At 73.4% G+C, this 57,671-nt stretch carries 42 protein-coding genes and 2 pseudogenes (2 of these 44 running past the window's edge); 24 read left to right on the plus strand and 20 right to left on the minus strand.

What is annotated here, in order from left to right; all coding sequences use genetic code 11:
- The 3 genes in view from ACIQGZ_RS19495 to ACIQGZ_RS19505 are tightly spaced (each overlapping or abutting the next) and all read left to right on the plus strand, a layout consistent with a single transcriptional unit that may run on beyond the window.
- Positions 1-7, plus strand: partial view of a DUF1177 domain-containing protein gene (locus ACIQGZ_RS19495; protein ID WP_402603268.1) — the 3' end only. It extends 947 nt beyond the left edge of the window; the window shows 7 of its 954 coding nt (coding positions 948-954); the start codon falls outside the window, past its left edge; it ends in the stop codon at positions 5-7.
- Complete coding sequence (locus ACIQGZ_RS19500; protein ID WP_402603270.1) at positions 7-1,413, plus strand: cytosine permease; 1,407 nt, start codon at positions 7-9, stop codon at positions 1,411-1,413. The genes ACIQGZ_RS19495 and ACIQGZ_RS19500 overlap by 1 nt, the downstream gene beginning before the upstream one ends.
- Positions 1,410-2,822, plus strand: a complete 1,413-nt coding sequence (locus ACIQGZ_RS19505) for a M20/M25/M40 family metallo-hydrolase (protein ID WP_402603271.1) — start codon at positions 1,410-1,412, stop codon at positions 2,820-2,822. Before ACIQGZ_RS19500 ends, ACIQGZ_RS19505 begins: the two co-directional genes overlap by 4 nt.
- A gap of 153 nt (positions 2,823-2,975) precedes the next feature.
- Here ACIQGZ_RS19505 and ACIQGZ_RS19510 read toward each other — a convergent pair.
- The 6 genes and pseudogenes from ACIQGZ_RS19510 to ACIQGZ_RS19535 form a co-directional block, all read right to left on the minus strand.
- Positions 2,976-3,143, minus strand: a pseudogene (locus ACIQGZ_RS19510) (transcriptional regulator); the annotation flags it as partial.
- Positions 3,144-3,183: 40 nt separating this feature from the next.
- A complete protein-coding gene (locus ACIQGZ_RS19515) occupies positions 3,184-4,428 on the minus strand; it encodes a cytochrome P450 (RefSeq protein ID WP_402603272.1) in 1,245 nt (414 codons plus the stop codon).
- A 43-nt stretch (positions 4,429-4,471) separates the two neighbouring features.
- Complete coding sequence (locus ACIQGZ_RS19520; protein WP_402603274.1) at positions 4,472-5,695, minus strand: cytochrome P450; 1,224 nt, start codon at positions 5,693-5,695, stop codon at positions 4,472-4,474.
- Between the two features lie 43 nt (positions 5,696-5,738).
- Positions 5,739-8,780, minus strand: a complete 3,042-nt coding sequence (locus tag ACIQGZ_RS19525) for an amino acid adenylation domain-containing protein (protein WP_402603275.1) — start codon at positions 8,778-8,780, stop codon at positions 5,739-5,741.
- A gap of 142 nt (positions 8,781-8,922) precedes the next feature.
- Positions 8,923-9,363, minus strand: a complete 441-nt coding sequence (locus ACIQGZ_RS19530; protein ID WP_402603276.1) for a pyridoxamine 5'-phosphate oxidase family protein — start codon at positions 9,361-9,363, stop codon at positions 8,923-8,925.
- Between the two features lie 536 nt (positions 9,364-9,899).
- The gene (locus ACIQGZ_RS19535; protein ID WP_402603277.1) at positions 9,900-11,198 is read right to left on the minus strand and encodes an NAD(P)/FAD-dependent oxidoreductase; all 1,299 of its coding nucleotides are present in this window, start codon (positions 11,196-11,198) and stop codon (positions 9,900-9,902) included.
- 256 nt (positions 11,199-11,454) lie between these two features.
- Here ACIQGZ_RS19535 and ACIQGZ_RS19540 point away from each other — a divergent pair, with 256 nt between their 5' ends.
- Positions 11,455-13,290, plus strand: a complete 1,836-nt coding sequence (locus ACIQGZ_RS19540; RefSeq protein WP_402603279.1) for a glycoside hydrolase family 15 protein — start codon at positions 11,455-11,457, stop codon at positions 13,288-13,290.
- 68 nt (positions 13,291-13,358) lie between these two features.
- On the opposite strand, the gene ACIQGZ_RS19545 is transcribed toward ACIQGZ_RS19540, so the two are convergent.
- Positions 13,359-14,687, minus strand: a complete 1,329-nt coding sequence (locus ACIQGZ_RS19545) for an MFS transporter (protein WP_402603280.1) — start codon at positions 14,685-14,687, stop codon at positions 13,359-13,361.
- Positions 14,688-14,833: 146 nt separating this feature from the next.
- Between ACIQGZ_RS19545 and ACIQGZ_RS19550 the strand changes: the two genes are divergently transcribed.
- A complete protein-coding gene (locus ACIQGZ_RS19550; RefSeq protein ID WP_402603282.1) occupies positions 14,834-15,385 on the plus strand; it encodes a MarR family winged helix-turn-helix transcriptional regulator in 552 nt (183 codons plus the stop codon).
- A 418-nt stretch (positions 15,386-15,803) separates the two neighbouring features.
- Here the strand turns inward: ACIQGZ_RS19550 and ACIQGZ_RS19555 are convergent, their stop codons facing one another.
- The 5 genes and pseudogenes from ACIQGZ_RS19555 to ACIQGZ_RS19575 form a co-directional block, all read right to left on the minus strand.
- Entirely contained in the window at positions 15,804-16,139 is a 336-nt protein-coding gene (locus ACIQGZ_RS19555; protein WP_402603283.1) for a YnfA family protein, read from the minus strand.
- 31 nt (positions 16,140-16,170) lie between these two features.
- A complete protein-coding gene (locus tag ACIQGZ_RS19560; protein ID WP_402603284.1) occupies positions 16,171-16,431 on the minus strand; it encodes a hypothetical protein in 261 nt (86 codons plus the stop codon).
- A gap of 247 nt (positions 16,432-16,678) precedes the next feature.
- Positions 16,679-16,851 (minus strand): annotated as a pseudogene (locus ACIQGZ_RS19565) (3-oxoacyl-[acyl-carrier-protein] synthase III C-terminal domain-containing protein); the annotation flags it as partial.
- 201 nt (positions 16,852-17,052) lie between these two features.
- Positions 17,053-17,559 (minus strand): flavin reductase family protein, encoded by a 507-nt coding sequence (locus tag ACIQGZ_RS19570; protein WP_402603285.1) that lies wholly within the window; start codon positions 17,557-17,559, stop codon positions 17,053-17,055.
- Positions 17,556-18,593, minus strand: coding sequence for an LLM class flavin-dependent oxidoreductase (locus ACIQGZ_RS19575; protein WP_402603287.1), 1,038 nt, complete (start codon positions 18,591-18,593; stop codon positions 17,556-17,558). The genes ACIQGZ_RS19570 and ACIQGZ_RS19575 overlap by 4 nt, the downstream gene beginning before the upstream one ends.
- Before the next feature lie 222 nt (positions 18,594-18,815).
- Between ACIQGZ_RS19575 and ACIQGZ_RS19580 the strand changes: the two genes are divergently transcribed.
- Genes ACIQGZ_RS19580 through ACIQGZ_RS19590 form a run of 3 tightly spaced genes read left to right on the plus strand, consistent with a single transcriptional unit; the run spans position 18,816 to position 23,825 of the window.
- Positions 18,816-20,054, plus strand: a complete 1,239-nt coding sequence (locus ACIQGZ_RS19580) for a condensation domain-containing protein (RefSeq protein ID WP_402603288.1) — start codon at positions 18,816-18,818, stop codon at positions 20,052-20,054.
- Between the two features lie 49 nt (positions 20,055-20,103).
- Positions 20,104-22,566, plus strand: coding sequence for an ATP-grasp domain-containing protein (locus ACIQGZ_RS19585; protein ID WP_402603289.1), 2,463 nt, complete (start codon positions 20,104-20,106; stop codon positions 22,564-22,566).
- Positions 22,563-23,825, plus strand: coding sequence for an ATP-grasp domain-containing protein (locus ACIQGZ_RS19590; protein ID WP_402603290.1), 1,263 nt, complete (start codon positions 22,563-22,565; stop codon positions 23,823-23,825). Before ACIQGZ_RS19585 ends, ACIQGZ_RS19590 begins: the two co-directional genes overlap by 4 nt.
- A gap of 87 nt (positions 23,826-23,912) precedes the next feature.
- Here ACIQGZ_RS19590 and ACIQGZ_RS19595 read toward each other — a convergent pair whose 3' ends face one another.
- The 6 genes from ACIQGZ_RS19595 to ACIQGZ_RS19620 form a co-directional block, all read right to left on the minus strand.
- The gene (locus ACIQGZ_RS19595) at positions 23,913-28,550 is read right to left on the minus strand and encodes a condensation domain-containing protein (protein WP_402603291.1); all 4,638 of its coding nucleotides are present in this window, start codon (positions 28,548-28,550) and stop codon (positions 23,913-23,915) included.
- Positions 28,550-31,984, minus strand: coding sequence for an amino acid adenylation domain-containing protein (locus tag ACIQGZ_RS19600; RefSeq protein WP_402603292.1), 3,435 nt, complete (start codon positions 31,982-31,984; stop codon positions 28,550-28,552). Before ACIQGZ_RS19600 ends, ACIQGZ_RS19595 begins: the two co-directional genes overlap by 1 nt.
- Before the next feature lie 3 nt (positions 31,985-31,987).
- Entirely contained in the window at positions 31,988-32,209 is a 222-nt protein-coding gene (locus tag ACIQGZ_RS19605; protein ID WP_402603293.1) for an MbtH family protein, read from the minus strand.
- A 73-nt stretch (positions 32,210-32,282) separates the two neighbouring features.
- Positions 32,283-34,445 (minus strand): amino acid adenylation domain-containing protein, encoded by a 2,163-nt coding sequence (locus ACIQGZ_RS19610; protein ID WP_402603295.1) that lies wholly within the window; start codon positions 34,443-34,445, stop codon positions 32,283-32,285.
- Entirely contained in the window at positions 34,442-35,218 is a 777-nt protein-coding gene (locus tag ACIQGZ_RS19615; RefSeq protein WP_402603296.1) for a thioesterase II family protein, read from the minus strand. Before ACIQGZ_RS19615 ends, ACIQGZ_RS19610 begins: the two co-directional genes overlap by 4 nt.
- Positions 35,215-36,303 carry a thioesterase domain-containing protein gene (locus tag ACIQGZ_RS19620; protein ID WP_402603297.1) on the minus strand — a complete coding sequence of 363 codons (1,089 nt, stop codon included), beginning with the start codon at positions 36,301-36,303 and terminating at the stop codon, positions 35,215-35,217. The genes ACIQGZ_RS19615 and ACIQGZ_RS19620 overlap by 4 nt, the downstream gene beginning before the upstream one ends.
- Before the next feature lie 309 nt (positions 36,304-36,612).
- Between ACIQGZ_RS19620 and ACIQGZ_RS19625 the strand changes: the two genes are divergently transcribed.
- The 4 genes from ACIQGZ_RS19625 (at position 36,613) to ACIQGZ_RS19640 (ending at position 43,137) form a co-directional block, all read left to right on the plus strand.
- Complete coding sequence (locus ACIQGZ_RS19625; RefSeq protein ID WP_402603298.1) at positions 36,613-37,623, plus strand: TauD/TfdA family dioxygenase; 1,011 nt, start codon at positions 36,613-36,615, stop codon at positions 37,621-37,623.
- A gap of 585 nt (positions 37,624-38,208) precedes the next feature.
- Positions 38,209-40,020 (plus strand): ABC transporter ATP-binding protein, encoded by a 1,812-nt coding sequence (locus ACIQGZ_RS19630; protein ID WP_402603300.1) that lies wholly within the window; start codon positions 38,209-38,211, stop codon positions 40,018-40,020.
- Positions 40,013-41,803 carry an ABC transporter ATP-binding protein gene (locus tag ACIQGZ_RS19635; RefSeq protein ID WP_402603301.1) on the plus strand — a complete coding sequence of 597 codons (1,791 nt, stop codon included), beginning with the start codon at positions 40,013-40,015 and terminating at the stop codon, positions 41,801-41,803. The genes ACIQGZ_RS19630 and ACIQGZ_RS19635 overlap by 8 nt, the downstream gene beginning before the upstream one ends.
- A complete protein-coding gene (locus ACIQGZ_RS19640) occupies positions 41,800-43,137 on the plus strand; it encodes a helix-turn-helix domain-containing protein (protein WP_402603302.1) in 1,338 nt (445 codons plus the stop codon). The genes ACIQGZ_RS19635 and ACIQGZ_RS19640 overlap by 4 nt, the downstream gene beginning before the upstream one ends.
- 20 nt (positions 43,138-43,157) lie before the next feature.
- Here the strand turns inward: ACIQGZ_RS19640 and ACIQGZ_RS19645 are convergent, their stop codons facing one another.
- Positions 43,158-44,066: an aminoacyl--tRNA ligase-related protein gene (locus ACIQGZ_RS19645; RefSeq protein WP_402603304.1), complete on the minus strand. Its 909-nt coding sequence runs from the start codon at positions 44,064-44,066 to the stop codon at positions 43,158-43,160.
- Between the two features lie 121 nt (positions 44,067-44,187).
- Positions 44,188-45,534, minus strand: coding sequence for a condensation domain-containing protein (locus tag ACIQGZ_RS19650; protein ID WP_402603306.1), 1,347 nt, complete (start codon positions 45,532-45,534; stop codon positions 44,188-44,190).
- Between the two features lie 339 nt (positions 45,535-45,873).
- Here ACIQGZ_RS19650 and ACIQGZ_RS19655 point away from each other — a divergent pair, with 339 nt between their 5' ends.
- From ACIQGZ_RS19655 to ACIQGZ_RS19710, 12 genes are all read left to right on the plus strand, one after another.
- Entirely contained in the window at positions 45,874-46,821 is a 948-nt protein-coding gene (locus ACIQGZ_RS19655) for an ornithine carbamoyltransferase (RefSeq protein WP_402603308.1), read from the plus strand.
- Positions 46,822-46,874: 53 nt separating this feature from the next.
- On the plus strand, positions 46,875-47,816 hold the full coding sequence (locus ACIQGZ_RS19660) for a 3-oxoacyl-[acyl-carrier-protein] synthase III C-terminal domain-containing protein (protein WP_402603310.1): 942 nt from the start codon (positions 46,875-46,877) through the stop codon (positions 47,814-47,816).
- A 1-nt stretch (position 47,817) separates the two neighbouring features.
- The gene (locus ACIQGZ_RS19665) at positions 47,818-49,212 is read left to right on the plus strand and encodes an ATP-grasp domain-containing protein (RefSeq protein ID WP_402603312.1); all 1,395 of its coding nucleotides are present in this window, start codon (positions 47,818-47,820) and stop codon (positions 49,210-49,212) included.
- Positions 49,209-50,489 (plus strand): type III PLP-dependent enzyme, encoded by a 1,281-nt coding sequence (locus ACIQGZ_RS19670; RefSeq protein ID WP_402603314.1) that lies wholly within the window; start codon positions 49,209-49,211, stop codon positions 50,487-50,489. Before ACIQGZ_RS19665 ends, ACIQGZ_RS19670 begins: the two co-directional genes overlap by 4 nt.
- Before the next feature lie 51 nt (positions 50,490-50,540).
- On the plus strand, positions 50,541-50,822 hold the full coding sequence (locus ACIQGZ_RS19675) for an acyl carrier protein (RefSeq protein ID WP_402603315.1): 282 nt from the start codon (positions 50,541-50,543) through the stop codon (positions 50,820-50,822).
- 3 nt (positions 50,823-50,825) lie between these two features.
- The gene (locus ACIQGZ_RS19680; RefSeq protein ID WP_402603317.1) at positions 50,826-51,692 is read left to right on the plus strand and encodes a hypothetical protein; all 867 of its coding nucleotides are present in this window, start codon (positions 50,826-50,828) and stop codon (positions 51,690-51,692) included.
- Positions 51,689-52,375: an acyl-CoA dehydrogenase family protein gene (locus tag ACIQGZ_RS19685; RefSeq protein ID WP_402603318.1), complete on the plus strand. Its 687-nt coding sequence runs from the start codon at positions 51,689-51,691 to the stop codon at positions 52,373-52,375. Before ACIQGZ_RS19680 ends, ACIQGZ_RS19685 begins: the two co-directional genes overlap by 4 nt.
- Complete coding sequence (locus tag ACIQGZ_RS19690; RefSeq protein WP_402603320.1) at positions 52,372-53,526, plus strand: acyl-CoA dehydrogenase family protein; 1,155 nt, start codon at positions 52,372-52,374, stop codon at positions 53,524-53,526. Before ACIQGZ_RS19685 ends, ACIQGZ_RS19690 begins: the two co-directional genes overlap by 4 nt.
- Positions 53,523-53,966: a holo-ACP synthase gene (gene acpS / locus ACIQGZ_RS19695; RefSeq protein WP_402603322.1), complete on the plus strand. Its 444-nt coding sequence runs from the start codon at positions 53,523-53,525 to the stop codon at positions 53,964-53,966. The genes ACIQGZ_RS19690 and acpS overlap by 4 nt, the downstream gene beginning before the upstream one ends.
- Positions 53,967-53,983: 17 nt before the next feature.
- Positions 53,984-55,045, plus strand: a complete 1,062-nt coding sequence (locus ACIQGZ_RS19700) for a MupA/Atu3671 family FMN-dependent luciferase-like monooxygenase (RefSeq protein WP_402603324.1) — start codon at positions 53,984-53,986, stop codon at positions 55,043-55,045.
- Between the two features lie 163 nt (positions 55,046-55,208).
- A complete protein-coding gene (locus ACIQGZ_RS19705) occupies positions 55,209-56,582 on the plus strand; it encodes a condensation domain-containing protein (protein WP_402603325.1) in 1,374 nt (457 codons plus the stop codon).
- A gap of 139 nt (positions 56,583-56,721) precedes the next feature.
- Positions 56,722-57,671 carry the 5' portion of an aromatic acid exporter family protein gene (locus ACIQGZ_RS19710; RefSeq protein ID WP_402603327.1) on the plus strand. 256 nt of this gene lie beyond the right edge of the window, so only the first 950 of its 1,206 coding nucleotides appear in the window; the start codon lies at positions 56,722-56,724; the stop codon falls past the right edge of the window.

Consider the following 57,671-nt stretch of genomic DNA (forward strand, 5'->3'; position numbering starts at 1 on the left):
GTCCTGATGAGAGCCACCTCCTCCGTCCCGGCCGCCGGGGTCGCGGACAGCGCCGGGCACGCCAAGGGCATCGGCAGTGACGACTACGCGTCCTCCCGGGTCCCGCGCGACGCGCGCTTCGGATTCTGGACCATGCTGCTCCAGTGGCTCGGCCAGTCCGGCTCGCTGTCGCAGTTCACCCTCGGCGCCACGATCGGCGTCGGCATGACCTTCGGCAACGCCTTCCTCGCCTTCACCCTCGGCGCCGTGATCCTGGAGATCGTCATCTTCCTGATCGGCGTGGCCGGGATGCGCGAGGGCCTGGCGACCCCGCTGCTGACCCGCTGGATAGGTTTCGGCCGCAATGGCTCGGCGCTCGTCAGCTTCGTCATCGCGGTCAGCCTGGTGGGCTGGTTCGGCGTGCAGAACACGATCTTCGCCAACAGCACCGCCGCGCTGCTCGGCGGGCCGCCCTGGCTGTGGTGCGTGGTCGCCGGTGCGGCCATCACGGTCCTGGTCATCTTCGGCTTCCGGTACATGGCACTGCTCGCGAAGATCGCCACGCCGCTCTTCTTCGCACTGGTCGCCTGGTCCATCACCAGCGCGCTGATGGACCACTCGGTCTCCGAGCTGATCAAGGCCCCGCCGTCCGGGGCAACGATCCCGCTCGCGGTCGGTGCCACCGCCATCGCGGGCGGCTATATGACGGGCGCGATCGTCGCTCCCGAGATGACCCGCTACAACCGCAAGTCCTGGCACGTCTTCGTGCAGAGCGCCTCGTCGATGATCCTCTCCGAGTACATCGTCGGCATGGTCGGCGTGCTCCTGGGCCACCTGGTCAAGAGCAACAGCGTCACCCACATCGTGCTCTCCACCTCCGGCGCGATCGGCGTGATCGTGGTCATCCTGTCCACCGCGAAGATCAACGACTGGAACCTGTACGGCTCCTCGCTCGGCGTCGTCAACTTCTTCCAGGTCGTCTTCGGCAAGCGCCTGCACCGGGGAGTCGTCACCATCGGGCTCGGCATCGCCGGCACGATCCTGTCCGCGATCGGCGTCATGAACCACTTCACGGCCTTCCTGTCGCTGCTCGGCGTGGCGATCCCGCCCATCGGCGGCATCATCGTGGCCGAGTACTGGGTCGTCCGCCGGATGCGCCGGCCGCTGGACGAGACCCGCGAGGCCGAGACCCTGCCGACCACCTCGCCCACCTGGGTGCCGATGTCGCTGGTCATCTGGGCGGCCGCGTTCTGCGTCGGCAAGTTCGTCACCGACGGCATACCGGCTGTGAACTCGCTGCTCACCGCCTTCGGCCTGTACTGCGTCCTCGGCTGCCTCGGCTGGATCAAGCCGTACGGCACCACCGCCACCCTGGACGACGCGGGCGCCACCGTCCCCGTCCCCGACGAGACCACCCCGGTGGGAGCGGCATGAACACCCCCGTCAGCCCCACCGACCCCGTCAGCCCCACTGACCCCGTCAGCCCCACCGACCCCGTCAGCCCCGCCGGCCCCGTGACCACCGGTGGCTCCGGCCAGGCGTTCCGTCCTGCGGGCGACGACGCCCAGGACGAGGCCGTCAGCCTCTGCGCCGAGCTGATCCGCTTCGACACCTCCAACCCGACCAGTGACGAACGCGCCTGCGCCGAGTGGGTGGCGGGCGTGCTGGCCGAGGCCGGTATCGAATCCGTCCTGGTGGAGAGCGCCCCCGGACGGGCCAACGTCATCGCCCGGATCGCCGGCAGCGACCCGGCCCGCGGTGCCCTGCTGGTCCACGGCCATCTCGACGTGGTGCCCGCCGACCCGGACGAGTGGCAGGTGCCGCCGTTCTCCGGCGAGATCCGCGACGGCTACCTGTGGGGCCGCGGCGCCATCGACATGAAGGACACCGTGGCCGTGATGCTGGCCACCGCCCGGCACTTCGCCCGCAGCGGCACCCGCCCCTCCCGTGACCTGGTGCTCGCCTTCCTCGCCGACGAGGAAGCCGGTGGCAGGTTCGGCGCGCACTGGCTGGTCGAGCACCGGCCGGAGCTGTTCGAAGGGGTCACCGAGGCGATCGGTGAGGGCGGCGGGTTCTCCTTCGCCATCGACGGCACCCGCCGCCTCTACCCGATCGAGAACGCCCAGCGCGGCATGGCCTGGATGGAGCTCACCGCCACCGGCCGGGCCGGCCACGGCTCCTCACCGAACGACGAGAACGCCGTCACCGACCTCGCGGAATCCCTCACCCGCATCGGACGGCACACCTTCCCCATCCGCCTCATCGAACCGGTCCGCGCGCTGCTCGCGGAGGCCGCGCGCCTGTACGGAGTCGACTTCGACGAGAACGACATCGAGCGGACCCTGCCGCAGCTCGGCCCGGTCGGGGACTTCATGCAGGTGGTCCTGCGCAACTCCGCCAACCCCACCATGTTCCAGGCGGGCTACCAGACCAATGTGATCCCGGGCCGCGCCACCGCCCGGGTGGACGGCCGGTTCCTGCCCGGCCACGAACAGGAGCTCCTCGACACCATCGACGCGCTGCTCCTCCCGTCCGTCAGCCGGACGTGGGTCAACCACGACATCGCGCTGGAGACGTCCTTCGACGGCCCCCTGGTCGACGCCATGTGCGCCGCCGTACGCGCCGAGGACCCCGACGGCCACCCGGTCCCGTACTGCAACCCGGGCGGCACCGACGCCAAGGCGTTCACCAAGCTCGGCATCCGCTGCTTCGGCTTCAAGGGGCTCAAGCTCCCGCACGACCTGGACTACGGCCGCCTCTTCCACGGCGTCGACGAACGCGTACCCGTGGCGGGGCTGCGCTTCGGGGTCCGCGTCATGGGCCGCCTGTGGCAGACCTGCTGAACGCGGCCGTCCGCGCCGGCCCGGCGCCGGGTCGCGCAGGGCGGTGGCTTCCGTAACCGCTCCAGCACACCCCACATCGAGGACCCCGGTGCATCCTGCCGGGGTCCTCAACCGTTGGAGATCGCTCAGAGACCGTCATGGCGGCGTCCGGGCTCACCTCGGCCGGGCCCCGGACCTGCTCATGGGCGGGGTGTCCTCGGCGGCGGTGTTCTCGGCGGCGGTGTCCTCGGCGGCGGCCCAGCCGGCGAGGAGTCGCAAGGCGTCGTGCTCGGGGGTGCCGGGCGCGGCGGTGTACGCGGTGAGGGTCAGGCCGGGTCGGGCGGCTCGTCCGCCAGAAGTCCCCGGCCGGGCCGGGAGTGGTTCACCAGCAGACCGGGAGGGTGAGGGGCGACTTGCTCGGGGCCTGGTCGTCCCAGGTGGGGCGGTGTCCATCGGCCAGGTGCAGGTCGGGGAACCGGTCGAGCAGCGCCTCCAGGCAGACGGTCATCTGGGCGCGTGCCAGGTGCGCGCCGATGCAGTTGTGCGTCCCCCGGCCGAAGGTGAGGTGCGGGTTGTCCGCGCGGCACAGGTCGAGCCGGTCGGCGTCGGCGAACACCCGCTCGTCCCGGTTGGCCGCCGCGAGTACGGGCAGCACGGCGTCACCGGCGTGGATCGTCCGGCCGTGCAGCTCCAGGTCCTCGACGGCCTGGAGGACCACGACGCCGTTCATCACCGGCACATAGCGCAGCAGTTCCTCCACCGCGCCGGGCAGCAGCTCGCGCCGGTCGCGCAGCCGGGCGTACCGGTCCGGCCGGGCCAGCAGGGTGTGCACCGAGTCGGCCAGGAACATGGTGCTCGTCCGGTAGCCGGCGACCAGCATGGAGAGTCCGAAACTCACCACGCTCTCCGCGTCCAGGCTGCCGCGCCCGCACTCGCCCACCAGCCCGCTGAGGATGTCGTCGCCGGGCTCGCGCCGCTTGCGGTCGAGCAGCGCGGAGATGTAGCCGCGCAGTCGGGCGGTGACCTCGCGGCCCTCCTCCAGGGTGACCATCGCGCCGAGGGCGGCGTCCGCCATGGGCAGGAAGTCGTCGCGCTCCGCGTAGGGGATGCCCACCAGCTCGCACATCACCAGGAGCGGGAAGGGTTCGAGGAACCCGGCGACCAGGTCGCCGGGCCGACCGCCGCCGACGAACTCCGCCAGCAGCCGGTCGGCCGACTGCCGGATGCGCGGCAGCCGGCCCCGGACGGACCGGACGCTGAAGGGCTCGGCGAGGGCCCGGCGCAGGGCGGCGTGCCGGGGGCCGTCCAGTTCCATCATCGTGGTCAGGCCGGGTTCGTCGCCGGCGGCCCGGTCGGGGCGCGGCGGCCAGTCGTTGATGGTCGGCCTGACCAGCCGGGGGTCCGCGACCAGTGCCCGGACGTCGCCGTACCGGGTGGCGTACCAGGCGGTGGCGCCGATCGGCAGCCGGACTTCGGCCAGCGGGCAGTCCCGGCGCAGCCGGGCGTACTCGGTGGGCGGTCCCATGGTGCCCGGCGGCGGGACGGGCATGTCGATCAGGGGGGCGCCGGTGGCGGGCTTCCCGGTGGCGGGCGGGTCGGTGACGGGTTCCGGGGGTGTGCTGGTCACGGGTGGTCCTCCGCTGGTCGGGGGCGGGGCGGCCGGGCCGGGTTCACCAGCTGACCGGGAGGGTCAGCGGTGACTTGGTCAGGGATTCGTCGTCCCAGCTGGGCTCCCGCCCTTCGGGCAGGTGCAGCCCCGGGAAGCGGTCGAGCAGCGCCTCCAGCCCGACCGTCAGCTCGGCGCGTGCCAGGTGCGCGCCGAAGCAGTTGTGGGTTCCCCGGCCGAAGGCGAGATGGCCGTTCCCGGTCCGGCCGAGGTCGAGCCGGTCGGCGTCGGTGAACACCCGCTCGTCCCGGTTGGCGGAGGCCAGCACCGGGAGCACGGCCTCGCCCTTGCGGACCGTCTGCCCCCGCACCTCGATGTCCTCGGTGGCCAGCAGCACCACGACGCCGTTCATCACCGGCACATAGCGCAGCAGTTCCTCCACCGCGCCGGGCAGCAGCTCGCGGTGGTCGCGCAGCCGGGCATAGCGCTCCGGGCGGGCCAGCAGGGTGTGCACCGAGTTGGCCAGGAAGATGCCGCTGATGCCGAAGCCGACGGTGAGCATGGACAGTCCGAAGGCCAGCACATCGTCATGGGACAGTGCTCCTTCGTCGCACTGGCGGACCAGCTGGGTCAGGGCGTCGTCGCCGGGCCGGCTCCGCTTCCGGTCGATCAGCTCGGACAGATAGGCGCGCAGCAGGTCGGTGACCCTGCGTCCCTCCTCCGAGGTCACCATCCCGCTGAGGGCCGCGTCCAGTATGGGCAGGAAGCGGTCCCGCTCCTGGTAGGGGACACCCACCAGGTCGCAGAGCACCAGCAGCGGGAACGGGGCGGTGAACCCGGCGACCAGGTCGCCGCACCGACCGCCCGCCTGGAACGCCTCCAGCAACTGCTCGGCGCGTTCGCGGAGCCGCGGCAGGCGGTTCCGGACGGCGCGGGAGCTGAACGGCTGGGCCACGGCCCGGCGCAGCGACCGGTGCCGGGGGCCGTCCAGCTCCGACATCGTGACCAGCCCCGGCCGGGCGTCGGCGGCCTGGTCGGGGCGCGGCGGCCAGTCGTTGATGGTCGGCCTGATCAGCCGGGGGTCCGCGAGCAGTGCCCGGACGTCGTCGTAGCGGGTGGCAAACCAGGCGGTCGCGTCCATCGGCATCCTGACCCGGGCCATGGGGCAGCTCTCCCGCAGCCGGACGTACTCCTCGGGCGGCCCCATGGTGCCCGGCGGGGGGAGCGGGAAGTCAAGCACGCCCCGCTCGGGCTCGGGGCCCGGCGCGCTGAGTGGCTGTGGGGTCATGCTCGGTCCCTTCCGGGTTGCCGTACCGGGTGCTCGGGGGCGGCTAGGGGCGCTCGATGTAGCCGGTGGCGTGGAAGTACTCCAGGTAGCGGTCCAGGAGTTCCGCGTCGACCGGCGGGCAGTGCAGGTCGGCGGTGGCCAGGTCACGTTCGACGTTGGCGCGTCCCAGGGTCGGGAAGGTGCCCTCGAAGTACATCTCCTTGACGGACATGTCCGCCGTCCGGCACCGGTCCACGCAGAGCGACACAAACGGCGCGGTGGGGCTGGTGGGGTGCTGCGCGACATGGCGGACGAGTTCGCCCACCCACTGGTCGTAGGGCAGTCGGCGGATGCGGTGGCCGTCGGCGTGCATCCGGTCGAGCATGTCGTGCAGGCTCGCCGCGCGGGGGTTGGTCAGGTGGTACGTCCGGTCGGTCGCGCGGTGCCCGGTGGCGATGTGCACCACCGCCTCGGAGAGGTAGTCCACCGGGACGAAGTCCAGCGGCAGCGGGATGTCGGGGGCGAGCCCGGTCTCCGCGATCGTCTTGAACAGCGAGCAGATCGCGGTCTCGGTGTTGCAGGCGCCGGTGCGCCGGTCGCCGGTGATCTCGTAGGGCCGGTAGACCGCCACCGGGAGGCCCTGGGCCGCCGCGTCGCGCAGCACCTCTTCGGCGACCCACTTGCTCTCGGCGTAACCCATGGTGAGCTGGTCGGCGTGGTCGAGGGGCAGCTCCTCGTCGACGTGCCGCACGCCGGCGGTGCCGAAGCCGGCCAGCACCGCGATGGTGGACAGGAAGTGCACCGGCACGCCGCGCTCGGCCGCCAGCCGTACGAGCTGCCGGGTGCCTTCCACATTGGCCCGGCGCAGTTCCTCGTAGGGGTAGAGGAAGTTGACCTGCGCGGCGGAGTGGATCACCAGGTCGAGGGTGTCGGCGAGTTCGGCGGCGCGGCCGGGCTCCACGCCGAGGCCGGGTTCGGCGAGGTCGGCGGGGAAGCACACGATGCGGTCGGCGGCCTCGGGGGTGGCGAGACCGAAGCGGGCCAGGTTCCGCAGCACCCGCTGCCGGGCGTGGGCGTGGTCGCGGCTGCGTACCGGGCAGTGCACCCGGGCGTCGGTGCGGTGCAGCAGCCGGTCGAGCAGGAAGGCGCCGACGAATCCGGAGGCGCCGGTCAGCAGTACCTCCCTCGGGTGCTGCCAGTCCGGCTCCGGCCCTCGTCGGGGCGGCAGGGTGAAGCCCAGCCGCGCTTCGGCCCGGAAGTCCACGGTGTGGGCGTCGGCGTCGCCGTCGTGGTGGTGGCCGTCGGCGGCGGTGACGGCGGCGGTGAAGTCCTCCAGGGTGGGGGCTCGCAGCAGGCTGTGCACCAGGGTCCTGCCGTGCCGGGGGTCGAGGCCGAAGGCGGTGAGGGTACGGGTGACGACCTCGGCCGCCAGCAGTGAGTCGCCGCCGATCTCGAAGAAGTCGTCCCCGGGGGCCGGGTGCACGCCCAGCACCACCTGCCACACCTGTGCCAGTGCGTCCTGCGGGCCCAGTCCCCGGGTCCCGGCCGGGACCGGTGGCGGGACCGCGTCCGAGGGCGCCGCCAGGGCGCGCAGCCGGCGGCGGTCGACCTTGCCGGCCGAGGTCACCGGGAACTGCGGGACCTCCACCAGCCGCGCGGGCACCGCTGCTGCGGGCAGCCAGGCCGCGAGGCTTCTGCGGATGCGGTCCACGGGCAGCGCCTGCCCGGGGCGGGCCGGTGTCGCGTAGCCGATCAGGGTGTCGCCCTCCAGCTCGACGACGGCCTCGCCCACCGCGTCGTCCGCCCGCAGGCGTGCCTCGACCTCGTCCAGCTCGATGCGGTGCCCCCGCAGTTTGATCTGCCGGTCCACCCGGGCGCGGTACTCCAGGACGCCGTCCTCGCGCAGGACCACCCGGTCGCCGGTGCGGTAGAGCTTCGAACCGGGTTCGAAGGGGTTGTCGATGAAACGCTCGGCGGTCAGCTCCGGGTCCCCGAGGTATCCCAGGGCGAGCCCGTCGCCGCCGACGAGGAGTTCGCCCTCCTCGCCGGCCTCCGCGAGGGTGCCGTCCGCCCGCACCACATGGCAGCTGGAGTCCTCCAGCGGGCGGCCGATCGGTACGGCCGTCGCCTCGGGGTGCAGGGCGTCCACCAGGTGTGCGGTGGAGACCACGCTGTTCTCGGTCGGACCGTAGAAGTTGACCACGGTGGTGTCGGGGCAGGCCGCCAGTACCGCGCGGGTCAGCTCCGGGTCCATCGCCTCACCGCCCGCCGAGGCGAACCGCAGGGACCGCAGCGCCGACGGCCCGGTCCGCGCGATGTGGTGGAACACCCCGGTGGTCAGATAGGCGATGCCGACCCGCTCCGAGACCAGCCGCGCTTCCAGGGCGGCCGGGGACAGCAACTCCTCCTGGTCGGCCACGACCAGGCAGGCGCCGCCCAGCAGCGAGGACCAGATCTCGATGGTGGAGGCGTCGGAGGAGAGGCCGTAGGCGTGCAGCACCCGCTCCCCCGGGCGGGGGCGCTGCCAGACCAGGTCGGACGCGGCCAACCGGATGACGCCACGGTGCGGGACCGCCACCGGCTTGGGACGCCCGGTGGAGCCGGAGGTGAACATCACATAGGCGCAGTCCGTGGGCCGTACCCGGACCTGCGGCGGAGCGGCGGCGGGTCGGCTCGGCGCCTGGCCGCCCAGGTCGATCCGCGTCCGCACCCGCCGGACCCGGCAGACACTGCCGGGCAGCGTCACGACGGTGTGCACCCCCGCGTCCTCGGCCATCGCCTGGAGCCGCCCGGGTGGGGAGGCGTCGTCCAGGGGGACGTACGCCGCGCCGGTCTTGAGGATGCCCAGGAAGGCGACCAGTGCCTCCAACGACCGGCTGCCGCACACACCGACCTTGTCGCCGTGCCGCACCCCGGCGTCGTGCAGCCGGGCGGCCAGTGCGTCGGAGCGGACCCTGAGCTCGTCGTAGCTCAGGGTGCGGCCGTGCTGTACGGAGGCGGTCGCCCGGGGGCGGCGCGCCGCCTGTGCGTCGAACAGTTCATGGAGACCGCGATCGCGTGCGTACCCCGCCATCTCGGCGTTCCAGACCGTCGCGGGATGCGCCATCGTATGAGTGACCATCGGAATATCCCGTCTCTGCTGCGTGCGCGAACCACCTGGCGGCTGCCGCCGCCGGTATCCGGACCGCCCGACTGGGTGACTTCCGGCTGGGTGACTTCCGGCTGGGTGACCTCCGGCTGGCTGCCCGCTAGCCGAACGCCGCGGCGAAGGCGGCGAAATCGGCTGTGCGCCACCGCTGGGGCCGCATGCGGATGAGGATGTCGTCGGCCAACTGCTCGTGGTTGGCCTCCAGGTACGCCGACGCCGTGTCCGCGTCCAGGTAGCGGTGGGCCAGGGCCTCGCGGTCGGCCGCGGGCACCGGGTCCTCGACCGCGACCACCGGGCCCTCCACGCTGACGTAGCGGTAGGGGGCCGACTCGTTCTGCACACAGAGGCTGAACCGCCCCGCGCCCCGGATGAGCCCGGCCTTCAGCGCGTTCCTCCCGGTCTGCACCGTGACCAGCCCGCCGGGCTGGTAGTCGTACCAGAGCGGGACCAGCAGCGGTCCGCCACCGCCGCGCGGATCGTCCACGCCCAGTACTCCCACGTGCAGACCGGCCAGGAACTCCTCCCGGTCCTCGACGGACATGCTGATATCCACGGGTACCTCGATTCGGCAAGCCAAGCGCGAACGGTTGCGGTCCTGGGTGCGGGAAGTGGCCGATTGGGCCGAACGGGTGAGCCGGGCTTCCGTCCGTCCGGCTGACGGGCAGCCGTCGAAGGTGTCCGGCACGGCCCTGGGGTAGGGAGCGGGCCTCTCGGTGCGGGCCTTCCACGCCCCGGCGTCGAGACCCGGAAGGGGGCCGTCCCGGGCCGGGCCCTCTCCCAGGGTTTCACCATGGCCGGGAAGTCCGCACCTCGGGCGCCCTGGCGGGCGGGCCGGCGGGTCCGGCGGCGGACGGGAGTCGATCAGCCGCCGGACGCGGGGCGGGGCCCGGGCCGGGGGGGCCGGGCCCCCCCCCGGGGCGGGGGGGGCCCGGGGGGGGCCCCACCCCCGGGGGGGGCGCACCCGGGTGTTCCGGCGGGGGGGGCGGGGGGGGGCGGGGTGCCCACCCCCCGCGGGCGGGGGGGGGGGCCGGGCCGGGGGGCCCGGGCCCCGACCCGGTGTCCGGGGGCGACGCGTGGTCAGCCCATCACCGTGCCGGAGCTACCGCTGTTGACCGGACGGCGGCGGGAGAACGCACCCAGGTCGATCGTGGAGCCGGTGTGCTTCGCCGCGTACCGGACGGGGTCGGCGTCATGGTCGGCCCCGGCCTCGACCCGCTCGATGAGCGCGGTCATCAGCAGGCCGACGAGCGGGGCGTTCTTGAACTGGTTGCCGCTGGTGCCCATCGCGACGTAGAAGCCGTCCAGGTCCGTGCGGTCGTAGATCGGTGTCCAGTCGTCGGCGACGTCGTACACACCGGCGACGCCGCGCGCCCGGTTGGGCACGACGAGGTCGCTCAGCCGCCGGGCCGCCCGGGTGACCTGCGCCTCGAAGACCGGCGGGGTGGGGCTGGGATTCGCCGCGTCCGGGTCGTCGATCCACTGCATCGGGTCGCACTCGGGCTCGGTGCCGCCGACCAGCAGGCCGCCGCCCGTCTCGCCGCGGATGTAGGTGCCGAGGTCCAGGTCGGCGATGCTGATGCCGACCGTCCCGTCCGGATGGAATCCGGGAGGTGCGGGCACATACGCGACCTCCTGCCGCATCGGCCGGGTGCTGATGCTGAAGTCGCCTCCCACCCCGGCCAGTTCATTGATCCGACCGGACCAGGGACCGGCGGCGTTGACCACCGTGGCGCAGGAGAGCCGCGTGCCGTCGTCCAGCACCACAGCCGTCACCCGGCCGCCGGACGACTCGACGGCGACGACGGCACGGCGCAGCCGGAACTCGGCGCCGTGGTGGCGCGCCGCGTTCGCGAGGTTCTGCGCGGCGAGCTGCGGGTCGCTGACGAAGCCCGCGTCCGGGGTGAAGACCCCGCCCAGGGTGCTGGTCGCGTCCGCCCAGAACGCCTGGTCCGCAAGGCGCTTGGGCGGCCAGTACCGGCCCGTGTCGATCCCCGGGACGCGCGCGGCGAGCGTGGCGCTGTCCCACTCCTCGTACACCACGCCGACCTGGTCGAACAGCCGGAGGTACCTCGACCGGGGCGCCACGTCGGTGTCAAGCATGACCATGCCGCTGCGCTCGAAGCGGGCCGGCTCGCCCACCTCGCAGCCCAGGTGGTCCTGCCAGGCGCGCCACAGGGCCGCCGCCTCCCACGACGCGGCGATGCCCGCGTGGGTGGAGTAGTTGAACCGGACGATGGCACTCGACGCACTGGTCGAGCCGAGCCCGACACCGCCCGCCTTGTCCACCACGGCCACGCTGCGTCCGGCCCGCGCGAGTTCCAGCGCGATCGAGGCCCCGATCACACCGGCGCCCACGACTACGACATCCGTCCCCATACCAGCTTCCTCCTTGCGCGCCCCGCCGCCGCGAATGCCGGGTGGGCGTGCGCTGACATCGACTCCGGCTGCCGGGGCAGCCCGTGCACCCAAGTGTCAGTGCCGGAGTGAGCCGGGCGGTCCGGATCACGAAACGGGGTTCGCCCCCGGGAGGTCCGGGCCGGCGGCGGTCGGCGGACGCGCCGGGCGGCAGTAGGTTCTACCCTGGTATGTCGGAGTTGTCCGATGACGGCCCCGCGATGGCAGGGAGGCCGGCATGGAGTTCGAGAACGCCGGATTCGGGCGGGTGGACTCCGTGCGCCACCTGCCGATCGCGGAGCACGGCCTGATCGGCGATCTCCGCACGGTGGCGCTGGTGGGCACCAATGGCACCATCGACTGGTACTGCTGCCCCCGCTTCGACGCGCCCAGCGTGTTCGCCTCGATCCTGGACACCGAACGGGGCGGATCGTTCGCCTTGGCCACCGACGTGCCGGCCCGGACCCGGCAGTTCTACTTCCCGGACACCAATGTCCTGATCACCCGCTTCTTCGCCGCCGACGGGGTGGGAGAGATCCAGGACTTCATGCCGGTCACGGACGAGTCGCGGGAGGCCGGCCGGCACCGGCTGATCCGGCGGGTGATCTGCGTACGGGGGTCGCTCCCGTTCCGGGCGCGCGTGGCACCCCGCTTCGACTACGGTGCCGCACCGCACACCGTGGACCTGCGGCACAACCAGGCGCTCTTCCGGTCCCGGTCGCTGTCGCTGGCGCTGACCGCCACCGTGACAGTCGAGCGCGACGGCCCGGACGTGTGGTCGCGCTTCAAGCTCCTCGAAGGCGAGTCCGCGGTGTTCGCCCTCGACCACCTCGACGGTGAGGTCACGCCCCGGGCCTGCCCCCGGGCCGAGGCGGAGGAGCAGTTCGAGGCCACGGTCGGGTTCTGGCGGCACTGGCTGGCCGGCTCGCGCTACCACGGGCGGTGGCGGGAGATGGTGCACCGCTCCGCGCTGTCGCTGAAGCTGCTCACGTACGCGCCGACCGGGGCGGTCGTGGCGGCGCCGACCACCAGCCTGCCCGAGCAGATCGGCGGCGAACGCAACTGGGACTACCGATACGTATGGGTCCGCGACGCCGCCTTCTGCATCTACGCGCTGCTCAGGCTGGGGTTCACCTCCGAGGCCGAGGCGTTCATGGGCTTCCTGTTCCAGCGCTGCCTGATGCGGGGCGACGACGCCACCGGGCCGCTACAGATCATGTACGGCATCGACGGGCGCCGCGACCTGCCCGAGCGCCGGCTCCCCCAGCTGCGGGGCTACCTGGGTTCCGCGCCGGTGCGGGTGGGAAACAGCGCCGCGACCCAGCTCCAGCTGGACGTCTACGGGGCACTCATCGACTCGGTCTACCTCTACGACAAGTGGGGGCAGCCCATCAGCAGCGAGCGGTGGGACGCGGTGGCCGCCCTGGTGGACTGGCTCTGCGAGCACTGGGACCAGCCCGACGAGGGCATCTGGGAGACCCGCGGCGGGCGGCGGGACTTCCTCTACTCACGGGTGATGTGCTGGGTGGCCATCGAGCGGGCCATCCGGATGGCCAACCGGCGCGGCCTGCCCGCCGACCTCCTCCACTGGCGGGAGAACCGGGACGCCGTCTACCGGCAGATCATGCGGCGAGGCTGGTCCGCCGAACGGGGCTCCTTCGTCCAGTACCTGGACGGCACCGTCCTGGACGCCTCCCTGCTGATGATGCCGCTGGCCAAGTTCGTCTCGCCCACCGACCCCAAGTGGCTCACGACCCTGGACGCGCTCGCCACGGACCTGGTGTCCGACTCCCTGGTCTACCGCTACGACCCGGAGGCCAGCCCGGACGGGCTGCGGGGCACCGAGGGCACCTTCTCGATCTGCTCCTTCTGGTACGTCGAGGCACTCGCCCGAGCCGGGCGCCTGGAGGAGGCCAGGCTCGCCTTCGAGAAGATGCTCACCTACGCCAACCACGTCGGTCTGTACGCCGAGCAGATCGGGCCCACCGGCGAACAGCTCGGCAACTTCCCGCAGGCCTTCACCCACCTGGCGCTGATCAGCGCCGCGTTCAACCTGGACCGCGCCCTCGGCTGACGCCGACCGGTCCGGCCGGGCGCCCGCGCGGCCACCGGGTACGCCGCCGGGGGCCCGGCGGCGCGTCCTCAGGCCGCGTGCAGTTCGGCGGCGGGCTGCGGCCGTACCGTCCCGGCCACGCCGAGGCTCGGGCGGACGGCGCCGGGTGCGTTGTCCTGGAGCGGGCTGAGCGCCGGGCGCAGCCGGAGTGCCAGCACCACGAGCAGGACCGTGGTCGCGCCCATCGCCAGCAGATAGAGCGGGGAGAGGCCGGCGCCCACCAGCAGCACGCCGGCGGCGGGGCCCAGGGCGATGGCGGTCTGCTTCACCAGTGCGAACGCGGCGTTGTAGCTGCCGAGCAGGTGGGCCGGGGCGAGATCGGCGACCATGGGCCCGAGTGTGGGGGCGAGCAGCGCCTCGCCGACGCCGAACAGCACGTACGTCGTCATCATCCCGCCCACGGCGATCGCCGTGGAGCCGTGCAGCAGCCCGGCCAGCGCGGCGGCGGCCCAGGCGGCCAGCCAGACCGTTCCGGTGGCCACGATGGCGGTGGTCCGGCGGCGGCGGGCGGTGAAGCGGACGACGACCATCTGTAGCAGCACGATGGCGAGGGTGTTGGCGCCGAGGCCGAGGCCGAGCGTGGACGGGGAGATGCCGACGGTGCCGGTGGCGTAGGCGGAGACGCCGGACTCGAACTGCCCGTAGCAGGCGAAGAAGATCAGCGCGGCGAGCGCGCACAGCCGGACCATGGCCCGGTCCCGCAGCAGGGTCCGCAGGTCGGAGCGGCCGCGCTCGGCCGCTCCGGCGTCCGCCGAGGCGGTGCCGGCAAAGGCGGTACCGGCCGACAGGGCCGGGTCCCGGACGGTCCCGGTGACGGCGGCGAGCGCGAGGAACATCAGCGCCTCGATCGTGAACAGCAAGGTCAGGCTGCTCGGGCGGGAGACGTCCACGATCTGGCCGCCGATCAGCGCGCCCACGCCCAGGCCGAGGTTGGCCACGGTGAACTGCACGGCAAAGGCGTGCGCCCGCCGGGCCGGTCCGGTGCAGCGGACGACCATGGTGGCCAGGGCAGGCTGGACGACGGTCGTACCCGCCCCGAAGAGGAAGGCGCCGGCCACGACCGTCCCGCCGGTGGCGGCATGGCCGAAGACCAGCGCGCCGACGGCGGCCAGCAGCGCACCGGCCGTCAGCACCGGGCGCGGTCCGTACCGGTCCAGGCCGGGGCCGGTGAACGGCAGGACGACCAGGGCGGCCAGGGCGTACACCGTGAAGACCAGCCATGCGGTCATCGAGCCCAGCCCGCGCACCTGGGCGACATACACGAACATATAGGGGATCGTGAACCCCGCGCCGAACGAGCTCAGCGCGTTCCCGACCTGCACCCGACGCAGCGCCGCCGCCGACGTCCGGCCTCTCATCCCCCGGAACACCCCGGTACCGCCTTTCCCACCTGTGTGGGCCCGTCCTGAGCCCCGGCTGACTTCAACCGGAAAGATTTAACTCCTAAAGTCTTCTGGATGCAACTTTTGATTGTCGAAGACTTCAGCGTGAGAGACTGTCCGGTATGAGAGATCCCCAGGAGCCTCCCGAAGAACTCGCCATCAGCGAGCAAGTGGCCGTGTACCAGCGCGAGTTCCCGAATGTGGACCCGCAGGTGGAGACGATCGTCTCGACCCTGACGCGGCTGGCCCGGCGGATGTCCGTGGCGTACTCCCGGCATCTGACCGACCTCGGCGTCAGCCCCGCCGACTGGGAGGTCATGAAGGCACTGATCGTGGCCGGCAGCCCCTATCGGCTCGGGCCGGGCGAGCTGGCCAAGCGGATCGGGCTGACCCCGGCGGCGATGACACACCGGGTGGACCGCATGAAGGCGGCGGGGCTGGTCACCCGCAGCCGGGACGAGAGCAACCGGGTCCGGGTCAACATCGAGCTGACCGAGCTCGGCCGGGAGAAGTGGCTGGAGTCGATGCGGATGGCGGCCGTCTTCGAGGAGGCGCTGCTCCAGGACGCCGACCCGGCCGCCCGAGCCGACCTGGCCGCGGCGCTCGGGCGGATGCTGCGGCGGGTGGAGGAGCACCAGCCGGACGCGCTCGGCCGCTGCGACGACCTGGCCTGACGGCGCGCCGGCCGCGCGATGTCCGCCGAGCTCTCGCGCTCGGCGGACATCGCGGGGCCCGGTCGGGCGGTCGGGCGGTCAGGCGGTCAGCTCCGCGTTGGCGCGCTCGGTGACCACGGCGAGGACGCGGCCGTGCCTCTTCCCGGTCGCCTCGGGCTGTTCTGCTCCTCGAAGTACTGGAGGCGTTCGAGTTTCCAGGAGTCCCGGCCTCGGACCTGCGCGTCACGCTCGCGGACGTCGCGCTTGCAGTCCTCTCGGAGCAGCCGCTCGCCCCGGTCGGGCAGCAGTTCCGGAGCATGACAGAGCGACCATGCCCGCCCCCGTTGCTCTCGGCACAATCGACGATCTGCGCATCTCATATCTGACGTCCATACAGGGGGATGCGCGCGGCCTCTCCGCCCGACCCGGCCGGACGGCGCTATCGCCCCCTGGGCGCATACATGATCACGGCCATGCCGATGAGGCAGATGGCGGCGCCGCTGATGTCCCAGCGGTCAGGGCGGTAGCCGTCCGCGACCACACCCCAGGCCAGCGAGCCGGCGACGAACACGCCCCCGTACGCGGCGAGGATCCGGCCGAAGTCGGCATCGGGCTGCAGGGTCGCGACGAAGCCGTAGATGCCGAGGGCGACTACGCCCAAGCCGATCCAGGCGACTCCTCTGTGTTCGCGGGTGCCTTGCCAGACCAGCCAGGCACCACCGATTTCGAAGAAGGCGGCAGCGATGAAGAGTGCGACGGAGCGGGCGACGAGCACAGCGATCGGATCTTCCGTGTCGGGGCGGGGCTCAGGGAGCCGGGGCGAAGAGAGCCGCGAGCCTTGTTGCGTCTTCGGCGGGAGAGCGGACCTCCAGGTGGACCATGCCATGGTCCAGGTGGAGCCGGAAGTCGAAGGAGGGGCTGCACCGCTGCTCCGCGACTGCCGGCTCGGTGAGGACAGCCGCCCGCTCCATGGGCACCGTGAGCCGCATCCCCTCGGGGATGGGATAGAGCTCGACGTCCACCGGTCGTCGTCCGACCGGGCTGGAGAGGAACCCTCGGTTGGCCATGACCGGTTACCTCACATCGGCGCGTTGTGCCCGGTATGTCGAGCCGGCTGTCCGCCGACGGCACAGGGCCGGGGATGGGCCGCTCGGCGGCGACTGCTGCCGCACAGCCTGACCGCGTCCGCTCGGCACGCTCGGCACGAGGTCAGGTGGGCGGCTGCCGCCTCGCTTCGCCGTCCGTCGCGGATCTCATGGCTCGGTCCCCGCTCGCCCGCCTGGGACGGCCGCTTTCGGCCGCGCGGCGTCGCGGTCAGGGGAGCGTCACCACCTGGGCGCGGCGGCCGGGCCCCGAGCCGAAGCCGATCAGCAGGGCCGGCCGCCCCGACAGCCTTCGGCCCGCAGCGATTCCAAGGCGAGCGGTATCGACGCGGCGGAGGTGTTGCCGGCCGGGACGATGTCCCGCGCCACGCGTACCTGGTCCGGCGTCACCCCGGCGGCGGCCGGCGCCACCGTCTCCAAGGTCTCGTCGGGCCGGGCGAAGTACCGGTCCACTCGTCCGAGGAGTCGAGGCGGCGGCAGACCCCGGTGATTCTCGTGTGCCGCGAGGGCTCTCCGTGTGCGTGGTCGGGCATCGGTGCCGTCAGCCCGGGTGGGCGTCGTCGTCGCTCCGTCCGACCGGGGTGCCTACCCGGCGAGCGTGCGGTACCGGCTGCCGTGGAAGACCAGCGGCGGGGCCTGCGGATCGACGCCCATGACGTGCACCCGCAGCAGGACGATGGTGTGGTCCCCGGCGCCGATCTCCCGCTCGATCGAGCAGTCGAACCAGGCGCTGGCGCCGCCGAGCAGCACGGCGTCCTCGCCGGTCCGGTGCCACTCCAGCCCGGCGAAGCGTTCGACGCCGCGGGTGGCCAACTGCCGGCTGACCCCCTCCTGGGCTCCGCTGAGCACACTGACCCCGAGGCGGGCGGCGCGGCGCAGCCGGGGCCACGTCCTCGAGGTGAGCGCGGCGCAGACGGAGACCAGCGGCGGGTCCAGTGACACCGGGATGAAGGAGGAGGCGGTCATGCCGACCGGTTCGCCGTCGACCAGCGCCGCCAGGGCCGTCACGCCGGTCGGGAAGGCCCCGAAGACCCGGCGCAGCGCGGTCGGGTCGGGGGTCTGGTCCACCAGGGCGACGGCGTCGGCGCTCACCGCTCCGCCGATGTGGTGCCCGGTCCGGCGAGACGGGCCAGCGCGCCGGCGAAGACCGCTGACACTGCGGCGTAGTCGTGGTCGTCGCGCGCCGTGTCCATGATGAACGTCCGGCATCCGCCGTCGAGGTACCGCATGATCTCCCCTTCGACCTTCTCATGGCTGCCGACCAGGTAAGGGCAGTACGTCGCGTAGTTGAGGAAGGGCCCCATCCAGTACGGGCTGTCCGGGCCGCCGGGGAACTCGTCGGCGGCGGACAGGCGCTCGACCCAGTGCGAGTCCGAGACGCTGCGGGCCGCCCGCTGGGCGAGCCGGCCCGCTCGGCTGGCCGGGAAGCGCTCCTGTGCCACGGCCCACGCCTCCCGGTCGGTGTCGCGGGCGATGATGCCGAGGCGTACGCCGCCGCCCCGCAGGTCGTCGCGTGTTCCCTCCCCGGGGGCGGCCGACGGCTCCGGGTAGCGCACGGGGATGGCGCCGAGGGTCTCGGCCGCCTGCTGTCCGGCCTTGGAGGAGCCGGAGATGTACAGTTCGGGCCGCAGGTGCGCGGGGAGTGCGGGGACCAGGGGCGGCGTACGCAGCCGGTAGTAGGCGCCCTCGAAGGTCACCGGGCCGGAGTCGGCCAGCAGTCGCCCGATCAGCTGGGCGTATTCGGTCAGCCGTAGGTACCGTTCGTCGTGGGCGGTGTGGTCGCCGAGGGCCGCGAGGTCGCCGACGGCGCCTCCCGCCACCAGGTTGAGGGCGATGCGGCGCCCGTACAGGGACCCATAGGTCGCGATCTTCTTCGCGATGGCGTAGGGATGCGCGTACACGGGTTGCAGCGCGACCAGCGGTGCGAAGTCCTCCGTGACCGCGAGCACCTCCTGCGCGACGACCCAGGGATCGACGGTGTTGTTGTCGGAGTAGACGAGGGCGCCTCCGAAGCCCGCCGCCTCCGCGTGCCGCGCGGCCCGCCGGACCGTCTCCAGGTAGTCGCCGGGATGCGCGGGCGGCGGAATCGTCGCGAACAACCGCAGGTCTGGCGCTTCTTCGGCCACGGAGCCACCTCTTCTCGTCGGCCCGATCGAGCATGGGGGTCGTCCCCACGTTAGGGCGCACCCGGTGGTGCGCCTCCAGGTAGCGCGCAGGCAACTTTGCTGCCTGCTGTCGGCCGGTCGGAAGCTGCCGCCTACTTGCCTGTTCCGATCGGAGCGGCCGTCCTAGGCTGACGCGGCATCACTCGTGGCGAGTCGAGCGTCTGTGAACGAACGGAGTCGTCCGTGCCTGAGCCCGCCCAGTTGTCCTACGGTCAGCTCTCCGTCTGGCGCGATGTCCGGGGGCTGGGCAGAGATCGCTGGCACGAGGCGAACACCCGGACGATCTGGCGGCTGTCCCCGGACGAGGAGCATGGCGTCCGGGAGGTCGAGGACGCCATCCTCTCGCTGGCCGGACGGCATGAGTCGCTGCGGACCGTGTACGGGCTGACGGACCCGTTCGCGCCGACGCAGCGGGTGCTGCCGTCCGTCGGCGAGGTGGACTCCGGCGTGGTCGAGTGCCGGCCCGAGGAGTTCGACGCCGTCCTCACCGAGCTCGCGGCCGGGCCCTTCGACCTGCGCACCGCGCCGAGCTGGCGGTGCCGCATCCTGACCCAGGGCGGTCGTCCCCGCTCGGTGGTGATGGTCAAGCACCACATCACGGCGGACGGCTGGAGCAACGGCGTCCTGAAGTCGGATTTCCACACCGCCCTGCGCTCGGGGGCCCCGGTCGACGCCCCGGCCCCGCCGACCGCGCGGGAGCTGGCCGCCTGGCAGCGCTCGGACGGCGGACGGGCGCGCCGGGCCGCGCTGATCGCGTACTGGGAGCGGATCTTCGGCCTGGCCGCCGCCCCGCTCCGCAGGGCCTCGCCCGACGAGGCGTTCCAGTGCACCGTCCGGTCCCGGCGGGCGTACGGGCAGGCCCGGAGACTCGCGGATCGGCTCTCCGTTCCGCTCTCCAGCGTGGTGCTGGCCGCGTTCGCCTGGACGGTGGCGCGGGCCGCCGGGCCGGGCACCCTGGTCGCCCAGCTGATGTCCTCCAACCGCTTCACCCCGCCGTGGAAGAACGTGATCAGCTCGATGAACCAGTGGACGGCGGCGGCGGTCACCGCCGCTCCGGAGGAGTTCCCGCCGTTCCTCGGCCATGTGCACGCCCAGAGCCTGCTGGCCTACCGGCACGGGATGTACGACGTGGACGAGGTCGACGCCGTACGCGACCGGGTCCGCGACGGCCGCGAACCCTACGAGGCGACCTGCGCGTTCAACTTCCTCGCGGACGCCGCGCCGCCGCCCGACGCCGCCCCGGAGTCCGGACTGCTCTGGGAGGTGCCCTTCTCCCGGATCGGGCACCCCTGCTACCTGCGGGCCACGGACGAGGGCGGCGAGACGCTGGAACTGCGGCTGCGCACCATGGGCATCGCGGACACGCTCACCCGGGACCTGCTCGAAGGGACCGTCGCCCGACTGTCGGACGCCGCCCCCTGAACCAGCCCACCACCTTCCGATCCGGGCCCGACGGCCCATGGAGTCGCCTGTGCCTGCCCATGTGATCGTCCTCCACCGTTGGACCGACTCCTACGCCGACTACGCCTCCTACCTCGACCACTCCGCCCACCGGGTCAGCTATGTGACCACGCCGCAGGGCAGGGCGGCGCTCCCCGCCTCGGCCGCCGCCGTCTCGACCGTGCCGAGCACCGAGGACCGTACCGCTGTACGGACCGCCGTCGACCGGCTCATCGCGCGGCACGGGACGCCCACCCGGATCATCGCCCTGCACGAGGTGGACCTGGACGTCGCCGCGGAGCTGCGCGAGGCGCTCGGGATACCCGGCGACACGCCGGCCCGGCTGCACCCCTTCCGCGACAAGCTGGCCATGGCGCGGCGGCTGGCCGAACGGGGCGTCCCGGTGCCCGCCGCCGAGCCGGCCCCGGACCACCGGGCGGTCGCGGACTTCGCACGGCGCCACGGCTGGCCGGTGATCCTCAAGCCGGTGCGCGGCACGGCGAGCACGCATGTCTGCCGGCTCGACGGGACCGCGCAGCTGGACGCGTACGTCTTCCCCCCGGGCGTCCCGGTCCTGGTGCAGTCGTACCTGCCGCACGAGATCCTGCACATCGACGGGGTCGCCGCCGACGGCGAGCTGCGGGTCTGGCGCGCGTCGCGGTACGTCAACACCTGCCTGGACTTCACCCGGGGCGATGCGCTCGGCTCGGTCGAGATCGACGACCCGGTGCTGCTCAAGGCCGTCGGGGTGTTCGCCCGGCGGGCCGTGCTCGCGATGTCGTCCGACCCCTGGGTGTTCCACCTGGAACTCTTCGCCTCCTACGACGACCCCGACCCGGCGTTCCACGTCCTGGAGGTGGGCGCCCGGCCGGGCGGCGCCGAGGTCCCGTTCCTCTGGCGCGAGGTGCACGGCGTCGACCTGATGGCCGCCGCCGTCGATGTGCAGCTGGGCCGGCCGCTGCCCGCGTACTCCCTCCCGGCGGACCCGGCCGACGGCGGGGGCGAGTGCGGCGGCTGGCTGCTGGTCCCCACGCCCGCCGCGCGCCCGTGCCGCGTCCGCGCGGCGACGCCGCAGACGGCCCTGAAGGACGGCCCGTACGCGGAGCGCCTGCCGGCCCCGGGCCGCTATCTGGCGGACCTCCCCGGCTATGAGCACTCGGGGGCGCGCTTCCGGTTCCGCGGCCGCACCGCCGCCGACGTGGAGCGGGCGATCACCCGCACGGTCTCCCGCTTCGACTTCCGCTGCGAGCCGGTCGACGCGACCCGGCCGCCCCGGGTGGTCATCGTCGGTACCGGTGGGCGCGCGTACCGGGAGTACGCGCTCGCGGACGCGGCGGCGCACTGCCGGGTGTCGACGGTCAACGACACGCCCGCCGGCTGGGAGCTGCCGTACCTGGTCGAGCACCGGGTCACCGACACCCAGGACGTCGACGCGCTCACCCGGGCCGTGGCCGAGGTCCTGGACGGGGACAGCGGCCCGGCCGGCCTGCTCACCTGGAGCGAAGTGCTGCTGGAGCGGACCGCCGAGACGGCCGCGCGGCTGGGGCTGCCGCACCTGACCCCGGAGGCGGTCCGCAACTGCCGCGACAAGCTGCGCACCCGGCGCCTGCTGGAGCAGGCCGGGCTGCCGTCCGCGCGCTACGCGGTCGCGCACGGCCTCGACGAGGCCCGCGAGGCGGCGGCCCGGATCGGGTATCCGGTGGTGGTCAAGCCCCGTGCCCTGGCGGGCAGCAGCGGCGTGGTGCTGGCCGGTACGCCCAGCGAACTCGCCGAGGTCCACCGGCATGCGCGGGAGGCCGCCTTCACGGGCCTCGATCCCCTCGACGGCCTGCTGATCGAGGAGTACCTGGACGGGCCGGAGATCAGTCTGGACAGCGTGGTCGTCGCGGGCGAGGTGCACTGCGTCAATCTGGCGAGGAAGCGGCTCGGCTATCCGCCCTTCTTCGAGGAGATCGGGCATCTGGTCTCCCCGTGGCGGCAGGAGGCGTGGGCCGACGAGCTGATCGACACCGTCACGCGCGTCCACGCGGCGCTCGGGGTGACGGCCGGGGTGACCCATGCCGAGCTGCGGCTCACCCGGCACGGGCCGCGCCTGGTGGAGCTCAACGGGCGGCTCGGGGGCGACTACATTCCGCTGCTCGGCCGGCTGGCCACCGGCATCGACCTGACCACGGCCGCCGTCGACGCCTCGCTCGGCGTGCTGCCCGCGCTGCGGCCGACCCGGGAACGCTGCGCCGAGGTGCGGTTCCTCTACCCCGAGCGGGACGGCACGGTGCGGCGGCTGGATGTGTCCGGCGCGCGCGAGGTGCCGGGCGTGGAGCGAGTGGTGGCCCTGGCGGAGGCCGGGCAGCAGCTGCTGCTCCCGCCGCGCGGTGTGGTGCCGAGGCTGGCAGCGGTCATCGCCACCGGAGGTGACGCCGCCGCCTGCGACAGCGCCCTGGACGAGGCGATGAGCCGGATCGACGCAGCAATCACCCCCGCCGAGGAGGCGTGAACACGGACATGGAGTTCCCCGAGGTCACCCATGTGGTGTTGGGATTCAGCATCGGCCTGCTGAACCAGCTGGACCGGGTGCTGCCCGCCGGCTCGGTCCTGGTGCTGGAGGAGCCCGCGCTCTGCGCGGCGCGGGACGTGGCGCAGCAGCTCACCGGGTTCGGCTGCGCGGCGGGGCTGGTGGAGGCCCCGGTCCAGGACACGGCGAACGCCGCGCGCCTCGCGGAGCACATCGAGCGGCCGGCCACGGTCCGCGCGGTGCTGCCCGGCCTGGAGTACACGGTGGTTCAGGCCGCTGAGCTGGCCGCGGCCTGGGGGCTGCCGAACGGCGGCCCCCGGGCCGTCCGCGCCTTCCGCGACAAGTCGCTGCTGCGGGAGACCGTCCGGCGGCAGGGCGTCGAGCAGCCGGACTGGCAACGGGTCGACGGCCCGCAGGACGTCGCCCGCTTCCGCGACGGGCACGGCGGTGAGTGCGTCCTGAAGCCGACGCACCTGGAGGGCAGCGCCGGCATCCAGCTCCTGGGCCCCCAGGACGACATCGACGAGGCGTGGAAGCGCACGGAGGCCGCCGACGAGGTGCACTTGCGCACCGCGCAGGCGGGCCGCCCCGGCTATGTGGTCGAGGAGTGGCTGCACGGGCCGGAGTTCAGCATCGAGGCCCTGGTGTACGAGGGCGGCATCGCCTTCCTCAACACGACGGAGACGCAGCTCTTCCCCGGCCGGCACCCGGTCGAGCGCGGCCACATCGTGCCGGCCCCGGTCCAGGACGCGGCGATGGAGCAGGCCATGCGGCGGCTCGTCGCCGCGACGGGCTTCCGCAGCGGCATCCTGCACGCCGAGTGGATTCTGCGGGACGGCGAGCCCCATCTCCTCGAATGTGCGGCCCGGCTCCCCGGGGACTACATCCCGTTCCTGATCGCCCTCGCCTACGACAGCGACCTGATACGCGGCTTCCTCGATGTGCTCGAAGGGCGGCCGCCCACCATGGCGAAGGCCCCGGTCCGGGGCGCGGCGGTCCGCTTCCTGGACGCGGCCCCGGGCATCGTGCGGGAGGTCCGGGGCCTGGACGCCGCCCGGACCCTCCCCGGGGTGGTGGACATCTGGCTGTTCGCCGAGCCGGGCCACTCGGTGGAGCCGGTGACGAACTCGTGGTCGCGCTTCGGTGAGGTGGTGGCGGTCGGCGCCGACCGGGCGGAGGCGGCGGCCAACGCCCTGGCGGCCGCCACGGCCGTCGAGATCGTCACCGGTCCGCTGCCGTAGCGGGACGCGCGGCGGCGTTCGGCCGACAGAGCCGGGGCCGGTGTCGACGTGGTGTCGACACCGGCCCCGGCTCTCGCGTCCGCCCGGTCAGTGCTCCGCCTCGCGGAACTCGCAGATCTGCTCCCAGAGCATCCGGGGGGTCCGGAACATGTCGATGACCTGGAAGTCATCGGGGATGACGATGTCGTAGAGCTGTTCGATGGCCACGATGAGGCCCACGGTGGCCATCGAGCTGAGGCCGGCGTCGGCCAGCGGCACATCCGGTTCGAGGTCGCCGTCGTAGGACGCCTCGGCCAGCGCGTCCCGCAGCAGGGCGTCGAACTGGTCGTCCCAGGGCCTGGCCTCCGGCCCGTCGGCCGGCTCGGCGCTCTCGGGCGGCTCGGGGAGGCGGTCCAGGTCGACCGTACCGGACTCCGTCAGCGGCCAGTCGTCCACCGGGACCAGGACGTCCGGGATGAGCGGGCGCGGCAGTCTGCGCTCGGCGAGCGCCCGGCGGATCTCGTCCGGGGCGAACTCCTCGCCCGCCGCGATCCGGACGTAGCCGACCAGCCGCTGCCTGGCGTGGGCCGGGTCCGGTCGCTCGACCACCCGGCAGTCCAGCACCGAGGGGTGGCGGCCGAGCAGTTCCCGAGTCCGGTAGGGGCCGACCGGGCCCATGGGCTCCAGCCGCCCGTCCCGGCCGACCCGGGCCAGCCGGCCGGTACGGTACGGCGGTTCGCCGCCGTCATTCGCGCCCCCGTCCCAGGCGCCCCCGTCCCAGGCGCCCCCGTCCCAGGCACCCCCGACGCAGACCTCCCCCACCACGCCGACGGGCAGCCGGCGCTGCCGGGCGTCGACGACCCGCAGGCTGAGGCCGCGCGGCGGCGCGCCGTCGAAGGCCACCGCTCCGACCAGGCCGTCGGCTCCCAGGGTCTCGATCACCGTCGCCCGGGAGCGCAGCCCGGCCGCGACGGCCGGTCCGGCGGGGACGTCGCCGTCGAGGAGCACCGTGATCGGCCGGGGAGAGTAGTCCAGCACGCGCTCCGCGACGAGTGGTGTCGTCTGAAGGTGCGTCACCAGCCCTGCGGAGATCAGGGCCTTCATCTCGGGCAGCGCCTCGGGCAGCGGGCCGGTGGTGAGGACGGCGGTGCCTCCGGAGGTCAGCGCCGCCAGCAGCTCGGTCAGTCCCGCCGTGCTCGTCGGCGCGCCGGCGCACAGCCAGGCTGATCCCCGGTCCGAGTCGGCGCCGCGCGCGTGGAGTTCGCTGTGGAGCCGTTCCACCGCGCGGGCCAGCGCGCGGTGGGACAGGGGTGTGCCCGAGCCGGGGGGCAGGACGCAGGCCGTGTCGGCGGGCAGCGCCGCGGGTCGGCCGACCACGGGGAGGTTTCCCGCGTCGGGGCTGTCGGGGCCGTCCGCCGCCGGGGTGAAGGCGGCGCCGACCCGCCAGACGGCGAGCAGGGCGGCGACGGTGCCGGGGGAGCGCTCGGACCCGACCGCGACCAGGTCGCCCGGTCCGATGCCGCGTGCGCGCAGGCCACGGGCGATGTCGTCCGCGCGGGCGTCGAGCTGCCGATAGGTGAGCACCTGGGCGCCGCAGCGCACCGCGAGGTCGCCGGGGTGCTCGCGCGACGCCCGAGCGAAGGCCTCGGTGACGGGGAGCGGCTGACGCGTCGGCTCCGTTCCGCCGCCGTCCAGGGCGCCGAGGATCTCCCGTTCCGGTGCGGGGAGGCAGGCGGCCTGGGCGTTCCCGTCCGGGCCGAGGGACATCCGCTCCAGCACGGTGCGGTAGAGGGCGATGAGCCGGTCGGCGGCCTCGCGGCTCAGGCGGTGGCTGGTCGTGTTGAGCTTGAGGACTCCCGAGATGGTGAAGACGTGCAGCGCGAACTCGTTGTCGTTGTCGTTGTAGGTGGCGTCCCAGTCCATCAGGCTCTTGTCGACCTGGCGGAAGTCGAGGTAGTTGAAGAACACGTCCAGCAGCCGGCCGCCGGGGCCGAACTCCTGCTGGATGACCTGCATCGGGAAGACGCGGTGCGGCCAGAGCGCGGTCAGGCCGTCGTAGACCGCCCGGACCAGCTCGCCCCAGGTGCGCGCTTCGGCGGGCATGGCGAACGGCAGCGTGTTGAGGTACATGCCGAGGACCTGGTCCGCGCCGACGACCTCGGGCCGCGCGTCGCACACCAGCCCGGTGTAGAAGTCCTCGGTGGCGACGACCATGCTCATGACCTTCATATGCGCGGCCAGCAGCACCGCCTTCATCGAGGTGCCCGTCTCGGTCGCCAGCCTGCGCAGGTCCTCCTCCAGGTCCCGGAAGTCCAGGCCGTGCTGGTACCGCTCGCGGGCCAGCGCCCGGTCCCCCTGCCAGGCCGAGGGCAGCGCGGTGTCGGTCCGGCCCTCGACCACACCGCGCCAGAAGTCCCGGTCCTCCTGGGAGCCGCGCGCCGCCGCCTCCGCCGCGACGTAGTCCGCGTAGCGGAAGGGCACCGGCTCGGGCTCGGCGGGGGTGCGGCCCGCGCGGATCTCCCGGTAGCCGGTGAGGATCTCCATCAGCATCGTGTGGAAGCTCCAGCCCTCCAGGATCGGGTGGCACTCCGTGATGGTGATCCACCACTCCCCCGCGACCTCGGCGCGGTGGCCGTGCACCCGGATCAGCGGTGCGCCGGTGATGTCCATCGGCGACCGGCGTTCCCGGGCCGCGTACTCCTCCAGCGCCAGCCGCCAGCCGTCCGGGCCGAGCACGCCGTGGTCGGTCACCCCGACGTCGATCCGGGCAGCGCGGTGCACCAGCTGGAGCGGCACGGAGTAGCGGTTCAGCTCGAAGCTGGTCCGCAGGACCTCGTGCCGGTCCACGACCAGCTGGGTCGCCCGCTGGAGCGCGGCCGGGTCCAGCGGCTCGTCGTCGCGGATCAGGTACGACGTGGTGTCCTGGTAGGTGTTGACGTCGGGCCGGGCCCGCAGCTCGATGAGCATGCCGAGCTGGGTCGCGGTCAGCGGGTAGGCGTCCACCACGTCCGGCGGCAGGGCGCGGCGGTCCTCCGGGGCGAGCAGCGCGAACGGCGCCACCGCGGCGGGCCGGCTCGCACCGCCCTCGGCGTCGGGCGCCTGCTGCGCGCACCACTCGGACAGCTCCTCGATGCTCTGGTAGGCGAAGATGTCGGTGGCCGACACCTCCAGGCCCGCCGCCCGCAGCCGGCCGGCCAGCGCCACGGCCCGCAGCGAGTCGCCGCCGATGTCGAAGAAGTTGTCCTGCGGGCCGACCTTGTCCAGCTCCAGCACCTCGGCCCAGATGCGGTGCATGGTGTCGGTCAGCGCGGCTAAGGACCCGGCGGTGGCCGGTGCCTGGTCGCGGGGGGCGCTCACGGCAACCGGCTCGGCGGCGGGCCGCGCGCGGGCGGCGGGGATCGGCTCGTGCGGGCGGCCGACCAGGGTGTCGAGCAGCGCTGCCCAGTCCGTGGCCCAGGCCCGCGCGGTCTGCTCGTCGATCACGGCGGCGGCGTATTCGAGCCGCGCGAAGAGCCGGTCGGTGGACGCGGTGACATGCAGCGTCAGGTCGAACTTGGCGTCGGGCGCGACGGCCACCCCGACCCGCTCGGCCGGCAGGCCGGCGAGGCTGAAGCCGCCGTCCGCGTCGGCGCCCTCCATGTCGAACGCCGCCTGGAACAGCGGGTTCCCGTCCAGCCCCCGGGCCGGGTTGACCTCGTCCACCACCCGCTTGAACGGTACGATCCGGTGGTCGAAGGCGTCCAGGACGGCCGCCCTGACCTGGGTGACCACCTCGGCGAAGCACAGGCCCGCCGTGGGCCGCGCCCGTACGGCGACCGTGTTGACCGCGTAGCCGAGCAGCCCGTCCAGGTCGGGCAGCCGGGTGGAGACCGGCGTCCCCACCGTCACATCGTCGCTGCCGGTGAGCTGGGAGAGCATCACATGGTAGGCCGCCAGCATCACCATGAACGGGGTCGCGCGGTTGGCCGCCGCCAGGGCGACGACACCCTCGGCCGTCTCGGGCCGGATCGCCAGCTCGACGGCGCCGCCGCGCCGGTCGGGGCGGGCCGGACGCGGCCGGTCCAGCGGCAGCGGCAGATCGCGGGCGCCGCTGAGCGCGCCGCGCCAGTAGTCCAGGTGCGGGCGGAGCGCGGCGTCCGTGGTCCGGGCCCGCTCCCACGCGGCGAAGTCGGCGTACTGGACCTCCGGCTCCGCCAGGCCCGACGGCGCCCCGGAGACCTCTGCCGCGTAGAGCGCCGCCAGCTCCCCCGTGATGATCCGGTAGGACTCGCCGTCGCCCGCGATGTGGTGCATGGTGACGACCATCAGGTGCAGCTCCGGCTCGACCGCGATCACCGTGACCCGCAGCGGCTGGTGCCGGGTCAGGTCGAACGGGCGGCGCCGCTCCCAGTCGGCGATCTGCTCGGCGCGCTCCTCGCGGTGCCCGGCCGGCTCCTCGGCCAGGTCGATGACGCGCAGCGCGAAGGGCGCGGGCGGGTCGATGAGCTGGCAGGGTTCGTCATCGAGCTGCTGGTAGCGGGTCCGGAGGATCTCATGGCGGTGGACGACCCGCTCCCAGGCCCGGCGCAGCGCCTCGACGTCCAGGTGTCCCGAGAGCCGGAACGTCCAGTTCATCAGGTAGGCGCGGCTCGTAGGGGCGAGCTGGTGCAGCAGCCACATCTGCTGCTGGCCGGAGGAGAGCGGCAGCGGTCGGTTCCGGTCCGCCCGCTCGATCGTCCGCGTTCGCTGAGCCGGTGCGGCCACCATCACATGTCCCTCTCTGTCGAGTCACCGTGCCGGGCGGGGGCGTCCGGCTGCGCCGGGCCGAGCTCCTGGACCTCCCGGGCGAGGTCGCTCGCCGTCGGCCGGTCGAAGAAGGCGCGCATGGACACCTCCACCCCGAAGGCGGTCTGGATCTGCCACAGCAGGCGCGCGGCGAGCAGCGAGGTGCCGCCTCGGGCCATGAAGTCGTCGTCCGGGCCCAGGTCCTCCTGCTGGAGCAGGTCGCGGATGAAGCCGAGGATGGTCTCCCGGGGCGTGTCCGGGTCCGTGGCCGGCTGCGGCGCCTCCTGGGGTTCGTCCAGTCCGGCCGCGCCGATCTCCAGGTCGGGGTCGGCCGCGAACCGTTCGGCCAGGGCGCGCAGCCGCCCGGCCAGACCGGCCGCCGCCGCCTCGTCGTAGAGCGCCGAGGAGTATTCGAGGGCTCCTCCGTAGCGTCCGTCGGGGTACGGCCACAGGGTGAGCGCCAGGTCGGTCCGGGAGACCTTCCAGGCCCGGCCGAGCAGTTCCAGATCGCGTTCCCGTGGGACCTGCCCGATCAGCTCGTCGCCGGTGAGCGAGAACAGGTTCTGGAACAGCGGGGTGCGGGAGTGCTCGCGGGACGGGGCGACGGCGTCGGCGACGGCTTCGAAGGGGGCGGCGTGCCGGGCGAAGGCTTCCCGGCAGGTCTGCTCGACCACGGCCACCGCTTCGGCGAAGGGCAGGTCGGGGGTGAGCCGGGGGCGCAGCACGACGGTGTTGAGGAAGAGTCCGACCAGGCTGTGCAGCTCCGGGCGGGTGCGCCCGGCGTGCGGGGTGCCGACGCCGAAGTCCCACTGGCCGGCGGCCCGCGCGAGCGCGACCGTCCAGAGGGTCAGGAAGACCACGTACGGGGTGGCGCCGGTGCGGCGGCCGAGGGCGAGCAGCGCGTCGACGGGCTCGGCGGGCAGCTCGATGACCACGCCGCTGCCGTCGATGCTGCGGTGGGTCGCGCGCTCGCGGACCGTCGGGAGTTCCAGCGGGGGCAGGTCGGCCAGCGTCTCGCGCCAGTAGTCGAGCTGGTCGGCCAGCAGGTCGTCGGTCAGCTGCGTCCTGAGCCACGCGGCGGCGTCGGCGTAGCGCAGCGCCGGCTGGGGCAGGGCCGGCTCGCGGCCGTCCCGCAGCGCCGCGACCGTCTCGTGCAGCTCCTGTTCGAGCAGCCGGGAGGACCAGCCGTCACCGATGATGTGGTGGCAGACCAGGAGCAGCAGTTGCTCGGGCCCGCCGTCGCGGACCAGGGCGGCCCGGAACAGCGGCGCGGACGCCAGGTCGAAGCCCTCGCCGAGCTGTTCGGCGACGATGTCCGCGACCTGCGCGGGCGTCGTCTCGACCGTGCGCAGCGTGACCGGGACGCCGGCGGCGGGCTCGACCACGGCGGTCAGGCCCTGGGCGTCCATCACATACCGGGTGCGCAGGGCGTCGTGGCGCCGCACCAGCCGGGCCACCGCGTCCTCGATCAGCTCGGCGGGCACCTCGGCGGGCAGCCAGACGAGGATGGGGAGCAGGTATTCGCGGTTGCGGGGGTCCATCCGGTCCTGTACCCAGAAGCGCTCCTGCGCGTGGGAGAGCGGCAGCCGGGCGCCGGCCGGCGGCGGGGTGATGGGCTGGGCCCGCGAGGCCCTGCTGAGCAGTTGCGCCTGCTGCCGCGCGGTCGACGCGTAGTGCAGGTCGCGCAGCTCCACCGCGAGCCCGGACGCCCGGGTGAGCTCGGCCGCGAGCCGGGTCAGCAGCAGCGAGTGGCCGCCCAGGCGGAAGAAGTCGTCGTCGGGGCCGATCTCGTCGGCTTCGAGCAGCTGCCGCCAGGCGGCCAGCACGATGCGCTCCTCGGCGGTCTGCGGCGCCGGGGAGTCGGGCCGGGGCGCGGTGGACCAGTCGGGCTCGGGCAGTCGTGCCCGGTCGGTCTTGCCGCTGCTGGTGCGGGGCAGCGTGTCGATCTCGGTGACGAGGGCGGGTACCAGGGCGGGGGGCAGCCGGTCGCGCAGGTAGGCGGCCAGGCCCTCGGCCACCCCGGGCCGCGAGGTGACGGCCCAGGCCGCCAGGCGCCGGGTGCCGTCGGGGCCGTCGACCGCGCGGACGGCGGCCGCCACCACCTCGGGGTGGGCCTCCAGGGCCGCCTCGATCTCGCCGGGTTCGATGCGCACGCCGTTGACCTTCAGCTGGGCGTCGGCCCGCCCGATGAAGTCGAGGGTGCCGTCGGCGCGCTGCCGTACGAGGTCGCCGGTGCGGTACATCCGGGCGCCGGGCGGGCCCGCGCTGTCCGGCAGGAAGCGCTCGGCGGTGCGCGCCGGGTCCCCGTGGTAGCCCCGGGCGACGCCGGGACCGCACAGGCAGAGTTCGTGGACCGGCTCCTCGTCGGTCCCGCCGTCCGCCGGGAGGAGCAGGACGCGTGCGTTGTCGATGGGCCGTCCGATCGGTACGGCCCCGGTGGGCTGGGCGGGGTCGAAGCGCTGCGCCAGGGCGTCGATGGAGCACTCGGTGGGGCCGTAGGTGTTCCAGATCTCCACGTCGGCCTGGGCCAGGACGCGCCGGCAGAGCTCCGCGTGCAGCGGCTCGCCGGCGGAGCAGATCACCCGCAGGGTCTTGCAGGAGGCCAGTTCCGGTTCGGCGGCCAGCAGCCGCAGCATGGTGGGGACGACCTGCACCACGGTGGCCCGCTGCTCGCGGATCGAGGCGACGAGTTCGGCGGGGTCGCGTCCCGCGTCGGGGCGGCCGAAGGTCACCGGTCCACCGCAGATCAGCGGGCCGAAGATCTCCCAGCCGGCCGCGTCGAAGGTGAGCGGGGTCTTCTGCAGGACCCGTTCGTCCGCGTTGAGGCCGAGGGCCCGCACGCCCCACCGCACCCGGTTGGCGATGCCCGCGTGCTCGACCACGACGCCCTTGGGCACGCCGGTGGAGCCGGACGTGAAGATCATGTAGGCGGCTTGACGCTCACCGGTGGCGCGCGGCGGGGTGTCGGGGTCCCCGGCCTCGCGGAGCCGGGCGACCGGGTGGGGGGTCGTCCAGGGGGCCAGCTCCGCTCCGCTCGCGGCCCACGCCTCGTCCACGATGGTGTGGTGCGCGCCGGCCGCTTCGACGATCTGCCGCAGCCGGCCGGGCGGGGCGAAGGGGTCGAGCGGCAGGTAGCAGCCGCCGGCCAGCCAGATGCCGAGCAGCGCTTCGACCAGTTGCGGGCCGGGGGCCATCAGGACGGCGACGACCGACTCGCGCTCGACGCCGAGCGCGGCGAGGGCTCCGGCGATGCGGCGGGCCGAGCGTTCCAGTTCCGCGTAGCTGACCTCGTCGGTACCGGAGAGGATCGCGGGCGCCGTGGGGTGCTCCCGGGCTTGGTCCAGGAAGAGGTCCGGCAGCAGGGGGTCCGGCAGCGGGCGGTTCGGCAGCGGGCGGTTCGGCAGCAGGGGGTTCATCGGCTACCTCGACTCGATCGACGCGGGGCGCTGCTCGCCACGGACGCTGAGCGGGCGCAGGTCCGTCCAGACCGAGGCGATGTGCTCCAGGCACTGCTCCCGGCCGCCGGTGAATCCGGCCGCGCGCCAGCCGGCCGGCGGCTCGCGGTGCGCTTCCCAGATCGAGTACTGCTCCTCGTCGTTGACCACTACCTGGTACGTCCTGTCCACGGCCGTATCGCTCACCGGTTCCTGCTTTCCTGGGCGCTTCGAAGGGGCGGGGTTGGGTCGCGGGCCGTCCTCGGCGGCGCGGGGCGGGTCACAGCCGGGCCCGCAGCCCGTGGGTGTCGACCTTCCCGTTGGCGGTCAACGGGATCTCCGGGACGCCGAGGATCTCGGCGGGGACCAGGTAGTCGGGCAGCTCCGCGGCCAGCTCGGCCCGGAGCCGGGCGGTGTCCAGGTCGCCGCCCGGGGCGGGGACGACGAAGGCGGCCAGCCGCTGCGCCCCGGACGGCGCCGGGTAGGCGATCACCACGGCCTCGCCGACCTCCGGGCGCCGCTCCAGCACGGCGCGGACCTCGCCGGGTTCCACCCGGTAGCCGCGGATCTTCACCTGGTGGTCGGTGCGGCCGAGGGTCTCCAGCTCGCCGTGGCGCCAGCGGCCCCGGTCGCCGGTGCGGTACAGGCGGGCGCCCGGCGGGCCGTAGGGGTCGGGCAGGAAGCGCTCGGCGGTCAGCGCGGGGGCTCCGAGGTATCCCCGGGCCACGCCCGCGCCGCCCACGTACACCTCGCCGGGCACGCCCTCGGGGACGGGTTCGAGGCGGTCGTCCAGGACGTACATCGTCGTGTTGGGGATGGGCCGGCCGAGCGGGACGAGCCCGTCGGACGGCAGCTGGTCGACCAGCTGCCCGGAGTTGCCGACGGTGATCTCCGTCGGGCCGTACTCGGTGGCGACCTGGGTGCCGCCGGGGCCGGCCAGGTCGCTCCAGCGCCGGGCCAGCTCGGTGGGGAAGGCGTCCCCGGCGGCGATGACGAGCCCGGCGAGGTCGCGGGCCTCCTCGGGTTCGAGGTCGGTGCTCAGCAGGTTGAGGTGACCGGGTGTCATCTTGATGAAGCTGTAGGGCGCGCCGTCGGCCAGCAGCGCGCCGAGGTCGGCGGGGTCCAGCGGGTCGGGCAGCAGGTCCACCGGCTGTCCGACCACCAGCGGGGTGTACAGGCTGGGGACGCCCAGGTCGAAGCCGATCGAGCTGAAGTGCGGCGAGCCGCCGGTGCCCCGGGCGGCGTACTCCTCGGCGGTCCAGAGCACGTAGTTCGCCAGGCCCTCGTGGTGCACCATCACGCCCTTGGGCGCGCCGGTGGACCCGGAGGTGTAGATGACATAGGCCAGGTGCGTCGGGCCGACCGGGACGTCGACGGGCAGCTGCGGAAGCGCGTCGATCGCCGCGCGCTCCCGGTCCAGCAGGATGAACTCCGCCTTGTCGGGGGTGCCGAGCAGGGGCAGGTGCTCCGCATGGGTGACCAGCAGGGTGCAGCCCGCCGCGGCGACCATGTGGCGCAGCCGGGGTGCGGGCAGGTCGGCGTCGAGCGGGAGGTAGGGCGCGCCGCACTTCCATACGCCGAGCAGCGTCGGCAGCAGGTCCGGGCCGCGCCGCAGGCAGACGCCGACGGGCAGTTCGGGGCGGGCGCCGTGTGCGAGCAGGTGGTGCGCGAGCCGGGTGGAGCGGTGGTCCAGCTCGCGGTAGCTGAGGGTGCGGCCGTCCGCCCGGACGGCGGGTGCGTCCGGTGTGCGGGCGGCCTGGCGGCGGAAGAGGTCGAGCACTCCGGTGGCGTCGCGGGGGGCGGACGGTCCGACGGCCCACCGGCGCAGCACGGCGTGCCGCTCGTCGTCCGGCAGCACGGCGGGCGCCGCGTCGCCCTCGGGTGCCTGGGCCATCGCCTCCAGCACTCGGCGGTACATCGCCGCCAGCCGGTCCAGGCCGGTGGCGTCGAGGAAGCCGTCGGCCCGCAGCAGCAGGGTGCTGCCGTCCGCACTGACGCGCAGTCCATAGCGGTGCGGCGGCTCGTCCGGCTCCTCCGGCTCACCGGGCGCGGCCGTGTCGAAGAGCACGCGGTCGGGCCAGGACGTCGACCCGCTGTCCGGGTCCGGTGCCTGCGGCTGCCTGGCGCGCGGGGCGGCTGCGACCTGCGCGACCAGCTCCCGCCAGGTGCGCGCGGCGCCCGGCGCCACCATGAGGGTGCGCACGTCCCGGTCGTCGGCGGCGGCGCGGACATCGGTGCTGAACGCCGGTTCCTCGACCAGGGTGGCGAGCACCCTGACGTGGGCCGCGAGGAGCACGGCGCCCGGGTCGGCGCCTGCGGCGGCGGCGAGCGCGTCCAGCGCGGCGGCGAGGTCCGCGTACCGGACCTCCGCCCGGTGGCCGGTGGTCGCGTCCCGGTCCGGGCACCGCCAGGCGCTCGGCAGTCTGAAGTCTCCCGCGCTCACCCGTCGGCCTTTCGCTCCAGCAGCCGCCGGGCGATCCGGCCCATCAGGGCCCCGGCCTCGTTCAGGATGTAGTGGCCCGCGTCCAGCAGGTGCAGCGAGAACTCCCTGCTCGTCTCGGCGCTCCAGGCGGCCATGGCCTGGCAGCTCACGAACTCGTCCCGGCGGCCGCCGACGACGGTGACGGGCAGGTCCAGCGGCGGGCCCGGGGAGTATTCGAGGGTCTCGACGATCTGGTAGTCGGCCCGCAGAATCCGTTCGAACATGGCCATCAGATCGGGGTCGTCCAGGACCTGCTCGGCCATGCCGCCGTACTTGACGACCCGGGCGATCAGCTCCCCGGGCGGCCGGCGGTGCAGCGGGGGGTCCTCGATGGTGCGCGCCTGCGGCCCTTCGGAGGAGGAGACCACCAGCTCCAGCGGCTGGGGGCCGCCCTCAGCGCCGAGTCGGCGGACGAACTCGGTGGCCAGCACGCTGCCCGAGCAGTGGCCGACCACGACGAACGGCAGGTCGAGCAGTGGCGCCAGCTGCGGCCGGAGGTCGTCCAGCAGGGCGTGCCCGTCGGTGAGCAGGGCCTCGCGTAGCCGGTTCTCCCGGCCGGGTGGCCGGACGGCGCACAGGTCGACTTCGGGTGGCAGCTGGTCGAGCCAGGGTTTGAAGGCGGCGGCACCGGCGCCGACGTGCGGAAAGCAGAACATCCGCAGCCTGGCCTGTTCCGTGGGCCGCAGACGGGCGACCCCCCGGCCGGCAGCTGCGTTGGTGATACCGCCGTTCATGCGTGGAGTGCCTTCCTCATCGTCTCGGCCACCTGCGGGTCGCTGATGACGGCCAGCGGGGACTGGAGCCCGTGGTCGAGCCGGTGGACGGTCAGCCGGTCCACCGCGTCGGTCCAGGCCCGCTCGGCCGGGTGCGGGTCGAAGCCGTCCGTGACCAGGACGGCCCGGCCCGCACAGGGCGCGTATGCGTACTGCTGGACGGCCAGCGCGAGCCGGGCCCAGGCCAGCTGGAGCCGGGGGAGGTCCCCGGGGCGCACCGTGTCGTCGTACCAGTGCCCGGCGCGGAGCCTGGCGTGGATCTCCTCGATGCTCTCGCCGCCGGTGAGGGCGAGACGTCCGGACAGCGTGGCCAGCCGGCGGCTCAGCAGCCCGTCGAGGGTGGCGGCGGGCTCGCCGGACGCCGCTCCGGCGGGCGGGTCGACCAGCGCCAGCAGCGCCACCTCGGCGCCGTTGGCGCGCAGGCGGCCGGCCAGGTCGAAGGCGACCGCCGCGCCGGGGCCGAATCCGGCCAGCCGGTACGCTCCGCCGGGCTGGTGTCGGCGCAGGTCCGTGAGGAGCCGGTCCGCGAGCCGCCCGACGGCGCCGGTCGGCGGGAGCGGGCCGTGGGCGTCCGCGAGCGGGAAGCCGTAGGCGGCGCGCCCGTCCAGCCAGGTCGCGACCGCGTCCCGTTCCGCCTGGGCGTGGCTGTCGGAGTGCACGACGAACAGCGGCTCCGCCGCGTCGCCTGCGGCGATGGGCACGGCCTGGACGTCCGCCTCGGCCTGCCCGTCCGCCGCCCCGGCGTCCTGGGCGCCGCTGCCCGGGTCCAGGGCGCCGCCCCGGGGCGCGTCGGGTGACGCGGGGTCGCGGGGCAGGGTCAGCTGTTCGGCGAGCCGGGCCGGTGTCGGGTTCCGCAGCGCCGCAGAGCTGCGGACCCGCAGGCCGCGCTCGCGGGCCGCGGCCACGATCTGCACGATCGCGAGTGAGTCGCCGCCCAGCTCGAAGAAGTCGTCGTACGGTGAGACGTCATGGCCGAAATGCGCGCTCCAGAGCTCGCACAGCAGGCGCTCGACCGCGTGGCAGGTGAGCGGGATCGCGGTGTCCACGTCCTCGGCGCGACGGGTGGCCGCCGGAGGGTGCGAAGGTATTCGATTCCGAAAGTTCGCGCGCACGGCGAGGCTCCGTCTCTTGAATCGAGCTTGTCAGGAAGCTTCGTTTCTGGGCCGATGCCAGGACAGGCATCCGGCAGGCAATTTGTCCGGCCTCAATTGCCGGTTCGCTGCCTGGAGATCGCGCGGCACCGCCGGAAAGACTCCCATCGATCGCCGTAGGGCGATTGCGCATTCAGCGGCGACTCTCATCCGAGAGGACAGGCCCCGGTCGCCTCAAGGATATTCCGACGAGGAGAACCAAGCGTGACCTCAACCATGGCGAGCACGAATACCGACCACCTCGGAGAGATCTCCGCTCTCGAACTGACCGGCGAGGAGCGGATCGAGCTGGAGGCGCTGGTGAAGCGCCTGCGGGGCAGTGACCCGGCGCTGGTGGACGATCCCGACTGGCAGAGGCAGGCCCGGGAGGAGAGCTGCCGGCTGCCGCACCGGCTGAGCGGGGCGGTGCGGGCCTTCCGGCATGACGCCGGGCTCGACGGCACCCTGACGATCAGCAATCTGCCGCTGGGGGCGGAGCCGCTGCCGCCCACCCCCACCGTGCCGGAGTCGGTGGAGCGCGCCGTCACGGGCCCGGCCGCCGTGGCGGTGCTGCTCGGCTGCGAGCTGGGGGCGCTCATCGCCTTCCGCGGCGAGAAGCAGGGCGCGCTGGTGCAGAACGTGGTCCCGGTGCCCGCCCTCGCGGCCTCGCAGAGCAACGGCGGCTCGGTGCGCCTGGAGTTCCACACCGAGAACGCCTTCCACCCGCACCGCCCGGACTTCGTGGGGCTGCTGTGCCTGCGGTCCGCGCACGAGGACCAGGTCGGTACGCAGGTCGCCTCGGTCCGCCGCGCCTTTCCGCTGCTCGACGAGGCCGACCGTACGGTCCTTCAGGAGCCGCGCTTCGTCACCGATCCCCCGCCCTCCTTCCACGCGGCGGGCCTCCAGCCGGCGGAGCCGCCCCGTGCGCAGCCGGTGCTCAGCGGCGCCCCGGAGGACCCGGACATCTGCGTCGACTTCCATGCCACCCGCGCCCTCGACGAGCACGCCGCGCGGTCCCTGACCCGGCTGCGCGAGGCCCTGGTGGCGGTGCGCACCGACGCGGTGCTCCGGCCCGGGGACATGATCTTCGTGGACAATCGGATCGTCGTCCACGGGCGGGTCGCGTTCACGCCCCGCTACGACGGCAACGACCGCTGGCTGCACCGCGTCTTCGTCCACCTGGACCACCGCCGCAGCCGCCGCAACCGCCCCGGCAACGGGGCCGTGCTGGCCTGACCCGCACCGCCGGGACCTTCGCCGGGGCAGCCGGGCACGCCCGCGCCGGGCCGGTGATGCGGTCGGCCGGCGATGCGGTCGGCCGGTGATGCGGTGGGCCGCCGGGCCGGCCGGGCCGACGGCCGGCCCCGCGGCCCCCCGCTGCCCCGCTGCCCTCCGACCTCGGCCAATAGCGGTTCCATACTGCCGGTATACCGTCTCTGAATCGGCTCTCCATAGCTTCGGGGCGATCAGCGGAATGTGCTGATGACGCTTCCCGGGCAGCGCCGTTGCCGGCGCGCGAGCCGACAAACCGGAAGCACACAGCCGGACACCGTGTTGGCAATGCCGACCACACCACCCCGGGACGGCGGTCGCCGCAACCCGGGCCGGGCCGCACCACCGCGGCCTCGCCCGGTCCCCGCCTGTTCGATCCTCCTGAAACGGCTCCTGCTCACAGCCACGCGACCGTCGACCGACAGGAAGAGTGCTCACCCCATGGCCGTCCTGCGCACCCCCTTGAGCCGAAAGCCCAAGTTATCGCCCACACTCCACGGGATTTTCACCCTCCTGCGCCTGCTCCCCCAGGTCAACCGGACCAAAGCCGTGCTGGGCGCGCTGGGCGTGCTGCTGGCCTCGGTGCTCCCGGTGGCGGTCGCGGTGGTGACCGGCATGCTCATCGGCTCGATCGGCCCGGCCCTCGACGCCGGTCTCTCCTCCCCGGCCGGGCGGCACACCTTTGTGCTGCTGGCCGTGGCCGGCGCCCTGGTGATGGTGCAGCAGACCCTGGCGCCCGTGCTGGCGGCGCTCGGCGAGACCCTCGGCCGCGAGGTCGACCGGGATCTACAGCAGCGGGTCATGGCCGCCGTCGGCCGACCGGAGGGCACCGCCCATCTGACCGACCCCCAGGTGCTGGACGCCCTGCGGGTGGTGCGCGGCCTCGGGATGACCGAGACCGACCGGCCGAGCCAGGCGGTGGGAGCGCTCGCGGTGGTGCTGCCGGCCTGGCTGCGGGCGGTGGCGGCGGCGGCCACCCTGGTCGCCTTCCACTGGTGGGTGGGGCTGCTCTGGCTGCTGACCTGGCCGGTGGTGGTGCACTTCATGCAGCGTGAGTACTTCCGCGTCGGCCGGGTGGGCTACGCCAGCAGCAACGCGCTGCGGCAGGCCGAGTACCTGCGGGACCTGGTGCTCGCCCGGCCCGCTGCCAAGGAGGTGCGCCTGTGGGGTCTGCTGGACTGGCTGGTCGAGCGGTTCGAGCGGTCCTGGCGCCAGGCGACGGAGCCGGTGTGGCGGCAGCGCAAGCCGCGCGCCCGCGTGGTGTTCGGCGCCACCGGTACGATCGCGGTGGTCAACCTGGTGAGCTACGCCACGCTGGCCTGGTCGGGCGTGCACCATGACATCGGCCTGGGTGCCGTCGCCATCTACGCGCAGGCGCTGGCGCTGGCCAACAACTACACGGCCTTCGACGACAACAACGCCTACCTCTCCTTCGCCGGCGCCGCCGTCCCCCGGGTGCTCAGCCTGGACGCCGGCCTCGCCGCCACCGCCGCTCCGGCCGGGCTCCGGCTCGCGGAGCTGCCCACCGCGTTCCCGGCCGAGCGGATCAGCTTCGCCGGGGTCCGGTTCCACTACCCCGGAACCGAACGGGAGGCGCTGCGCGGCGTGGACCTGGAGATCGCCGCGGGCCGCTCGCTCGCCATCGTGGGCGACAACGGCGCGGGCAAGAGCTCGCTGGTGAAGCTGCTCTGCGGTCTGCACACCCCGACCTCCGGCAGCATCCGGGTCGACGGGCACGACCTGGCGGACCTCGACCAGGCGGCCTGGCGCAGCAAGATCGGCGTACTGTTCCAGGACTTCGCGCGCTACCACCTCACGGTGGCGGAGAACATCGGCATGGGCGCTCCGCAGTACGCCGACGACCGGGAGCGGCTGCGGGACGCCGCGCACCGGGCGGGCGCGCTGTCCCTGATCGAAGGGCTCCCGGGCGGCTGGGACACCATCCTGTCGCCGGAGTACACCGGCGGTACCGACCTCTCGGGCGGGCAGTGGCAGCGCATCGCACTGGCGCGGGCCCTGTTCGCCGTGGACGCGGGCGCCCAGGTGCTGATCCTGGACGAGCCGACGGCGGCGCTCGACGTACGGGCCGAGGCGGAGATCTACGAGCGCTTCCTCGAACTGACCGCCGGACTGACCACGATCCTCATCTCGCACCGCTTCTCCACGGTCCGGTGCGCGGAGCGCATCATCGTGCTCCAGGACGGCGTGGTCGCGGAGGACGGCGGGCACGACGAACTGCTGGCCCGGCGGGGACGCTACGCGGCGATGTTCGACCTCCAGGCGGCCCGCTTCACCGAGCCCGCGCCGGGCGAGGAAGCCGGCCTCGGACTCCAGGCGACGGCGGAGGCGGGACATGCGTAAGCCCTTCCAGGCGTTCCGGGAGCTGATGCGCATCGGCTTCCGCGCCGCACCGTGGCACGCCACGATGCAGTTCCTCACCGGCATCGTCTTCGAGATCTCCGTACCGATCGGCGGCCTCGGTGCCAAGACGATCGTGGACGCGGCGGTCTCCGGGGATCTGCGCCTCGGCATCGGCGCCGCCGTGCTGATGGGGCTGGCGGTCTGCGCCGCGCTGACCTCGGTCTTCTACTACGTGCACTGCCTCTTCACCGTCCAGGAGCGCGCCGCCGCGGTGGCGAGCAAGCGGCTGATGCGGCTGATCGGCGGCGCCGAGGGGCTGACGCACTACGAGTACCCCGAGTACCTGGACCAGGTGCAGCGCATCCGGGAGCAGCAGGGCCAGCTGTCGGGCATGGTGAACGCGACCTCCGGCGTGCTGCGGGTCGGGGCGACCCTGATCGTCACCGCCGTGCTGCTGGCCCGGGTGGACCTGCTGCTGCTCTGCCTGCCCGTGCTCGCCGGGGTGTCCTTCTGGCTCGGCAAGGTCAGCCGCGACCTGACGGTGCGGGCGCAGGAGGAGACGAGCGAGCAGGAGCGGCTGCGCCGGCACCTGTTCGAGCTGGGCACGTCCACCGAGGCGTCGGGCGAACTGCGGGTCTACGGTCTGACGGGCCTGATGGGCGAGCGGCACCGGCGGGTCTCCGGGTCGGTGATCGGGCTGCGCAACCGGGCGAGGTGGAAGGGCGCGGTCCTCCAGGCGGTCGACGCGCTGGTCACCGCCATCGGGTACATCGCCGCGATCACGCTGGTCATGGTGCTCGCGGTGCGCGGCACCGCCACCGCGGGCGATGTGGTGCTGGTGCTCGGCCTGGCCGCCCAGCTCAGCTCGACCGTCGGGACGGCGGTGCAGTACGGCACCTACTTCCTCGTGGTGCTGCGGGTGGGCGGGCGCTTCGTCTGGCTCCAGGAGTACGTGGCCGGCGAGCGGCGCACCCCGGCCGCCCCCGCCGCGCTGCCCGACACGCTGCACCGGGGCATCGAACTGGAGGACGTCGGCTTCGCGTACCCGGGTGCGGAGGACGGCCGCGGCGTGCTCGACGGAGTGAGCCTGCGCCTGCCGCCGGGCGCGGTCGTCGCGCTGGTCGGGGACAACGGCGCGGGCAAGACGACGCTGATCAAACTGCTCTGCGGCTTCTACCGGCCCGACTCCGGCCGGATTCTGGTGGAGGGCGTGGACCTGGCGGCGTTCGACACCGCCGAGTGGCGGTCGAGGTGCGCGGCGGCGTTCCAGGACTACGCCCGGCTGGAGTTCCCCGTCCTGGAGACGGTGGGCGTCGGTGACCTGCCACGGATCGAGGACCGGGACGCCGTGGGTGCGGCGGTGGAGCGGGCCGACGCCTCGGGCGTGGTCGAGAGCCTGCCGCAGGGCCTGGACACCCAGTTGGGCAGCCGCTGGGACGACGGGGCGGAGCTGTCCGGAGGGCAGTGGCAGCGGCTGGCGCTGGGGCGCGGGCTGATGCGCACCGAACCGCTGATCGCCGTGTTCGACGAGCCCACCGCCGCGCTGGACGCGCACACCGAGAACGCGCTGTTCGAACGGTTCGCGGCTGCCGCGCGCGCCGGCCGGCAGCGGAACACCGTCACCCTCCTGGTCTCCCACCGCTTCTCGACCGTCGGGATGGCCGACCTGATCATCGTGCTCGACGATGGGAAGATCAAGGAACAGGGCAGTCACCGGGAGCTGATGTCCCGAGGCGGGCTCTACGCCGAGCTCTTCGAACTTCAATCCCGGGGGTACCGATGACGCTCAACTACAGCGATGAACGCACCCTGTTGGGCGGCCAGCTGCCGGCCTGGAACTCCCGGCTGATCGCGACGCTGCGGATCCAGCGCGGCTGGACCCAGGAGGAGCTCGCGGAGTACTCGGGACTGAGCGTACGCACCATCAGGAACCTGGAGCTGGGCCGGGTGCAGAATCCGCGCCGCTCCTCGGTGGACCTGCTGGTGACCGCGCTCGGCGTGGCCGACGAGCAGCGGCACGGCGCCGAGCACCTGGACCACGCGCGGTGGCGCGGGCTGCCGGCGGCGAACTCGGCGCTGGTCGGCAGCCCCTCGGTGCACCAGCAGTTGGCGAACACGGTCCGCACCAACCGGCTGACGACCTTCCTCGGCCCGGGAGGGGTCGGCAAGACCCGGATGGCGCTGAGCGTGGCCGCGCAGATCAGCCACTTCTTCCGGGACGGCGTCGAGGTCGTGGAGCTCGGCGACCTCAGGACCGAGCACGACTCGGTCGAGGAGCAGGCCGCGGCGGTGCTGCACCGCGTACGGCGGCAGCTGAGCCGGGGGCGCCCGGTGGCCCAGCCCGGTACGGCCGAGATCGAGGCCGAGACCAATATGCTGCTCGTGCTGGACAACGCGGAGCACATCCCGGCCGGTGTCATGGCGGCCACCCGGGAGTTACAGGCCACCTTCTCCGGTGTGCACATCCTGATCACGGCGCGCCGCCGGCTCACGGAGCGGCTGGGCGCGAACCGGGAGATCCACCCGCTGCCCCTTGAGCAGGCGCCCGGCGAGCCGCTGTCCGGCGTCCCCGCCGTGGAGCTGTTCCTCCAGCACGTCGGAGCCGAGTCGCAGGCGGCGGCGGAGCTGGAGAAGGACCTGCCGCTGATCGCCGAGCTGTGTCGGCGGCTGGGCGGCATTCCGCGCTACATCGAGTTCGCGGCGGAGTGCCTGCGCGCCATACCGATCCGCCTGATGCTCTCCTACGGGCCCACGCCGGAGATGCTCTGGTCCAACGACCATGCGCTGCTGCGCCACCAGCGGTCGGTGACCGACAGCATCCGGTGGAGCATCGATCTGCTGAGCGACGATCACCGGTTGCTGCTGGAGCGGATCGCCGCGCTGCCCACCCGCCGTTTCGTGCTCGACGCGATCACCGCCGAGTACGACCGGCTGGGGCGGGGGACGTCCCCGAATCCGCTGACGCTCGTCTCGGACCTGCTGGACACCTCGCTGCTGCTGCCCGATCCGGCCCACCACTACCACTACCGGCTGGCCCCTTTCGTCGCCGAGGTGGTGCGGCGCCTGGGGGCGGACCGCCCGATGCCGGGGTCCGGCGGTCCAGCGATCGGCCGCTGAACCGCCGGGCCGGGGCCGGCTCAGCCGAGCTCGGGCCAGTTGGCGAGGTCGTCGCCGTGCGCGTGGATCAGGGCGGAGACGGTCCGCTCCAGGCCGAACGCCATGCACGAGGTGTGCGCCGGGCCCTCGTCCGCGAAGTCGATGGCGAAACGCTCGCCGAGGTGGTCCTTGTGGCAGTTGGCCGAGGCGATCGCCGTGCCCGGGTCGCCGTCGCGGACCGGGGCGATGAACTCGTACTTCAGGTTCTGCTGGAGCTGGCTGGTGCGCATGAACCGGTCGCCGGGGCCGAAGAAGGGATCGCTGGCCGTCTGGACGGAGACCGCCACCCCGAGCCGCGCGAACAGCTCCTCGCAGCGGGTGATCCAGGCGTCCCGCCACTGCCAGGCCTCGTCCTGCCCGGCGACCACCACGAACTCGCGCATCCGGAAGGACCGGAAGCGGCCGTACTCGCTGGTCGCCTCGTGGCGGTAGCAGTGGCCGACGGCGTCGAAGAAGCGCGCCTCCCCGATGGTGCTGTCCGCGATCTGCGGATAGACGCTGTAGCAGACGGCCGGGGCCAGCACCACGTCGGTCTCCTCCCGCGCGGCCAGGTCCTGGGCCTCCGGGGCCTCGCCGGTCCGCAGCGCGTGCACCGTGCCCAGCAGCTGCGGAAAGGACTCGGCGTACTCGGCACGGTCGATGTTCGAGCGCGGGACGACCGGCGCATACCAGGTCGGTCCCGGCGATCCCGCCGGATCGATCGCGCTCAGCGCCGCCTGGAGCCGCGTCAGCACCGATTCGAACTTCGGGGTGAAGCTCAGCAGCCCGGGTATCCCGGTGGGCAGCACCCAGGAGGCCGCTGTCAGCTGCTCCAGCCGGTCCGGTGCTCGGCCGTCGGTGCCCGCGCCGTCGAGTGCGCCGAGCCCGTGCCCGGCCGTCGTGGTTGCCATCGTGAGGATCACGCTCCTTGGGGAAAGCAGGGTACGGAGGTCTCGGGACTCGCGACCTCGGTCCGGAAAAGGGCCGGCCGTGCGGCCCCGCCACCAGCCGGCCTTCTCGGCGAATCGGCGGCTACTGGTCTTCCGGGGGGTGGCGCAGCTGGTGCAGAGCGGGGGGAAGGGTGTCGCCGACGGCCGAGCGCAGCAGTTCCAGATAGTCCGTGGCCAGCTGCCGGGCGGTGCGCTCGGTGAACAGCGAGGTGTTGTACTTGAGTTTCGCCTGCACGGTGGAGGCACGCCTGGTGATCTGGAGGGTCAGTTCGAACTGCCCCTGCTGCTGCGGCAGGTGGTACTCCGCGACGCGCAGCCCGGCGTGTTCGACCTGGCGGCCCGGTTCGAGCACCGCCGCGATGGGGTCGCTCTCGTCGGGCTCGTTGAGGACGAACAGCGCCGCGAACAGCCCGGGGCGGCTGGGGTCGCGCGGCAGGTCGGCGAGCCTTGACAGCAGGGCGAAGGGGTAGTCGCGGTGCAGCAGGCCCCGCCAGAGACCGGCGGCGGTCTTGCGCAGCACCGCGTCGAAGGAGTCCTCGGGGTCCAGCCGCGCCCGCAGCGGGAGGGTGTTGACGAAGTAGCCGATCGCCTCGCGCAGCTCGGCGCCCTGCCGCTGGGTCACGGGGTAGCCGAGGAGGAAGTCCGTCTGGCCGCTGCACCGGTAGAGGAGCAGTTCGAAGACCGAGACGAGGTAGGCGAAGGCGGTGACGTTCCGGGCGGCGACCGCCTCGCCCAGGTCGGCCACCAGGTCCGGCGGCAGTACGACGTCGATCTCCGCGCCCTCGAAGCGGTAGCCGGCGGGTCGCGGCCGGTCGGCGGGCAGCGTGGCATGCCGGGTCACGCCCGCCAGCTCGCGCTGCCAGTACTGCCGGGCCCGGTCGGCTCGCGGCGACACCAGGTACTCGTGCTGCCGCTGTGCGAAGTCCTCGAACGCCGTGCCGGTGTCCCGGGCGGTGTGGGGGGAGCCTGCGACCAGCGCCGCGTACCGCGAGAGAATCTCGCCGCAGATCAGCAGCTGGGAGACGTTGTCCGCGACGATGTGATGGGCCGTGGCCAGCAGGATGTCCGGGCCGCTCCGGGGGCGCAGCAGCGTGATCCTGACCGGCGGCTCCCGGTCGAGGCGGAACGGGCGGCGGGTGAGTTCGAGCGCGAAGTCCCGCAGTTCGGCCGCGTCGAGGTCCACCTCGTGCAGTTCGAGGAGCGAGGACGCTCGCGCAGCCCGCCCCCGCCGGCGGCGGACCCGGCCGGCGGTGTCGCAGTCGAACACGGAGTCGAGCAGGGTGTGGCCCGAGACCGTCGCCCGGACGGCCGTCTCCAGCACCGCGATGTCCACCGGGAAATGCAGGCTCAGGGCTGAGACGACGTTGTAGGACGCGCAGTCCGGTTCGAGATTCTGGATCAGCCAGAGGGCTTCCTGGCCGAGGGTCAACCCACTGCCGACCGCAGGCGCGGAATTCCGCCGAGTCACCGGTGTCGCCGCAGGATTCATGCTCCGTCCGTCTCCCTTCCGGTTGGCGCACCGCTTCCGCGCATCAAGTACGGCATGGGTTCGCGGGGTACGACAAGGAATCGGAACGGCAACTTTGCTGCCCGTCGGAAGCTGCCTGACAGTTGCCTGTCCCCCGGCGCGGGGCGGCTCCTACCCTGTGGTCGTGATGCCCGCTGAGGCGAGGAAATGGCGGCAGCCGAATTCTCTGATCGGCCTTGAATTATCCGACTGGGGGTTGACGGGCCCGGCGGCCACTCGGCCGGAACGGAGGTTGGTTGAATGGGGAAGCACACCATCAGGCATCTGATCTCTCTCGACGACCTGTGCGACTCGGATGTGCGGGGCATCGTCGAGCGCGGCGCGGTGCTGGCCCGCCGGGCGGAGTCGGGGCTGGGCGTCGGAAGCGCGGCGCTGTCCGGTGCTGTCGTCGGTGTCTACTTCCGCAAGACCTCGACCCGCACGCGCACCGCGTTCTCCGCCGGCACGCTGCGCCTCGGCGCGGGGCTGGTCGCCTACGGACCGGAGGACCTGCAGCTCAACACCGGGGAGACCACCGAGGACACCGGCCGGGTGATGTCGCGGATGCTCGACGTCCTGGTGGCCCGTACGGCCGGCGACCCGCTGGAGATGCGGGCCTGGGCCGCCCAGAACCGGATGGCCGTCATCAACGCGATGAGCGCCGACGAGCACCCGACCCAGGCACTCACCGATCTGACCACGCTCGCCATGCGGTTCGGCGCGGTGGACGGACTGAGCGTGCTGTACGTCGGTGAGGGGAACAACTCCGCCGCCGCGCTGGCCCTGGGCCTGAGCCGCTATCGGGGGGTCCGGCTGGAGTTGCGCACCCCGCCGGGCTACGGCCTGGCCGAGGCCGTACTCGAACGCGCCCGGAAGCGGGCGGCCGAGAACGGCTCCACGGTGAGCGAACGGCATGACCTCGGTGAGCTGCCCGAGGACTTCGACGTGGCCTACACCACACGGTGGAAGACCACCGGGACCAGCAAGTCGGACCCGCACTGGCGGGAGGTGTTCGCGCCCTTCCAGGTGTCCGCGCGGCTGATGGAGCACTCGCCCAAGGCGCTGTTCATGCACGATCTGCCCGCCCACCGGGGCGAGGAGGTCACCGCCGAGGTGCTCGACGGCTCCGCCAGCATCGCGTTCCAGCAGGCCGAGAACAAGCTCTACAGCGCCATGGCGGTCCTGGAGTGGTGCCGTGACGCCTGCTGAGACCTGTCCGGGGGAGCTGGACCGGGCCGGTGGTCCGGGGGACGGAGGACCGAGTGCTCTATCTGCGTAAAGTGGTGCCCTTCATCCCCGAGCACAGCACGGCGATCCGGGACCTGCGTGACTCGCTGGACGTCTCCGAGACCGAGATCAAGGTGCTCACCAGGTTCCTGGGGCTCGAACGGATCGCCACCGCCGAGGGGCTGTCGACGCTCGACATGCTGCTGTCCATCGGCCAGGAGGCGCTGGCGGACGTGGACCGCTCCCTGGTGCGCTATCTGATCCACGCCCACACGGTGCAGCACCTGGCGCCGCCGGGGCTGCGCTGGATGGACGTGCTGCGCGACAAGCTGGGCCTCGGGGAGGCGAGGGCGTTCTCGATGTCCCATCAGGGCTGCGTCATCAGCCTGTCGGCGCTGCGGCTCACCGAGAGCCTCCTCGCGGAGGAGCCCGCCGGGAGCACCGCGCTGATCCTGATCGGGGAGAAGGCCCTGTCCCCGGTGGTGCAGCACATCCCGGGAATCTCGGTCCTCGGGGACGCGACCGCCGGCGTCGTGGTCGCGCTGGACGGGCCGGGGGACGCGGTGCTGAGCACGGCGCACCGGACCCTCGGCGAGTTCCACCAGACCCGGCACATGTCCGATGAGCTACAGCGGCGCTACCGCCAGACCTACACGCCCACGCTGGCCGCGGTGATGCTGGAGGCGGTGGAGGGCGCGGGCCTCGGGCTGGACGACATCGACCTCGTCCTGCCGCACAACGTGAACCGGTACTCGTGGAGTTCCACGGCGCGGAGGCTGGGCCTCCCGCTGGAGCGGATCTACCTAACGAACGTCCCGAAGACCGGCCACTGCTTCTGCGCCGACCCCTTTGTGAACCTGTCGACGGCGCGCGCCGAGAACGTGGTGCGGCCGGGCGAGACCGTGCTGATGGTCTCCGCCGGCCAGGGCGGGACCTTCGCCGCCGCGGTCGCCAGGACCGCGGCCCGAGAGGAGTGACATGGTTGCTGCACAGGACTCCGCGCCGGCCGGTGGCGGGTTCAGCGCGCGGCTCAAGACCGCCCTGGTCGGGGACCCGACCGCCCGCTTCGTGTATGTGAACAACTTCGAGGTCGAACGGGTCTGGGGCACGGGCGAGCCGAAACTGCCGGGCACCGGCCTCTCCTTCTCCTCGGCCACGGTGAACCGGATCGAGGAGGTCGGCGTCCTGCTCGCCGACGAGCACGACGCGGTGGTGCTCAAGGACGCGGTCGACCCCGGCTACGCCGCGTACCTGGCGGCACTGGGCGCGGCCCAGGGCCTGCACCTGACGGTGGACCGCAATCTGCCGGAGCGGTCGGTCACCCATGACGCGCTGGAGTCGCCCCGGCTGCTGGCCGCGCTGCGGGAGCTGGCCGACGGCCGCACCTATCTGATGCCGCTGGGCATCTCGGCGGACGAGGAGCGGCTGGCCGAGGCGGCGGGCCTGCCGCTGGCCGGGCCGAGCGCCGCCGTCTGCAAGCGGGTGAACGGCAAGATCTTCAGCCGGGAGCTGGTGGACGCCTTCGGGCTGACCGCCGTCCCGGGTTCGGTCTGCCGGACGCTGGAGGAGCTGGAGGCGGCGCTCGCCTCGCACCTGGGCGAGGCCGGCTCCCGGGTGGTGGTCAAGGAGTCGCTCGGCGTCTCCGGACGCGGCATGGTGGTGCTCGACGAGCCGAGGCGGGGCGAGCAGCTGCTGCGGATGCTCACCCGGCGGGCGGGGGCGAACCGGCGGGTCTCCGTCGTCGTGGAGCGCTGGATCGAGAAGCAGGCCGACCTGAACTACCAGTTCATCGTCGGCCGGAGCGGCGGGGTCCGGTTCGAGACCGTCAAGACCGCGCTGACGGAGAACGGCGTACACCGGGGGCACGTCTTCCCGCCCGCGCTCCGCCCCGACCAGGTCCAGGAGTTGCGGGCGGCCGCCGAGGTGATCGGCAAGGAGCTGGCCGCGGCCGGGTACTTCGGGCTGGTCGGCGTCGACGCGATCCTCGGCGCGGACGGCACGCTCTACCCCTGTCTGGAGATCAACGCCCGGTTCAACATGGCGACCTATCAGAACCGGATCGCGGAACGCCTGATCCGGGACGGGCAGTACGCGCTCGCCACCACCTTCGACCTGCAACCGAGCCGCGTCCACGGCTTCGACGAGGTGCGCTCCGCGCTCGGCGGCCTGCTCCTCGACCGCGCCGACCAGCCCGGACGCGGACCGCGCGGCGTACTGATCAACAACTTCGCGACCCTGAACGCGACGCTCCAGGCGGGCGGCGGGCCCTACGGCCGCCTCTACGCGATCTGCGTCGGTGACGACGAGCAGGACGTGCGGCGGACGAGGGAGCGGGCGGAGACCCTTCTGAAGGAAATGGTGGCCAAGCCGTGAGTGAAGCAGTCGATTGGAGCGGCCTCGCCGCCCAGTACGGCACCCCGACGTATGTGTACGACGGCGACTGGCTCGTCGCCAACCTCGAAGCCCTGCGCTCGGTGCTGCATCCGTCGCTGGAGGTCTTCTTCTCGCTCAAGTCGAACCCGAACCGGGGCGTCTACGACGTCCTGCACTCGGCCGGCGCTCGGGCCGAGGTCTCCTCCCTCGCCGAACTGCGGCTGGTGCTCGAAGCGGGGACCGATCCGTCCGACGTCGTCTTCCTGGGCCCCGGCAAGAGCGAGCAGGAGATCACCGCCTGCGTGGCGGCCGGGATCTACGCGATCGTCTGCGAGTCCTTCGCCGAACTCGAACTGATCGACCGGACGGCGGCCGCGCACGGGGTGCGCCAGCGGGTGCTGCTGCGGGTCAACCCGGCGTTCTCCATCGCCGGGTCGCGGCTGACCATGGGCGGCAAGCCGCGCCAGTTCGGCATCGACGAGGCCGCGCTCCTCGAAGCGGGGCCGACCCTGGCCGCCTTCCAGCACGCCGATGTGGCCGGCATCCAGGTCTACCTGGGCACGCGCATCCTGGACGCCGACGTGATCGTCAAGAACACCGCGTACATCCTGGACATCGCGGAGCGGGTCGCGCAGGCCACCGGTATCCGCCTGGACGCGGTGGACATCGGGGGCGGCCTCGGCGTGCCCTACTTCGAGGGCGAGGGCGACCTCGACACGACCGCGCTGGCGAAGGACCTCAATCCGCTGCTGGACCGGTTCGCCTCGGCGCACCCGGGCACCCGGCTGATGATGGAGTCCGGCCGGTACCTGACGGCGCTCGGCGGCACGTATCTGATGCGGGTCCGCTACACCAAGCAGTCCATGGGCGAGAACTTCGCGGTGGCGGACGGCGGAACCCACCACCACATGGCCGCCGTGGGCATCGGCTCCTTCGTCAAGCGCAACTTCCCGATCGGGCTGCTCTCCCGCGAGGCCCCGCCGGACGAGGCGCCCGGCCCCTGGAACGTCGCGGGGCCGCTGTGCACGCCGAACGACACCATCGCCAAGGGCGCGGCCCTGCCCGAACTGCGGCCGGGAGACCTCATCGGCGTCCTGCGGTCGGGCGCCTACGGGCCCTCGGCCTCGCCGGTCTACTTCCTCAGCCACGGCTATCCGGCCGAGGTCGTGCTGCTGCGCGGCCGCTCGTACCTGGTACGCAGCCGGGACACCGCCGAGGACATCCTCGCCAAGCAGGCCACCCACCCCGAGCTGCGCCAGGCCGGCCGGCGCGGCTGACCCCGCCCGACCGGCACCACGGAACCCCGATCCCACGAAGGAGCTGAGACGATGGCGAACACCGACGGCGTCACGACCACCACCGACGCGCTGCGGGACGCGCTCGCCACGGTCCTGAAGAAGGACCTACCCGAGCTGACCCCCGAGCTGCGACTCTTCAGCGATCTGGCGCTGGACTCCACCAGCGTGATCGAGCTGCTGATGGCCCTGGAGGACACGCTGGGGTTGCAGATCGACCCGGACCAGCTGACACCGGAGGTCTTCGAGACGGTCGGCGCGCTGAGCGAGTACATCGACGCGTGCCTGTCCGCCGGGCAAGAGCCGACGCGCTGACCGATGCGGGAGACGACGTATGGGGAGCGGCGCGCCGCCGTCCGCCCGGACGGCCTCGGGGCGTTGCGGCTGAGCCGCCCGGCCGCCCGGGTCTTCCCCCGGCGGCCGCCGGCCGGGCTGACCGGGCTGGAGCTGCAGTTCATGACGGACTTCCTCGCCGCGTTCGGTGCGGAGCCCGACCATGAGCGCTATGCGGGGGGCGGCGGCAACCGCTTCACCGAGATGGCGCGGGAGTTGCTCGACGGCCTGGAACGGCCGCTGCCCCCGCTGGGCCGGATGCTGCTGGCGTACCACGTGCCCGACATGAGCATCGTCGATGTGACGGGCTGCTACCTGGCCGAGCGGTGCCCGGGGCGGCCGGAGGTGTTCTCGGTGTCCGGGCAGGGCGTGGGGGCTCCGTTCACGGCGCTGCGGATGCTGTCCGCCATCCGCAGGGCGGGGAGCGCGGCCGAGAGCGCGGTACTGGTGCTCGACCAGTCCACCCTTCCCTATCTCGACCCCGACACGCATGCCCGGCCGATCAGCGACTGCGCGGTGCTGCTCCGCAGCGACTGCGCGGGCGAGGACGAGGGGGCGGACGTCGACTTCCTGGCCGAGCAGGTCGTCGACCCGACGGTGGCGCTGCGCGAGCTGGCGCGGCGCAGGCCCGAGGCGAGGATCGTGGTGGGCCGGATGCTGGCGGAGCGGCTCGATCCTGGGCTGAGTTCCGACTGCGACCTGGTCGAGGGGGAGCGCGACCGTCTGTGCACCAGCGCGTGGGCGGCGCTGGCCGAGCACTGGACGCAGGACCGGTACACGGTGGTGGCCGACTACGACCCGCACTCCGGCCGGCTGTTCCAGGTCGGCCTGCGTCCGGGAGCGGCAGCGTGAACGGGGCGGCGGCCGAGCTGCGGCGCTACCGGGAGCTCGGCCGGGAGGGCGGCCTGGCCGCCGGGCTGGGCGCGGTGCTGGCAGGTCTGGACGTGGCCGGTGTGGCGCCCGGCGGCGTCGCGGTGCTGCCGACGGCCGTGCTGGCCGGGCAGGTCGGGGCCGGGCAGGTCGAGGCCGGGCAGGTCGAGGCCGGGCAGGTCGAGGCCGGGCAGGTCGAGGTGCTTCCCCACCCGTTCGCGGGCCTGGAAGGGCTGAGCCTGGTCCGCTTCGCGGCGCGGAGCGCCGGTGCCGGTACCGGCGCGGGGCTGACCGGCCGGTATGCCGCCGCCCTGGCGGCAGTGCGGATCGGCGTGCTCTCCCGCATGGTGGACGCGGCCGTGGCGCGGCTGGAGGCCCGGCGCTTCGGCGGCCTGCCGCTGATCGAGCGCCAGCTCGTCGGCGGGGCGCTGGCCGATGTGGTCACCGAGATCGAGGTCGCGGCGGCGGCCGCCGCGCACGGGGACATGCCGGCCGAGGCCGCCTGGGCCCAGCACGAGCGGCTGACCGAGGCGGGCTGGGCGACCACCCGGCTGTTCGGCGCGGAGGGCTATCTGATCGACCATCCGGTGCGCAGCCTCCATCTGTCCGCCCTCACGGCGGATCTGTGGCTCCCCCGGCCGAGCGCCACGGAAGGAGTCCGGTGACCGTGGTCGAACTCGACGAACGACTCGCAGCACTGCGCGGCGCCGCCGCCGAGACCGCCGGTGAGCTGCGCGCACACGCGTCGGCGCTCGACGCGGACCCGTACGGGATGAAGCCGCACCTGGACGTGGCCGCCTTCGACCTGATCCGCCGTTGCACCACTCCGGAGCGTTTCGGCGACCCGCTGCGCATCGGCCGCTTCGGGTACGCCGCGGGGTCGTCCCTGGACACGCTGGTGTGGACGCTGGAGCTGGCCTACGGCGACGCGGGGATGGTGCTGGCCGCCCCCGGGCCGAGCCTCCCCGGAATCCTGGTCGACCAGCTCGGCGACGAGGCGCAGCAGGAGTACTTCCACCGCGCGGTGGCCGGCGGGCCCGTCTGGACCTTCTTCGCCGTGACCGAACCGGACCGGGGCAGCGACGCCGGCGCCATGGAGAGCGCGTTGCAGCGCGAGACCCCGGAGCTCTACCGGCTGCACGGGACGAAGAAGTACATCGGCAACGGCGCGCGCGGCGCCATCGGCGTGGTCTTCGCCCGTACCGGCAGCGGACCGCTGTCCATCCGCGCCGCGCTGGTCGAGGCCGCCGCCCCGGGCTTCCACGGGCAGGCGCTGGAGACGGTGGGCCTGCGCGGCGCGGCCCTCGGCGAGATCCGGCTCACGGGCGTCCCGGTGCCGGCGGAACGGCTGCTGGCCAGGCATCTGCCGCCCACCCGGCGGGGCCTGTGGGGGGCGGTGCGGGTGTTCAACACCGTACGGCCCCAGGTGGCCGCGCTCGCGGTCGGCACCGGTCTGGCCTGCGCGGACCTGGTGCGTACCGAGCGCCCGAACGCGCCGGGCCTGGAAGCCGTCGCGGCCCGGCTTGAGGCGTGCCGCCACCTGGTCTACGAAGCCGGCGCCGCCCTGGACCGGGACCGTGACGACGGCCGGCTCTCCAGCGCGGCCAAGATCGCGGCGGTGGCGGCGGCTCGCGAGGCCGGCCGCTGGGCGGTGCGTTCGCTCGGCCCGGCGGCGCTGGTGGAGCACCCGTTGCTGGAGAAGTGGACCCGCGACATCTGCGCCTTCGAGTTCATGGAGGGCACCAGCGACATCCAGCGGCTGCACCTCGCGCGTTCGCTGGTGCGGGGACGGGGCCAGGGAGGCGGACGGCCATGAGAGTCGGTATCGACCTGCTGGAAATCGACCGGTTCGCCCGGATCGCCGCTCATCCGGGCGGGCGGCGGATCGTGTTCTCCAGCACGGAGCTCGCCCACGCCGACACGCTCGGTGCCCCGCGCCGCAGCGAGTACCTGGCGGGCCGGTTCTGCGCCAAGGAGGCCACGGCGAAGGCGCTCGGCCGTGGGCTCGGCCAGGGGCTGAGCTGGCGGGAGATCGAAGTGCTCGCCGACGCCCACGGGGCGCCGCAGGTCCTGCTCAGCGGGGGCGCCCAGGCCGTCGCCGAGCAGGCCGGGATCGGGCGGATCGAGCTGTCGCTCAGCCACCAGGGCGGCCTGGTGGTCTGCGTGGCGATAGCCCTGCCGGCTGAGGGACCGGGACCGCAACGCACTGACGCACACGGCGCGCCCGCCGACCGGCCGGCCGGCGCGCCGTCCTGACTCCGAGGAATGGACCGATGGACCTCAGCCTCTTCTTCTTCGCCGACACCGCCACCAACGGGGACCGGTACCAGCTGCTGCTGGAGAGCGCGCGCTTCGCCGACGTCCACGGCTTCCGCGCCGTGTGGACTCCGGAGCGGCACTTCCACAGCTTCGGCGGGCAGTACCCGAACCCCTCGCTGACCGGCGCCGCGCTGGCCACGGTGACCGAGCGGGTGGCGATCCGGGCCGGCAGTGTGGTGGCCCCGCTGCACCATCCGATCCGCATCGCGGAGGAGTGGTCCGTCGTCGACAACCTCTCCGGCGGCCGCGCGGGGATCTCCTTCGCCTCCGGCTGGCACGCCGGGGACTTCGTGCTCCAGCCGGAGAACTTCAAGGACCGCAAGAACATCATGGTCGAGACGGCCAGGACGGTGCAGCGGCTCTGGCAGGGCGAGGCGGTCGAATTCGACGACGCGGAGGGCGAGCGGCGCACCGTCCGGCTCTTCCCGCGCCCGATCCAGTCGGAGCTGCCGGTGTGGATCACGGCCGCCGGCTCTCCCCAGACCTTCCGGATCGCGGGACGGCTGGGCGCGGGCGTGCTGACCCATCAGCTCGGCCAGGACCACGACGCGCTGGAGCGCAACATCGCCACCTACCGGGAGGCGCTGGTCGACGAGCACAGCGACCGGGCCCGGGGCCACGTCGTGCTGATGCTGCACACCATGCTCGGCGAGGACCGGGAGCGGGTGCGCGAGCTGGTCCGCCACCCGCTCACCGAGTATCTGCGCAGCTCGATGGATCTGATCGCGGCGGACCCGGCCGCCCCGGGGCCGGACGGCTTCGACCTCAACCGGATTCCGGCCCGGGACAAGGAGTTCATGCTCTCCCGGTCCTTCGACCGCCTCTTCACCGGCGCCGGCCTGTTCGGCACGGTCGAGGACGGCGTCCGGGTGGTCCGCAGGCTCGCCGCGATGGGTGTGGACGAGATCGCGTGCCTCATCGACTTCGGCGTGGAGCAGCAGGAGGTGCTGCGCTCCCTCCGGTACCTCGACGCCCTGCGCGCCCGGGTGGCCGACCCGGACGGCGCGGCGGACTGAGTCCGGCGGATCGCGCCCGGAGCCGGACCCACGAGAGGAAGGCGAACGTGTCCGCCACATCGACCTCAGCGCTCACCGCGCACCGGCCGGCGCCGGGTGCGCACGCCGCCGCGGTCCGCCGCGCGCTTGCGCTGCCCGCCGTCCCGCACCGCGCGGTGCGGGTGTGAGCGGCATCGAGCAGGCAGCCGCTCGGGCGGCGGCGCAGCCCGAGCGGTCCGGGCCGCTGACCTGGGTCCAGCAGGAGTGGCTGCCCGCGCAGCCCGACGCCCGGGGCGCCTCGTACGAGGACAACATGTTCCGGGAGCTGGAGCTCGCCCCGCTGGGGTTCGAACCGGTACGCCGCGCGGTGCGCGCGGTCCTCGCCCGCCACGAGATCCTGCGCAGCCGCGTCGTGGGCCTGGGTTCCGACGCCTGCCAGGTCGTGGACCCGGTCGATCCCGGGTACGACCGGGTGCTGGAGCCCGTGGCCCTCGACGGGTGGGAGGAGGCCGTGTCGGCGGCGCGGCTGACGTCCTTCCGCCTCTCCCTGGAGTGGCCGCTCAGGCTGCTGGCGGGCACGGAGGCCGGGAAGGTCTCGCGGATCGCCATGGTGGTCGACCACTGGGCTGCCGACGGGCTGGGCATCCTCGCCCTCTTCGACGACCTCACCGGAGCGCTCGACGCGGAGGCGCGGGGCACCGAGTGGACACCTGCGGGTCCGGTGGAGCAGCCGATCGACCTGGCCCGCTGGGAGTCGGCCACTCCGGCGGGGGCGGAGTACCTGGAGCGGGCGGTGGCGTACTGGCGGCGGCAGTACGAGCGCCTGGTGCGGGGCCTCGGGGACTACCGGCCCGCAGCCCCGGACGAGGCGGCGCGCGGCGACGCCCCGCTGCTCTTCCCGGGCTGCACGATGAGCTCCGTCCGGCTCGCGGAGGCCGCGGCGACGGTCGCCGACCGGCTGCGGGTGCCGGTCGCCGCCGTCTACCTCGCCGCCTTCAGCGCCGCGATCGGCGCCGCCGAGCGGGTCGGCGCCGTGGGCACCTTCATGCTGGCGGCCAACCGGCTCACGCCGGCGGCCCTGCGCTCGGTCCGCAATGCCGTCACCCCCGTGCCGGTGGTCCTGGCCGTGTCACCGCCGGGAGGTTTCGACGAGACGGTGGCGAGCGCCGCAGCCCAGCAGATGCAGGCCCTCCGGTACGCCAACGCCGAGTTCCGCCTGACCGAGGGCGTCGCGGGCGAAGTCCTCGGTGACCTGCGGCGCACCAGTGTGAGCAGTGCGATGTTCAACTTCATGCCGGAGAGCGCGCTGCGGGGCGACCGGCTGCCGGCGATCGTGACCGAGGCCCCGCTCGATGTCGTGGAGCCGATGCCCGTCCGGGCGGCCGCCGCCGATCGGATGTTCATGATCATCATGCAGCGGGACCGGGTGATCATGACCATGCGCTGGCGCGAGGACACCACCTGGCAGCGGTTCGCCGAGCCGATGCTCCGACACCTCGCCGACCTCATCCTGTACCAGGCCGCGCCGGGTTCCAGGCCACCCGAGTTCGGCGGCTGAGCTGAGGACGCCCGGCCCCCACCCGGACCGCCCCCGGACCGGCCGGGGCGCGCCCGGCCGGGTGGGCGGGTGCGTAACGGCGGGGACGCCGGGCAGGAGGTCGGGCGACGCCGACAGCCGACCCGGAGACAGGTGCGAGGTGCCCGCAGTCCCCGATTCCGTGATCGACATCGCCCGGCGGCACAACCAACCGGTCGTCGTGCAGACGCTCCGCTCCACCGTGGGCGCGGTCCTCGCCTACCTGGTCGCCCTCCAGCTGACCAACGACCCGGTGCCGCTGCTCGCGCCGCTGACCGCGCTGCTGGTCGTCCAGGTCACCCTGTACGCGACGCTGACCACCGGCGCGCGGCGGGTGGTCAGCGTGGTGGCGGGCGTGCTGGTCGCGGTGGGCTTCAGCGAACTGGTGGGGCTGAGCTGGTGGAGCCTGGGGCTGCTGATCCTCTTCGCGCTGGTGCTGGGGCGGCTGCTGCGGGTCGAGGAGTCGGTCAACGAGGTCGCGATCAGCGGCATGCTGGTGCTCGGCGTCGCCCATGTCAGCCAGACCGCGCTGTCGCGGGTGGTGGAGACGGTGATCGGCGCCGCCGTCGGCATGCTGCTCAACCTGGTGCTGGCCCCGCCGGTGTACGTACAGCCCGCCAGCGAGGCCATCGAGACGCTGGCCGGCCGGATGCGCGGGCTGCTGCTGGAGATCGGCAGCGGTACCGGCCAGGTGTCCCGGCAGGAGTCGGTCGAGTGGCTGTACCAGGCCCGCCGGCTGGACCAGGACATCGCCTGGGTGGACGTCGAGCTGACCCGGGCCGAGGAGAGCCTGCGGCTCAATCCGCGCGTCCGGCAGGGGGAGCTGGCCCGGCTGGTGCTGCGCAGCGGTCTGGACACCCTGGAGATCTGCGCGGTGGTGCTGCGTACGCTGTGCCGCTCGCTGGCCGATCTGGCGGCCGAGCGGAGCGACGAGCCGGTCTACCCCGACCGGACGGCCGCGCCGCTGCGGGACCTGATGTGGCATCTGGCCCGCGCGGTGGACTGCTTCGGCCGGCTGATCACGGCCCAGGTGTCGGCCAGCGCGGAGCGGGCCGAGCAGGACCTCGCCCA

The sequence above is a fragment of the Streptomyces sp. NPDC092296 genome (assembly GCF_044755465.1).
Lineage (GTDB): Bacteria > Actinomycetota > Actinomycetes > Streptomycetales > Streptomycetaceae > Peterkaempfera.

What these genes read in the sequence shown, in the direction of transcription:
- ACIQGZ_RS19500 (WP_402603270.1), top strand. Translation starts at nt 7, where the DNA reads ATGAGAGCCACCTCCTCCGTCCCGGCCGCCGGGGTCGCGGACAGCGCC.
- ACIQGZ_RS19505 (WP_402603271.1), top strand. Translation starts at nt 1,410, where the DNA reads ATGAACACCCCCGTCAGCCCCACCGACCCCGTCAGCCCCACTGACCCC.
- ACIQGZ_RS19520 (WP_402603274.1), bottom strand. Translation starts at nt 5,695, where the DNA reads ATGACCCCACAGCCACTCAGCGCGCCGGGCCCCGAGCCCGAGCGGGGC.
- ACIQGZ_RS19525 (WP_402603275.1), bottom strand. Translation starts at nt 8,780, where the DNA reads ATGGCGCATCCCGCGACGGTCTGGAACGCCGAGATGGCGGGGTACGCA.
- ACIQGZ_RS19530 (WP_402603276.1), bottom strand. Translation starts at nt 9,363, where the DNA reads ATGTCCGTCGAGGACCGGGAGGAGTTCCTGGCCGGTCTGCACGTGGGA.
- ACIQGZ_RS19535 (WP_402603277.1), bottom strand. Translation starts at nt 11,198, where the DNA reads ATGGGGACGGATGTCGTAGTCGTGGGCGCCGGTGTGATCGGGGCCTCG.
- ACIQGZ_RS19540 (WP_402603279.1), top strand. Translation starts at nt 11,455, where the DNA reads ATGGAGTTCGAGAACGCCGGATTCGGGCGGGTGGACTCCGTGCGCCAC.
- ACIQGZ_RS19545 (WP_402603280.1), bottom strand. Translation starts at nt 14,687, where the DNA reads ATGAGAGGCCGGACGTCGGCGGCGGCGCTGCGTCGGGTGCAGGTCGGG.
- ACIQGZ_RS19550 (WP_402603282.1), top strand. Translation starts at nt 14,834, where the DNA reads ATGAGAGATCCCCAGGAGCCTCCCGAAGAACTCGCCATCAGCGAGCAA.
- ACIQGZ_RS19560 (WP_402603284.1), bottom strand. Translation starts at nt 16,431, where the DNA reads ATGGCCAACCGAGGGTTCCTCTCCAGCCCGGTCGGACGACGACCGGTG.
- ACIQGZ_RS19595 (WP_402603291.1), bottom strand. Translation starts at nt 28,550, where the DNA reads ATGGTGGCCGCACCGGCTCAGCGAACGCGGACGATCGAGCGGGCGGAC.
- ACIQGZ_RS19600 (WP_402603292.1), bottom strand. Translation starts at nt 31,984, where the DNA reads ATGAACCCCCTGCTGCCGAACCGCCCGCTGCCGAACCGCCCGCTGCCG.
- ACIQGZ_RS19615 (WP_402603296.1), bottom strand. Translation starts at nt 35,218, where the DNA reads ATGAACGGCGGTATCACCAACGCAGCTGCCGGCCGGGGGGTCGCCCGT.
- ACIQGZ_RS19635 (WP_402603301.1), top strand. Translation starts at nt 40,013, where the DNA reads ATGCGTAAGCCCTTCCAGGCGTTCCGGGAGCTGATGCGCATCGGCTTC.
- ACIQGZ_RS19640 (WP_402603302.1), top strand. Translation starts at nt 41,800, where the DNA reads ATGACGCTCAACTACAGCGATGAACGCACCCTGTTGGGCGGCCAGCTG.
- ACIQGZ_RS19645 (WP_402603304.1), bottom strand. Translation starts at nt 44,066, where the DNA reads ATGGCAACCACGACGGCCGGGCACGGGCTCGGCGCACTCGACGGCGCG.
- ACIQGZ_RS19655 (WP_402603308.1), top strand. Translation starts at nt 45,874, where the DNA reads ATGGGGAAGCACACCATCAGGCATCTGATCTCTCTCGACGACCTGTGC.
- ACIQGZ_RS19665 (WP_402603312.1), top strand. Translation starts at nt 47,818, where the DNA reads ATGGTTGCTGCACAGGACTCCGCGCCGGCCGGTGGCGGGTTCAGCGCG.
- ACIQGZ_RS19675 (WP_402603315.1), top strand. Translation starts at nt 50,541, where the DNA reads ATGGCGAACACCGACGGCGTCACGACCACCACCGACGCGCTGCGGGAC.
- ACIQGZ_RS19680 (WP_402603317.1), top strand. Translation starts at nt 50,826, where the DNA reads ATGCGGGAGACGACGTATGGGGAGCGGCGCGCCGCCGTCCGCCCGGAC.
- acpS (WP_402603322.1), top strand. Translation starts at nt 53,523, where the DNA reads ATGAGAGTCGGTATCGACCTGCTGGAAATCGACCGGTTCGCCCGGATC.
- ACIQGZ_RS19700 (WP_402603324.1), top strand. Translation starts at nt 53,984, where the DNA reads ATGGACCTCAGCCTCTTCTTCTTCGCCGACACCGCCACCAACGGGGAC.